Origin of the sequence: Halococcus sp. IIIV-5B (genome assembly GCF_003602035.1) — an archaeon.
In the GTDB taxonomy this organism is placed as follows: domain Archaea; phylum Halobacteriota; class Halobacteria; order Halobacteriales; family Halococcaceae; genus Halococcus; species Halococcus salsus.
Window position 1 is genome coordinate 1 of record NZ_QZWE01000002.1, and the last position, 56,786, is coordinate 56,786.

The following is a 56,786-nucleotide window of genomic DNA, read 5'->3' on the forward strand; positions in this document are numbered from 1 at the left end:
ACCGCCTTCCTGAGCGAGCGAAACGCCGGTCGTCAAATAGACGAATACACTGAAGCAGAGGGCTTCAATCCCGGTTTTCGCTGCTCCGTATAGTTGCTGCTTGATACCCCGAGCGTTCGTCGTATCGCTCTCATTCGATGCCATGGTTACTTTGTGGCACTACCCTGAGTGCCGTATCTAAGTCCATAAAGACAGAGTATATATAGCTTTTGTATGCTTCAAAACTTTTATTTGGTGTAAATGAGACTAATACGCCAGGCATCTATGGTAACTAAACCCAGCGAAACCGATACCGTACCAATGCTTCCCCTACCCGAATGGATGACACGATCCGACCTCATTATTCTCAATTTCCTTGATGGACACCGAGAGGTCGAAGATTTGGCCGTTCCCCCGATGGTTCTCTCCCGAAACACGTCGATCGCGAAATCCACCGCTCGGGGTCGATTGGGCGAGCTTACCGACGGCGGATTGACCGAGAAAATGAACGACACTGGCGGGTACTACCACCTGAGTGATTTGGGCCGCCGGTTCTTGCATGAAGAATTGACTGACGAAGAACGTGATATGATTTACGGCCGAGACAAAAACAAATAGAAATTAGGGTGAGACTGCATAATTCTAGTAACACCCAACTACTATAATACACGCGTGGTAACTTATCGCTATGGCTGATCAGGAACCGCATACCGGCCCGCCAACGCGCGAAGCGAGCGAAATGCGCGGAGTAAGCGAGCCGCGTGATCGCGAACCTCGTAACCGTGAGCCGCGTAAATCAGGGAACAGCGGAGGGAGAAGCGCCCCGTTTGGCCTCAAGCCAGGGCTTCTCGCTGGTGTCTCCGAAACGCTCAAATTCTATCTGTCCGCCGCTATCGGGATTCTCGTCGTGTCTTTCGTGTTCGCGATGATCTACGGGTCAGCGATTAGTGCTGGCTGGCTGAGTACCGAAGGCGGTGATGCGTGGTTCACCGTTCTTAGTTGGCTCCTCCTGATGTGGCTGTTCGGACAGTGGTTGAAAGCCCGATTCGGGCGGTCGAACAAGCTTTTTCGCGAACGATAGAGTCCCCGTTCCCTACTCGTCAAGTAGCTTCTTGAAAACAGCGAGAAACAGCACTGCGAGCGCCGAAAGGAACAGTAGCACTATCACAATCATCTGCATTACACCGGCTGCTATCGTCCCGATCCAGTTGTTCTCGTTCCGCTGCGGGGTCTGTGTGCCGACAGCATCCGCAGACCCGTTCGCCGACGCGTTGACCGAGACGTTCCCGAGAGCGCTGATATTCCCCGACCCGACTTTCCCCGGATTGCTGAGTCCGGCCTGACACTGCTCGCCGAAGCCCACACCCTCGCCGACCGTGATGCCCGACAGAGAGCTTTCTGACGCCCCTGAGACTTGGAAACAGGTGTTCGTGACCGTGGATTGAGGCCGACCGCTCACACGCACGATCTCGCCGCCGCCCGACCCCTTGAACAGCGAGTTCGTGATCGTGATGTTGTGCGGGGGTGGCGACTCGGGATCGTAGCTCGACCCCGGTTCGGCGGCGTCGACAAACGGCACATCGAGCCCGCTTTCTATCTCACAGTTATCCAGTTTGAGCGCCCCGCCGTGGCCTCTCACGTTGATCACGGCTCCGATCTTGTTTGCGGATACCGCCGTGATCTTCGCGTTCCGAAGGACTGCACCACCGGGCTTGCTGATATGCGATGGTTGCTCGACTTTGAGCGCCATCGTCGCGATCTCCTCGTTGAAGCCTGATTTGTCATAGCTGTCAATATCGACTCCCATAGTCACGCCGTCGGCGAAGCTCCCTTCGCCGCAATATCGGAGCTGATCGACGGCGTTGTTCACGAAGGTCCCACCGACCACCTGGACGTCGCCCGGTGTGCGCGACCCATAGAGGCCGTTATCGGCGGCTCCCTGAGCCTGACAATCGACGAGTTGGGCGGTGCCGTCGTTCCGATCCCCGACCCAGAAGACGGGGACACCGCCCTTGTTCTTCGAACCCCCCACGCCGCTCCCGCTGCTCGCGACCCGCTCGGCGCGGGCCGTGGCACCACTCTCGGCCATCAACGCACAGAGCGGATGGTTCGTCTCCTCGTTCGCTTGCGAACCAGTGTTGTCCTGAACACCGACCACCCGAATATCACGGGCCGTTGCGAACCCCGACGACCCGACGACGATCGAGATTCCAGTTCCCGAACTCGTCATATCGAGCACGAAGTTCGCGATCAACCCGGATTCGGCGTCGAGGTTGATCCGGCTGGCTTCACTGTTCGCGGTGATGGTCGCGACTCCGCTCCCTGGTTCGGGCGGCCCGCTCGCGTTCTCGTACCCTACACCAGCTATTCCGACCGTGCTCCCGGTGATTTGGGGCTGGCCGTCGAGTGCGTAGTTCCCGGCGGGAAACTCAACCAGCGTCCCGTCGCTGACGCTCGAAAGCGCGTCGTCTATCGGTGATCCACCGTTCGGGTCACATCCCAGGTCTTCGACGGCGTTCACCGTCCGCGAGAAGTTCGGCGACGCACCGCCTGAGAGTCCTGAGCCGGAGCTACTGTTTCCGGTCGCGTTGCCCTGTTGTTGCTGGCGTTCGCGCATACGGAGTTGGTGAGCGCGTTCTGCCTCCGCGAGCGCACGATAGGCTTCCCTCGACGGCGAACCCGGTTGGCCGAACGTTTCGAACTCCTCGCCGTCGTCGCTCGAAATACTCGAGCTTGCTGCGGTGACCGGCGAAGCCGTCTCGGGTCCGACCGCTGCGGCCCCGATCGTCGCGCCGATCGCGCCGCCTTTGGCGAGAAATTCGCGACGATTTACCTCCCTCATGGCATTTGCGAGCGAATGTAGAGATACAACAGCAGCACGAGCACCACGACCACGATCGGGATGAGCCACAAGAGGCCGAGACCACCCGACCCGCCGGAGCTATCCGAGGACTGATTAGACGCGTTCTCGCCTGTGTCGGTCGTTACGGGCGTGTTCGTGGATTGGTTGATGACCGAGAAGGAATCGTTAGAGCCGTTTTGTTGCTCCTCACTCATGGTCGGAAGGCCAGCAGCGGCGTTCTGTAGGGCGATTTCCGCCGAATCGTTCACCGACGAGGCGTTAGCTGTGTAGCCCGTATCTTGGAAGCCGTCACTCTGCACATAGTCGTACTCCTGATTATCGTTGGTGTCGCGGCTCGGGCGGGCGGTGAGCGTCTGATTTTCGGGGACTCCGCCCGAAAGCAGCGATACTCTCACATCTTCGTGGTTGCCCGGCTCCAGATAGCGAGAGATACCGACCGCGCTCCCGGTCGGGTCGTCAGAATACGACTCATTGGTGACCACGACCCACCCGCCATCCGGCAGGGTGACGTTCTCGACGGTGAGCGTCGATCCGTTGGTCTGCTGGTCGTTGAACGTGACCGAAGCCGTTTCCGTAGTCCTGTTCGGGTCGCCGCGCGTCCCGTTCACCGTGATGCGCGACGTGTCGGTAACGTACTGCTGGCTGCCGTTTTCTCCGACTGTGTACGGGGTGTCTGCCATCCCGCCGGAGGTGATCCCCTGGAACCGACTGTTATTGTTCGTCTCGTGCCAGAGTACCGCTGTCAGGTCGTCCGTGCCATTCAATTCCGACTGATTTAGCTCTCCTCCGGGTGGTGACTGGTTGATCGGGATGGTGACGTTCTCGTGACTCCCGTTATCGAGGTAGCTAGACATCGCGATCGCGCTGCCCTGTAGAATTCCGGCGTCCTGATACGCTCCGCCGTGGATCACAATATAGCCGCCACGCGAAAGGGTCGCGTTCGTGATGGTAACGGTGGTTCCGTTCGTCGTCTGCTTCGGCATTGTGACCGAATTGCTACTATTCTCGCTGCTGTTGTTCTCCTGAGCGCTCGCGATCCCCACCGGACTCACTGAGAGGTCGTCGGTGGCGTTTTCGACCGCGTTCGTGGGGTTCTCGGTGACCGAAACCCCTGGTGCAGCGGTATAGATCACGGCTCCGATCGCGACCACACCGACGATCAGGAATGCGGTGTTTGCGACGCGGTTCGCTGCTCGAAGGCTACTGAGCGAGAGCCGCCAGCGAGAGAGCGGAAGGAGCGGACGGATGCCGTAGATGGTGATCACGTCTCCGAGAAGATGCACGAATATCCCGAACGCACCCACACAGAAGCCCAAGACAGCGAGCGTTTCAGGCCCGTAGGTGCCGAGTTCTTCCAAATAGATAGCGGTGTGCGTGCTGGTGATGATCGGGGTTCCTCGGAGGGTCTGAACCAGCGGCTCGACGCCGTAGCGACCGACAGCCCACCCGATACCCGCCATGACCGCGCCGACGGCGAACACCGCGAGCACGGAGTGACTCACGCCCCGATGCGAAAGCCACGGGATTCGGTGGTCGCGGTCGGGGAGTGGCTCGACAGCGAGCACGCCGATACCACAAAGCAGCGCGAGCGCCGGATGATTGAGTCTTAGTAGCCCGTAGGCGATCGGTGCGTAGGTCAGCAGCGCGATCCCGATGTGACCGTGGCGATACATCTGACTCATTCTCTCCAATACCAACTTATTAGATTCATTGCCTTAGGTCAACTGTCGAAAGCTCAGCTGGCTATTATAGTTAGAAGACGTTAATTGTATTGGTTAGTGTGATTAGTTGGCTTGAGAGATACGAAACTCGGAATTCTCGCTGCTCGCGAGTTTCTTACCTAACATCGAATCGAATTGTCTAATAGATGTTTGGTAAGACTAGTTCGCCACGCTTAAATATATCACAGGGTTGATAGATCCTACGGTAATATGACACTTCACAAAGATAGGGTATTTTAGAGAGTGGCTCATATGTTATACTATGTTGCGTGAGCAGTTTGTAACCAGTCGGCTCAGAGAACTCCCCCCCCCCCGATCTTCGGAGTTGAAAGAAGTCGTATTCAGTTTCGATAGACTGGTCATAGGAGGTTTCTCAAGCACCCGAAATCACACTACTTCTTCTAATAACCCCACTATTGTTCAAAGCACATAATTTTTGCATAGTTTCATCGTAGAAATTGGAATATATAGTTCTGCAAGGGTTGGTTTTATGTATGAAGCATTGGGATCATGTCCTGTCGACCGATGACAAACGATACTAACCCACGCTCGCGAACTGATGGAACTGGCTCTGAAGGTTCCAGTAGTACAGAAATCTTTGAACGCTTCAGTCGTCGGGATTACCTTAAGTTCACAGGGGCAGCAGCAGTCGCGGGACTAGGTGCGACAGGTACAGCAGCTGCCGCTGACTATGACGAGGTACCAATTGGAGCAGGTGATGATAAATTAGTTCAGGTTGGTGGTGACAATCCAAACGTCCTTGAAAACAAGCTCTACGATGTTACCGCTGATAACGCAACTCTCAGGATCCGCACCTATGGAGATAACTGGACGATTCGGAATATCGGAGTGAAGGGACAGAATACGGTCGAGCTCCCGTATACGATCAATGTGGATGTTCGTGAGGGTGGTACTGGCGTTATCGAAAACGTGTATCTCGGGGACGGAGCACCCTCTGAACCAGGAGGAATTGCTATCAAAGTTCACTTGGATCACGCTGGGACAGCAGTAATTCGAAACTGCTACATTGAGGGGTGGCCGGAGAACGGTATTTATGGCGCCTCTCCTGGTCGAGACCCGCCTGACGCGGAAGGTGGTGACGGCGCTGTTCAGATCGAACAGTGCTACGCACGAAACAACAATCTTTCAAACTTCAGAATAGCTGATAATTCGTATGTTCATGATTCTGTAGTTCACGTTGATGGAGATGTAGGATATGCGTACGGGAATCCGGGCGATGTGAATTCACGAGGCGTCTGGGTGAAGGAGGGAGGAAAGTGCGAGGTTAGAAATTGTGATATCAAACTCGAACACCCTGACGCCTCCTATTGTGTAGTCGTATCGGATGCAGAGGAGGAGGATGGGCACGCTGAAGTTATCGATAGTCAACTGTTCGTCAGTGATGATGTAGACAGTGACTCGTTCAGTAGCGGCGGAAATGGTGGTGGGTTGACTTCCGGCAACGTTGATACAACTAACGTAGGAAACAATCCGGATGTCTCGGTACCGTCTAGTGTTCCGCAAAGTCCTGAAGCAGCGGCCAGCGGGAGCAGCGGCGGTGGCAACGATGGTGGGAACGACGGCGGTGGCGACGATGGTGGGAACGACGGCGGTGGAAGCTCGCTCCCACGAGGAATTACTCTCGTCGGACACCAGAGCGACCAGATCAATTACTCGTTCGGCGTGAGCGGCGATGTGGAAGGCAACAACGGGATCGAGAGCAACGATAGCGTTGGCTCCGACGGCCAAGTTGCCGCTGCTGTGGATAGCTACGACCAGGACAACTACCGCTTCTCCGGGGACTTCGAGTACTTCAACTACAGCGGTGGTGATCTCCGAGTTACCGTTGATGGACAGTCGAAGGACCCAGACAATCTCGGCGGTAGCAGTAGTGGCGGCGGTGGTGGGGGGAGCTCCCTTCCTAATGGGGTCACAATTGTCGGGCATCAGAGCGACCAGATCAACTACTCATTCGGTGTGAGTGGTGACCTCGAAGGAAATAGCGATATCGAGAGCAACGATAGCGTTGGCTCCGACGGCCAAGTTGCCGCTGCTGTGGATAGCTACGACCAGGATAACTACCGCTTCTCCGGGGACTTCGAGTACTTCAATTACAGCGGTGGCGATCTCCGCGTCACCGTCAACGGGCAGTCAAAGAACCCCGATAATCTCGGCGGCAGCAGCAGTGGTGGCGGCGGTGGAAGCTCGCTTCCAAAAGGAATGACTGTCGTCGGACACCAGAGTGGCCAGATCAACTACTCGTTCGGTGTGAGTGGTGACCTCGAAGGGAACAACGATATCGAGAGCAACGATAGTGTTGGCTCTGACGGTCAAGCTGCTGCTGCCGTAGATAGCTACGACCAGGATAACTACCGCTTCTCCGGGGAGGTTGAGTACTTCAACTACAGCGGTGGTGATCTCCGACTTACCATCGACGGACAGTCGAGGGATCCTGACTCGTTCTAGTATCGACACTCACAAATAAAAGAGCTGCACCGACAATTTTTATGTCGTTCAAGTAAGCGAACTCATCTAACTTCACAGACTAGACTAAGGTCTAGTCTGTGAAGTTAGAATCCACGATAAGCTTCTGTCGAACACGGTCAGAGCCTCCACAAATCTTTCGCATATTATAATATTTCGAGAGAATTGAACAAGGGTGTGCTCATAACATGCTGGCGTGAGCAAATTCGGCGACGATCGTTTCGGTGCTCGGTTTGTTTAGATAGGGCTCTAGGGCCTGATAGTTGTCCCACCCGCCGATCTCCATCACGACACGGGGATTCATTCGCTCGCGAACAAGGCACGAATGAGCGAAATACCGCCGGGGTCGTGAGACGACACCTTCCGAAAATCGTCGTTGCCTATGCGACCAGCCGCTCTCGTCGCGGCGGTCTTCACGACCCGCTGGACGGTCCTGGGGGTTACATCGATCACGGGGTCTGACTGAGCGATGTTCTCGGCCCGCTGATAGCGGTGTAGATCGCGCTCAACCTCGCGCGGGAGGTAGGCGTCTCTCGGCTTTCCTCCCGACCCTGTGGTGTCCTTCCCCTGCGGAACGCGGAGAAAATAGTAGTCCTCGCCCTCAACCACTTCGTGCCGAACGTGCTCGGGTGTGATCTGGGGGACCTCGAACGATCGAAGTCCAACCTCGCCACCGAACCGGATCACTAGCTCGTCGCGATAGGATTCAGTGGAGCGGCGTAACTGCTCGTACTCCTCAACCGAAAGCCAGCAGTTGAATGATTGCTGGTTGGTGTTTCGTTCTACCATCATGTCGTACTTGCTACTACAACTACGACACAGAGGGAGCTACCTCACGACGAGAAGTTTGGTGCTGTCTCCTGGGTCAAAGACTGAATGAATTCAAACGTCGATTCTGTCCGGGGCTTATACTCGGGATTGAGATGCTTTGCCGCCGAGGAAACCGTTGAGTTCGGGTGATTCTTCATCTCCTCATATAGCTCCTCTTGGCTCATTGTTCCGAGATATTCCCCGTATACTTGCATGCGAGCCATATTGTAGGCGTCTCCCGTCTCCTCGAATATCTCCATTTCACACATAAGCGCCTCTAATCCTTCAATCACGAAATCTGATGGGACAGAGAGCCGACCATCCTCGATCTGGTGTGCGTCTAAGAGTTCATCCGGGTATTCCTGCTTCGAATCAGGAGATTCTGCCATGACAACGTTCTACGTTGGAAGCCGTTATTTCCTGTCTTTGACTACTACATTTCGTTATCTGCTCCTGCTAAGAAGATCGTCGATGAATCTGAAGCCGTTGACGAACGTCACTGCGTCGCCATAGCCCTCACTCGCGAGCACGGTTTCTGCTCCCTCACCAGCAGCGATATCGGTCGTGTAGATGTAGGCGTGGCTCACATCGCCTGAGCTGAGTGCCTGTATCGCGAGCGCACCGAGAGCCGGGTCAGCACGCTCGATCTCATCGGCTGGCCGACCGTCAGCATTCGCGATATAGCGTTGAATGCCGTCCATCGTCTTCGAAACGGCTGGGTTCGTGTAATCCAGTGGCTCAGCGACGCGAACCCACCCATCATCGATGGCAGCATCAACTGGAATTGCTTCGATTTCGGTACTCTCGCTGATGTCGGTCGTGGTCAATTCTTCGTAGACACGCTGCGGAACAGCGAACACGATTCCATTTCGTTGAGCGAACGTCCGAACCCGCCGGTAGCGCTGATTATCGGGGGCTCCGAGCGCGACGAGAAACCCGGTGTCCGCAATGTGGAGGACGCTCACTCGTCGAGGTTTTCGGCGTCGACCACATCTGCGAGCGACCCACCGGAGTCCTCGAACGCGAAGTGTTCGTGGACGACAGGCCGAAGGGCTTGGAGGATCATTTCGGTTTCGAGTGGCGACATATCGAGGTCCTCAGCCACGAGGCGGTGGGTGGTTTCGCCCTGCTCACGAGCGAGAGTGTGGGTGAGCGCGGTCGCGAGACCGTGAATCCCGCGACGGTCGATATACGAGTCGATGGTCTCGTTACTTGCCCGGCATGCGACCGCGGCGATGAGAGCGGGTGAGATCGTGTACTCACGCTTGTCGTCGGCGGTCAATGTGAGCTCAATGTCGACGGCTGTGTACCGCTGTGGTGGTGTGTCGCTCGTCGAAGTGAGAACGCCAGCGTCGACGAGCTGGTTCACGTACGTGTAGGCAGTCCCCTGTGAAATCTCAAGAGTGTCGATGAGTTCGCCGACGGTCACCTCGTCTTCACTGTAAACATGCGTGTAGATGCGGGCGAGCTGGGTCTCTTCGAGAAGATCGGCGATCGAGAGAAAGTCACGAACGATGTTGTCTTCCTCCCGTGGAGCGGTCTTTGGCATGGGTGAAAGCGCTGTTTATAGATTATACGTAATCTGCAATAAATCTGCCGGGGCGCTCAACAGAAGTTGAGACTGGCCGTCTCAATACATAGAGTCTCCCCGGTAGTCTTCAAGACGTTCGCGCAAGCGGGTGATATTCTTGCTACCGATCTGCTTCGACCACGGTTAGTTTGACCTGATGGACGCCTTTCAGCGGCCGTATCCGAGAGAGTAACTCCTCGATCCGCTCGCCTGCACCGTCAACGGCGATCGACTCCAGGCAGAGGTGGTCGTTGAGATGGACGTGATGTACTGCAATGATAGTCTCGGCGAAGTCATGTTGCAACGCGGTCATCTCGTCCGTCACACTGTTGTGGTCATGTTCGTAAAGTACAACTACCGTTCCACTGAGGCTTCTGGAGAGACCCATCTGCTGGTTGAATTCCGTGACGAACGCCCGTAGGGCATCTCTGGTCGCTCCAGAGCGACTATTGTACTCGCCAGCTTCCACCACCTCGTCCAGTTCGGAGAGGAGACTCGGTGGAAGTGTGACGCTCATCCGGTCGACATCTTGGCTCATAACCTTGGTTAGTTTCAGTGATTGTTTAACCGTTGGCAGTGCAAAAGTAGCAGCACCACAGTAACTAATATTCTGACTAAGAGAGCAGTCCTCAATCAGATTAGCACCTCTGCTAAGTGGCGTGACTATCCGCGTTCGGTTGACACTGCCAGTAATATTCTGTAGTAAGTCGTAACCACAAACCTGCTGTTGTTGAGCCCAAATTCGCCTTTTGAACTATCAGGGATGCTTTTGGAATCTGGAGGTTCGGTGCTTGCGGCCTTAACCGAAGGCGGATGGTGGCGTGACCTCAGTCGTCCTCGTTACTCGAATCTTAGTCATGTGTGCTCATCTGGAGACTATTCCTCGAACGACGTATGTTTTATAGTCTATCTCTTCTCCCCATAGAACCGGGTCAGACAACAACTCGTACCTCACTTGCCCAAGTCCTTGTTCCTCGAGAAAGCCGGCTAGTTCATCGAGTTCGGCCCCTGATATAGCGGGAGGTCTTCGTGAATCTCTCGGTACTCGTCCCACGGTTCGTCGAAGTCCCAATGGCCCTCCAAGAGAACGAGGTGCCCGTCCGGTCGTACGACTCTAGACCACTCTCGGAGGGCCTTCTCGGGGTTCGGGAGGGTCCAGATGAGATGTCGAGCTGTAACCCCATCATACGTATCGTCGGCGAATGAGAGGTCCTCAACGTTTCCTTTGTAGAAATCGATGGGTTCACTCTGTCGCTTCGCTTTCTCTCGAGCACGGTCGAGCATTTCAGATGATAGGTCGATTCCGGTTACCTCGTGGCCCAACTGCGCGAGCAGGAGCGAAATAACGCCAGTTCCACATCCAGCGTCCAATATCTTATGTGGCTGCTCTCCGGCCCACTTCTCAAGTACGGCTAACCACGCGTCGCGTTGTCCGTCACTGTGGATTCCATGCTGGCTATCCGAGTCGAAGGAATCGGCACGATCGTTCCAATATTGTTCTACGAGCTTTTCGACATCCGTTTTGATTTGATTTCGTCATTGGCTGTGATCCGGTTTTCTGTTGTAGGTCAGTCATACGAGTTCGAACGACTCCAGTGTTCGATAGTTAGTTATCCCCGACAGTGATGGATTCGATGCCGTAGTCCACTTCGGTGGGATGCGGTCGATATCCGTCGGTGTTCGATTGCAGCGCGACGACGTTCGTATAGTATGTGAGGAAACTGACAGGCACGTCTCTGTGGGTGACTGATTGTACCCGGTCGTACTTTCGTTTCCGCGTGGCTCGGTCGAACGTCGTTCGTGCCTCCTCAAGCAATGTGTCCACCTCGGGGTTATCGTAGCCGTGTTTGAGTATCGATTCTTCGGAGTGGTAGAGGTTACTGAGCCGGTCAGGATCCGGATACAGCAGCGTCGACATGGCCATCAGGTAGCAGTCGAACCCGTTCTGTTCGGCCCGCTCTGTCATCGTGGGGTACTCGAACACGGAGATGTCGACGTCGATACCGACATTACCGAGCTGACTCTGTAACACTTCGGCTATCACCGCGAGACGGGGGCGCGCTCGATACGTCATAATCTCGATGGACAGTTCATCGCCTTCACGGGAGCGCACGCCATCGTTCCCCTCGCTCACCCAGCCAGCCTCGGCCAACAGGGACCGGGCTCGGTCGGGGTTATGTACGTATTCCTCCAGTGCTGAGTTGTGCCACTCTGTAACCGACTCGGGAAACGGGCCGACTGCGGGCGTACCGACACCGCCGAGAACAGAGTCGATGAGCACTTGCTTGTCCACGGCGTAATTGAGCGCTCGGCGGACGCGAGCATCGTCGAACGGAGGTGATTGAGTGTCGAACACTAGAAACCGACAGCGCGACAGTTGATAGGTGTGTACGTCGATGTCGTCGGTCGAGCGTAGTGCGTCGACTTTGTCGACCGGAAGGATGCGTGCCATTTCGATCTCTCCACTTTCCAGACTGAGTCGGCGCGTCTGGTCGTCGGTGATCGTCTCGTATCGGACCGATTCAACAGCCGGGACCGTCCCGTAATACTCGTCGTTTCTGACGGTTCGTATCTGGGTGTTGCTTTCCCAAGAGTCTACTTTCAAAGGCCCGGTCCCGATAGGTGCCGTAACCGTCCCGTCGTCGTATGCGCCGGGGCTGAGAATCGCGGCCTGGGATCGGGCCAGGTGCGCCGGGAGTGGGGCGAAGGGTGCGGTCGTCGTAACTTCAATTGAATGGCTTCCTGACGCTTCGACGGTGTCGACAGGGATGCCGGTGAACACGGGTGAGTCGACCGTACGACGCAGTGACTTCACCGCTGCCGCGGCGTCGAACGGTTCTCCGTCGTGGAACGTCACGTCTTCTCGCAGGGAGAAGCGCCACCTCTGACCGCTATCGTGGCTGGTCCACTCAGTCGCGAGTTCTGGCGCGGGGTTGGCCTCGTAATCGACGCCGACGAGCGCCTCGGTGATCCCGAGTCGACGGGTCTGTAGCCCACCGTCGAGCGGGTCTATCGTCGCCTCCCACGGTGCTGCGACTCGGAACTCGGTCCCACCTCCGTCGCTACCTGAGAGACAGCCAGTGATGGCGACACTGCCTGCCGCGAGTGCCGTCTTGAGCGCAGTCCGTCGATTGATCGAATGGTTGTTTATCTTACTGTTTGGTGGAGTATCGGTATTCATGAATTCCGTACAAGTGACGCCGTCGCCTCCGTTTTCTCTCCGGGGATGGCATTGAGGAGCGTTCGTGTGTGTGAGTGGGTCGGATTCGAGAGCACTTCCTCAACGGGTCCCGTCTCAGCGAACTGGCCCTCCTGCATGACGGCGATATGGTCGGAGACGTGTCGAACGACCGCGAGGTCGTGTGTGACGATTATGTACGCCAATCCGTGCTCCGATAGAAGTGACCCGAGTAGGTTGAGCACGGCCGCTTGCGTGGACGCATCCAGCGAGGCCGTGGGTTCGTCCAGCAGTACGACCGACGGTCGCAGTGCGAGTGCGCGTGCGATCGCGATACGTTGGAGTTGTCCGCCCGAAAGCTGTCGCGGAGAGCGATCCGCGTACGATATTGGCAGGCCGACCTCCGAAAGCAGCGTTTCCACCCGCGACTGGCACCGCTCGCGATTCCACCCGTGTTCGACGAGCGGTTCGGCGATGGCTTCCGAGATGGACTGGCGTGGGTTGATACTCTGTCGATGGTTCTGGAAGACGACGCCGATTTCTCCTCGCTGGACTGTTGTTCGCGAATCGATATCTCCGACGAGTTCGCCGTTCAACTGGACCGTGCCGGTTGTCGGTGTTTCGAGACCCGCTATCAGTTCGATGAGTGTGGACTTTCCAGACCCACTCTCGCCGACGAGACCCATAGTCTGTCCGGAACGCAGCGACAAGGAGACGTTCTCGACGGCCGTCGTCGACTTTGCGGTCCCTACGAACCGCTCCACGAACGACTCCGTGTGACGAAATGACTTCGTCACACGGCTGACCTCGACTACGGGGTCGTCACGTGTGTCCCCTCCCTCCGTATCGCTCCGATGTCCCCCTCCATTCCACCTCCGGGTATGTCCGTTCGCGTCCCCGGTTCGGACGTCGGTCCTCGTCGGTTGCGCGCTCACGCCGGCTAACTGCCGAGCACTCGCTGCACGGGCGTCAGGAACACTACATCGAACGGTGTGACTTTCGGACACCGAGACGCTCGGTTGTGCAGTTTCGCGGCAGTGGTCAGTAGATTTCGGACAACGGTTAGCGAACGCACATCCTGGCGGACGTTCGAGGTGTTCCTGTCGGTCTTCAGCGATGCTCGGCAGCGTTGTTCCCGGTTTGGAACGCTGCGGGATGGAGTGCAGGAGTGACTTGGTGTAGGGATGTTTCGGGTTCGAGAGGAGGTCGTCGACCGCTCCCCGCTCGACTATCTTCCCATCGTACATTACTGCGATACGGTCGCAGACTTCCGCGACGACACCGAAATCATGGGTGATGAACAACATACTCATCTCGCGGCTCTCGGTGAGGCGATCCAGCCGATCGAGTAGCGCTGCTTCCGTCGTCGTGTCCAGCGCCGTCGTGGGTTCGTCGGCGATTAACAGCGATGGGCGACGCGCGATGGCGGCCGCGACCAACACACGCTGACACTGTCCCCCGCTGAGTTCGTGTGGATACGAGTTGACCCACTTCTCGGGCTGTTCGATGCCGGCTTCGGCCATGAATTCGAGCACAGCTGTTTCGGATTTGCTCGCCCCCGAAAGCAATCTCATATCGGCCACAAGTTCCCTGAGAACTGACTGGGGACTCGATGTTCGACGTGTGCGTAACGCTTCGGCGACCTGCTCTCCAACCGTGTACGCGGGGTCAAGTGCTGCGGAAGGGTCTTGGAACACGGATGCTAGTTCCGTGCTTCTGATTCGTTCGAGGACGTGGTCTTCGGCCTGTGTGAGGTCGGTGCCGTCGAAGTATATCTTTCCGTGAGTGATTGTGCCTTGATCTTCGAGACGGACGAGTGACCGAGCCGTGACGGTCTTGCCGCAACCGCTCTCGCCGACGAGTCCCACGACCTCACCAGGAGTGACCTCGAACGATACGCCGTCTACCGCCGAGATGGTTCCATTGTGGGTGTTGAACTCGACGTGCAGGTCTTCGACGGTCAGCGTTTTGTTCACGTTTCCCTCCGTTCTCCGACGGCCTGGTGGCCCGAGTCGAGCACATCTTGTAGCCCGTCACCAAGTAGATTGAACCCGATAACAGTCGCCGCGATGACGATGGCGGGAGTGGCGACGAGCCACCAGGCAGCGCGTAAGTGGTCTCGGCCCGCCTCGACCATCGTCCCCCACTCCGCCGTCGGTGGCTGTGCACCCAGCCCAAGAAACGAGAGGGTGGCCGTCGTGATAACGACCATGCCGAGATCGAGCGCGGCGAGCACGATGATGGGGTTCACAACGGTTGGAAAGAGATGTCGGCGAACGATACGCCGACGGGGAGTGCCGTAGAGCTTTGCGGCCTGCACGAAGGGCTGCTGTTTCACCGAAAGTGTCGAACTGCGTGCGACGCGAGCGTAGGAGGCCCAGCCGACAACCGACACTGCGAGCAGGAGGCTCCACAGGCCCGGAGAGAGGATACCAGCAACTGCGAGTGCCAGTACGAGTCCGGGGAACGCGAGTTGGATGTCGACGACCCGTGAGAGAACCGTGTCGACGGAACCGCCAACGTACCCCGCGAGCACCCCGACGGTCGTTCCGATGCCGACTCGCACTGCCGTGACCGCGACCGCGAGGGAAAGCGAGATACGAGCGCCGTAGACGAGTCGCGTCGCGATGTCGCGTCCAAGCGTGTCTGTCCCCAGCGGATGCATTAGCGACGGTGGTGAGAGGCGCTCGTTCAACACCTGTGCTGTCGGATCGTACGGCGACACGACTGGGCCGAGAATCGCCGCGACTACGAGCACGCCGATGATTCCGCCGCCGAATCGAACCTTTCGATGCGAAAGGAGTACCTTCGTCCGCTGAACACCGAGCAGTCGTTCAACGGCAGCCACAGGCTTTCGAAGGGCCAATTCCAAGATATGGGAGCAGAGGCTGTTCATAGCCCCGTCCCCCTCATACGCGGATCCAGCAACTCGTACGCCAGGTCGACCAACTGATTGACTAACACGAAAACGAGCGCTGTTAGGAGAACTACTCCCTGAATCACGGGGTAGTTTCGCGCGAAGACCGCGTCGACGAGGAGCGCCCCGAGACCGGGACGTTGGAAGACTACCTCTACCACGACGGCTCCGTTCAGCACAAACCCGAGCTGGAGGCCGATAATCGTGATGACCGGAATAAGCGCGTTCCGAAGAACGTGTTTGTAAATCACGATCCGCTCACGAACCCCTTTGGAGCGTATGGCGTCCACGTACTCTTCGTCGAGCGTCTCGACTACGGACGTTCGAACGACTTGTGCCACGACCGCGACGATACCGGTACTGAGGGTGAGCGCAGGTAGCACGAGATGGTTGAGGCTCCCCGAGCCGGAAACGGGTGTCATACGCAACCAGATCGAGAAAACAAGAATGAGAGCGTACCCGACGCAGAAGTTCGGTATCGCAACGCCGATGGTTGAGACGGCCTGTGAGGCGTAGTCGATCCAGGTATCGCGGTGAACCGCTCCAAGAACACCCAGGGGTAGCGCTACGACGAGTGCGACCGTCATCGCGGAGACAGCCAGCACGAGTGTATCAGGGACGTATTCAATGAGCACGGCCAAAACGGGCTCCGAGTTGCTATATGAGACTCCTAAGTCCCCTTGAACCGCGCTCGTGATCCACGAGATGTACTGTTCCAAGAATGACCCGTCCAGTCCCTTCTCAGCGCGGAACGCCGCTATCTCCTCAGATGTTGGTTCCCGCTGGAGTTGTCGTTTAAGAACCATGTATGCGGGGCTTCCAGGTGACAGATAGATCAGCCCGTACGTGACCAACGACACGCCCCACATCACGACTGCGACCGAGAATACGCGCGAGAGAATCTCTCGTCCGATTCGAGTCCATTGAATCATACTGAGATGAAGTGCTCGTTGTCCACTGGTAACTGTAGCCTGAGTTAGATGCTCTTTCGATAGTAGATAACTTGCCCATCAATTGTCGGATGGGGTTCGCGTTTGGTCTCCTCGTACCCTCGGCTTTCGTATATCTGCTGTGCGACGGTCAGTACGTCATCAGTATGTAACTGGATGCGCTCGAAACCCTGCGCACTCGCGGACTGCTCTAAGCGATGGAGTAACGATGTCCCATACCCGTTCTGTTGATGCTCCGGAAGGACGCGCAGTCGCTGGAGTTCGACAGCCCTGCTGTCGATCGGTTCTATCCCACCGGTTGCTATAACTCGCCCGTCGAGGCAACCGACGAGAAACTCACCACCCGTGTCAAGGTAGAACTCCGTTACGTTTCGAAGGTCCTCGTCGAACTGAGGGTTTGATACGAACTCCAGAGGCGATGCCTGAATCGCACGTTTGTGGATATCCCACACACGGTTGGCGTCCGAGGGATCATATCGGCGAATAGTGAACGCCTCGGTTTGATTTTCGCGACCCGTAGTTGAGGACATGTCCAAACGGAGATAGGCATGGGTAGTGAATATTACGATAAAGTTATTTTGTATTACTGGTGTCCTCTTGGATACTCGAAAACGTGAGCAGTATGCCGGTAGTTTTTAACGCTTCTATAGAGATAGATATGGTATCACGATCACATCTTGTCCTCCGGCATCATTCCCCATTTCAGGGTGTCCTTAAGAATGGGCGAGACAGATGGTACGGGCAGAGCATCGGGTGAATCCCGCCGACCAGCGGCGGGACTCGCCCGCTTCATGCGGCGATTAGACGACGCACGACGGATTCGACCTCGAGATAGCGGTCACCCACTCTACCACACTCATGACATCTTCAACAGAAAACGCGCCTTGCAAACAGCAGAGAACCAAAGTCCACTGCCGCACCAATGCTTCCCTCTCGAGCGTGCGTCTCGATCGACGTCCGTGGTTCTCGCAGCTCCCTCGGATGGTGGTTCCCCCGTCGAGAAGATATTCGTAGTCGTCCGCTACTAAGTGACCATCCAGCACATTACCGAGACGACGAATAATTCCTCGGTGCGTCGATCTTCGACTAATCCGACGACGTCTGCGTCTCTTCGGTCGTGATACTCTCGAGTTCGGGGGTCGTAGTGTCTCCCGCTGCGGATTGTAGCTTGCCGATTGCGACGTTGACGACGTAGATGGCGACTGCAACGAGCACGATTACCCCACCGGCCGTCGCCTCACCGTAGTATGAGACGGCGATACCGATGAGGACGGCCAGCTCCGCGAGAACGACCGATGCGAGGAGCGACTGGGTGAAACTCCGGGAGAACTGGGCCGCACCGGCGACGGGCACGACGAGCATCGCCGCGACGAGGATCACGCCCATGATCTGCATCGCACCGACGACGACGAGCGCCGTCAGCATCACCATCACCCGATTGTACCAGCTCACCGAGAGCCCGGAGACCGCCGCCGCCGTCTCGTCGAACGTCACGTAGAGCAACTGATTCCGGGTCAGTGCAACCGTCGCCACGATGACGCCGAAGAGCACGAGCAACAGCGCGGCATTCTCCGCCGACACCGTCGAGAGGTTCCCGAAGAGATACTGATTGACCCCGACGGCGAGACCACCGGCATTGATGCTGATCAACACCGTCCCGAGCGCAAAGCCCGTTGAGAGAACGATCGCCATCGAAACGTCGTTGTAGGCGTCCGTCGCTTCCGATATCAACTCGATGAGGAGCGCCGCGACCATCGCGACCACGATTGCGGTGAGATACGGCGAGACACCGAGGTTGAGGACCGCGTTGAGGAACAGGCCAACAGCGACGCCGGCGAAGGCCGTGTGGGCGAGCGCGTCACCGATGAGTGCGAGCTGTCGATGGACGAGAAAGGTCCCGATCAGCGGGGCCATTACGCCAACGCAAAGCCCGACCAGTATCGCTCGGTGCATGAACGCGTACTGGAGGAACTCGATCCCGGTGAGTTCGTAGAGCCAGTACATGGCGCCCGACCAGATCTCAAGGAGCCAGTACAGCGGGGCGAGCACCGTATCGAGCGGGCTGGACTGTAGCAGAACGTCGAACGATCCGGTCATTGGCTTCCCCCGGCATCGACGGTGCTCGCCGTCACGCCGAAGGCCTGTGCGAGCGCATCACTGTCGGTGAACTCGGCTGTCGGACCGTCGAAGTAGACTTCTTTGTTGAGACAGACGACACGTTCTGCATGTTCGGTGACTGCGCCGAGGTCGTGTTCAATGATGAGTATCGTGATACCGTCGTCGTTGAGCGCATCGAGGAGTTCGTAGAACGCCTCGACCGACTCGATGTCGACGCCGACGGTCGGTTCATCGAGTACCAGCACGTTCGCTTCGCTGGCGAGCGCGCGAGCAATGAAGGCCCGCTGGCGTTGACCGCCGGAGAGCTGTGTCACCCGTCGGTCGGCGAACGCGCTCATCCCGACGGTATCGAGCGCCCGGTCAACGATCGCCCAGTCCTCACTCGACAGCCGCCCGAACCCGACGTGGGGAAAGCGCCCCATTTTGACCACTTCGCGGACCGTGATCGGCATCTCCTTCGAGGCGCTCGCGTGCTGGGCGACGTAGCCGAGTCGTTCGCCATCGTCGAAGCGATGGGAGGGTTCACCGAACAGTTGCGCAGTCCCCGAATCCGGTTGCAGGAGACCGAGCATGAGCTTCATCAGCGTCGACTTGCCCGAGCCGTTCGGCCCGACGATCGCGACGTACTCCCCGGGGTCGATCCGAAGCGAGATATCCCCGACGACGGGCGTCGTCGTGTAGCCGAATCGCACGTCCGAGAGGTCGATCACCGGCTCTCGGGTGTCGTTCGCGCTCGACGTCGCTGACTCGCTCACTCGAAGTTCCTCCACCGTTGGGCCCACCCGTCGGGCCCGGCCTGTGCGGGTTCGACGTTGCCGATGACAGTGTTGAACGTCGGGATGTTGATGTTGTAGGCGACCTCCTCGTAGCCCCAGTTCTGTTCGACCCACGCCTCGCGAACGCCGGCGTAGGGAGTCACTGGGAAATACGCCTCGGCCTCGGTTTCGGCGATCAGTTGTTGGGCGGGCCGGAGCGTCTCGAAGACCGCCGCACCGATATACCGGATATCGTTCTCACTGATCACCTGTTTGGCCTCGGTGATGTCTGTGGGTTTGACGTCGCCGCTCGCCGCGAGGTTCGTGACCAGCGGCGTCATCTCGACGTTGTAGGCCTCAGCGATATATTGGAAGGCGTTGTGCGCGGCAAGTTGGACGACCCGCCGTGGGGGGTCCTCGAACACCTGGGTGAGTTCCTGATCGATCGGATCCAACACATCCGATTTGTAGGTAGAGGCGTTCTCCATAAGGGTCGCCTCCTGGTTGGGCGCGAGTTCGACGAGTCCCTCAGCGATGTTGTCGACGGACCGTTTCGCCCGCTGTGGGTCAAGCCAGAAGTGAGGATCCTGCCCCCGTCCTTGACCCACGCCCTCCTCTTCTGGATCGAGGCTCTCCGCGAGCGGGACTAGATCGACCCCCTGGCGGGCGTTGATCAACTGTGTGTCCTCGTTGTCGTCTCGTAGCGTCTGGATAGCGCGGTCCGCCCACGGCTGGAAGTTCTCTCCGACGTGGATGAACCCGTCCGACTCGATGATGTCCTGGGTGATCGACGCGTTCGGCTCCCAGCCGTGGCCGTGTAGTCCGGTCGGAACGAGGTTCGCCACTTCGATGGGCGTCCCGTCCGCGATATTCCGAGCGAAATCGTAGAAGCTGAAAAACGATGCGACAACCCGCGGTCCATCGCCGCTTCCACTGGACTGGGCACTCGACGAACTGCTTCCGTTCTCACTCCCCCCGCCAGAAGAGCCTCCGCCGTCGGTTCCACGACTTCCGTTTCCTCCTCCACTTCCATCACCACCGCTGCTCGTACAACCAGCGAGGCCAGTGGCGAGGACGCCTGCACTTGCGGTAATAGCTTGGCGGCGTGAGAGGTTGATACGACCGTTCGAACGATATTTGTCGTTCATACTCAGCTGAGAATTGTTGACGAGCATTATAGTTGCTACGATCTAATTATCTTTTTAGCCCATGCTAATTCGCGGGTGGTGTCTTTGATGTCGCAAAGCTGCTGTCGATCGATAGGCGTTGCAAAACATTGTCGGGGAGCACGGCGTTGAACTCCGACTTGGGCTTGTAGACGATGAGGATGCGATACACGAGACTAAAGCTGCAGCAGAAGTCTGAGTTGATGGAAGATGAAGGGTCGCATATGAAATGACCCGTAGCGATATTCCAGCTCATCCAAACGTCCTCAATACGACTGTTCTCTCGAGGTTTGCCTACATCGACCAACTGTGTGTGGTTGCAGAATTTTTTGGGTATCTGTACGGTTCCAGTCGTGAGCAAGGAACTTCGTGCCGGCGCCGATAGGCATCCGTCTCCCCGATCAGTACTTGAACCGCTCCGAGAAGAGATACCGGTGGCGACGATCTCCGAGACGGTCGCAAACCGGAAGTGATAGACGATGACCCTCTCGATCCCGGCGAAGCATAGGCGTTCGCTGAGGCGGACGCACACGACAGACAGCTGCTAACCGAAGATGGAGACGCCCGGTCGTTCGCCAAAGAACAGGGCGTAACGGTCGCTGGGTCGGTCGGCTTCTATTGGCCGCAATTGATGCTGGGAGGATCGACTAACCAACCGTTGATGAATGGTTATCAGCCTGATCGACGACATCGAATTCTACGTTCCATGTTGGATGACTTCGGAATATCGGTAACCACGTTGACTGTAGTCTAAGTCGCCCAAATGCACTTGTCAGAAATCAGTCGGTTTTCAGGGATCCAAACGCGGAATCTTTGCTTTGGGGACACTTGTCCGGAAGTTGAGACTGGAGTTCTCGATGCATAGAATAACTCGTGGGATGTCTCTGATCACTGATTCTGTTGGTTCTCAAATTCCTGCTCTCTGTGGGTAGACTCTTGACTATTGACAGGGGTAGTGCTCCAATAGGGTCGGTAGGGCCGATACTATATCATGTGAAGTAGAGTGATAGTCATTCGCTTGGGTTCGATCGACTATACATTACCAACCAGGATAACACCGAACCGAGCAGGTTTAATAACATATACTAACCTGTGCACCTGATTATTAGTAACACTTTTTATGCCGTAGGCTTTGAGTTAATATCGTAATGGCACACACCTGCTCGCGATGCGATGAAGAGTTCGGAGCCGCAGCGGCACTTGACCAGCACGTCGCACTTCACCACAACGTCTGTGGTCTGTGTGACGACGAATTCGACGACGTTGGCGGTCTTCAGGAACACACTCACGCAGCACACTGAATCGGACTTGTCAGAACTGATCTTTCTGAGAAAGCTACTCGGTAGCGCCGCCTTCGGATCCAATTGTTTTACGCAAGTGATTGCGCGAAATCCTCAATAGGTCGGCGCGTCAGTCGCCGCCGTCGCGGATCCGTTCGAGACCGATATCGAAGGTGATCGGGTTCGGGTCGTAGCTCTCGAACGACGACCGGACGGCGTTGACGTTCGTCTGGCGTGTGAGGAAGCCGAGGGGAACGTCCTTCATCACGATTCGCTGTATCCTGTCGTAGATCGTCGCCCGCTTCGAGCGGTCGAACGTTTTCCGGCCCTCGCTCAACAGCTCGTCGACCCGTTGGTTCTTGTAGGGACTATCCAGCACGTTCTCCGTCGAGTGATAGTAGTTCGAGAGCACGTCGGGGTCGGGTGGACTGCCGTAGAACGTCCAGTAGCCGACGAACATATCGAAGTTTCCCTGCTGTTTCGCCGCGTCGAGCGCGCCCCACTCCGTCACGCGCACGTCGATGTCGAACCCGACGTTCCCGAGCTGGGACTGGAGCGCCGTCGCGATATCGGGCAGGCTCGGACGGTCGGTATACGCCCAGATCGTGAGTGCGAGGGGCTTTCCGTCCCGCCGGCGAACGCCGTCGTTCAGTGTCCATCCCGCGTCCTCGAGCAGCGATGCCGCACGTTCGGGGTCGTGTCGGTATGTCTTCACGTCGTCGTTCGTCCAGTCGACGACATCGGGGTCCCATGGTGTGTACGCGGGGCTACCGATCCCGTCGAGAACCGAATTCACGATCCCCTCCTGATTGGCTGCGTACAGTGCCGCCTGTCTCACTCGGCGGTCGGACAGCGGTCCCCGAGAGGTGTTGAACACGACGATACGGTTGGCAGTGGTTCTGTTCAGGCGTAGCCGTCGGTCCGTGGCGCTTCGGACGTTCGATGCCGTCGAGTTCGGCAGATTGGCCGCGAGGTCGAGTTCGCCGTTCTGGAGTTTCAGCCCTCTCGTCTGTGGGTCTTGGACCTGCTCGTAGACCGCCCGTTCGATCGTGGGAGCGGTCCCGTAGTACGACTCGTTCCGAGTCACTCTGAGCTCCGAATCCGGGTCCCACGAGTCGAACGCGAACGGACCCGTGGCGATCGGTGTGTCGATCGTCCCGTCGTCGGCCGCCGAATCCCGACCGAGGATCCCGGCGTACGGACGTGAGAGCTGACCCGGCAACGACGCCAGCGGCTCGGTCGTCGCTATCGAGACGGTTTCGTCGTCGACCGCCTCGACCCGCTCGACCGGAAGTCCCGACAGACGCGACCGATCCGTCTCGAACGCTCGCTGCAACGAGAAGACGACGTCGTCCGCCGTGAGGTTGTCGCCACCGTGGAGCGTCACGCCCTCTCGCAACGTGAGGGTCCACGTCCGGTCGTCGTCGGACCGCGAATATTCCTCGATCAGCCGTGGTTCGATCGCCGCGTCCCGGTTCACCTCGAACAGGGTTTCGAGGATCCCGATCTGTCGCAGTCGCCAGCCGGTGTCCACGGGGTCGAGCGTCGCCGGGAAGAACGGGACGCTGAACCGAAACGGGTCCGATCCGCCGCCTGACGTTTCTCCCCCACCCCCGAGACAGCCCGCGAGGCAAGTCAGTCCGCCGGCTGCGACCCCTTTCAACAGCGTCCGCCGTTCGGTCGTGTGCGCCACGAATAACAAAAATATGAATAGAGATAATAAGTGTTGCTAAATCAAAGCGTGGATTTGATAAAGATGGCCACCGGATCCCGTTTCGATGCCCACCCCTACTCACGTCCGTCGGCGTCCCAGCCCGTTCGCCGTCGCTGTCTCGACAGGGTCGCTCCGGCCGTGTGACCCGCCGCCCGAGAGGTTCGACGAGGTGGCAACTTCGTGGTAGCCAGGAACTATCTCTTCTACAGAGCGACGACGACGCTCGCGGTCGTCTTCGGTGTCTCGGTCCTCACGTTCGCGCTGGTGGCTCTCACACCGGGCGACCCGGCGACGACGATCCTCCGCCAGCGTCTCGGGCAGGTCCCGCCACACCACGTCGTCGCCGCGTTCCGAAGCCAGCACGGGCTGGACGACCCGTTCGTGCTCCAGTACGGCCGGTGGCTCCTCGGGGTGATTCACGGTGATCTCGGCACGTCGTACTACAGCGACCGGGCGGTGTCGAGCCTCCTCGTCGGTCACGCCCTCCCGACGGTCGTGCTCGCGGTCGCGGCGATGGCCGTCGCGCTGGTGGTGTCGATCCCGGCGGGCGTCCTGAGTGCGGTCCATCGCGGCGAGTGGATCGATTTCGCGAGCCGGTTCGGGGCGCTGGTCGGCGTCGCGATGCCGAACTTCTGGTTCGGCTACGTCCTCATCATCGTCTTTTCGTTGCAGCTGGGGCTGTTCCCGGTCGCCGGAACGGGTGGGGTCTCATATCTCGTGTTGCCCGCGCTCACTCTCGGGACCGGCCTCACCGCGATCATCACGCGTTTCGTTCGGACGGCGACGCTCGAAGAACTCGGTCGCCCCTCGATCGACATGGCTCGCTCGAAGGGCCTCGACGAGCGCATCGTCGTCTACAAACACGCGCTGCGGAACGCGCTCGTCCCCGTGGTCACCGTGGTCGGGCTGCAGTTCGGTTATCTCCTGAGTGGGGCGGTCGTCGTCGAGATCGTCTTTCAACGTCCGGGACTCGGTACGCTGCTCGTTGACGCCGTCTCCGCACGCGATTATCCCGTGGTCCAGGGTGTCATCCTCCTCATCAGTGTCTGCTTCGTCGTCCTCAACTTCCTCGTCGACCTCACGTATCGCCATCTCGACCCGCGTATCGGATCCCGGAGCGTGAACCCGTGACGGCGCTCGCGCGCTCCCGTGCGGTCGGGCGACGAACGAGACGGGCCGCCGGTCGCCTCTCGAAGCGCGTCCGGCGGAACCCGCTTTTGTACGCTGGCGGAACGGTCGTCCTCCTGCTCGGAGCCAGTGCCGTTTTTGGCCCGCTCCTCACCCCGTACGGGCCCGCCGAGCAGCACGTCTCGGCCCACCTCCAGCCGCCATCGGTGGCTCATCCACTTGGAACCGACCAGTTCGGTCGTGACGTACTGACCAGACTCGTCTACGGCGCGCGCGTGTCGCTCGGCATTGCCGTTGCGGTAACCACGATCCGACTCGGTGTCGGAACGGCCGTCGGATCGGTCGCCGGATATGCCGGGGGCCGGGTCGACGAAGGATTGATGCGGCTCGTCGACCTCCAACTTGCGTTTCCGGGGTTCGTGCTCGCGCTCGTCGTCGCCGGGGTTCTGGGACCGAGCCTCCGGAACGTCACGATCGCCCTCGCCGCCGTCGGCTGGGGGACCTACGCGCGTGTGGTTCGCGGAACCGTGCTCTCGGTCAAACATCGGCGGTACGTCGACGCCGCACGGCTCGTCGCCACTCCACGTCGTCGAGTGTTCCGGCGGCATCTTCTCCCGAGCGTCCTCGATCCGGTACTTGTTCTCGCGACGCTCAACCTCGGGACCGTCATCGTCGCCAGCGCTGGACTCTCGTTCGTCGGGCTTGGGGCACAGCCGCCGACGGCCGAGTGGGGGACGATGCTCAGTGAGGGCCGGGAGTACCTCCGAAGTGCGTGGTGGCTCGTCAACGCACCCGGTGGGGCGATCGTTCTCACCGTTCTTGGGTTCAATCTGCTCGGTGACGGCTTGCGCGACCGGCTCGACCCACACCAACAAACGCGGATCCAGCGGGCGGAGAACCGATGAGTCACCTCTCCGTCTCGGGGTTGCAGGTCCGGTTCGACGGTTCGGACGGGCCAGTCGACGCGGTCGACGATGCCTCGTTCGACGTCGAAGCCGGCCAGATCGTCGGTCTCGTCGGGGAGAGTGGGTCCGGAAAGTCCGTCACCGCTCGGTCGATCCTCGGCCTGCAATCGCCCGGTCGGATCACTGCCGGCCGTATCGACTACGACGGACGGGATCTGACGACGGTATCCGAGGCGACCCATCGGCACTATCGGGGGACGGAGATCGCGATGGTCCCCCAGGATCCGATGGGCGCTCTCGATCCCGCCTTTGACGTCGGGGACCAGATAGCCGAGTCGCTCCGCGTCCGCGACGACCCCGATAGCCAGTCGCTTCCCGAGTTCCTCGGGATACCGCCGTTCACGAACCGCTCGAACCAGCACCGTTACCGGGAGCAGGCCGTCGAACTGCTCCGACGAGTCGGCGTTTCCGACCCGAACGACCGGGTCGAGGCGTACCCTCACGAACTCTCCGGCGGGATGCGCCAGCGCGTGCTGCTCGCGATCGCGCTCGCGGGCGAGCCAACGCTGCTGATCGTCGACGAGCCGACGACCGGCTTGGACACGACGACGCAGGCGCGCATCCTTGACCTGCTTCGGACGGTGGTGGCCGAGACGAACACCGGACTCCTGCTCGTCACCCACGACGTCGGCGTCGTCGAGGAACTCTGCGACCGGACGGTCGTCATGTACGATGGAACGACGCTCGAAGCGGGACCGACGGCCGACGTCCTCGGTGGCCCGAAACACCCCTACACAGACGAACTCCTCTCACATCGCCTCGGAGAGACGAGTGGATCACCGAGGTCGGCTCGAACCCCGAGTACCACCGAACACTGGGTTCGATACACGGATATCGACGCGACCTGGAATTACACTCGACCGCCCTCGGTCCGCGCCGACGGTGCGGGCCTCGCGGAGCAGACTGTCCCCTCTTGGGAGACTGGCGGGGATCGGAGCGGTGCTCGCACGGCGACCACAACTGGCAACGACCCGGTCGTCGAGGCACGGAACCTCCAGAAGGTGTTCGACCTCGACGATTCGATACTCGGTCGGCTTCATGGCGACACTCGACGGATTAAAGCCGTCGACGGGGTCGATCTCTCCGTCCACGCCGGGGAGACGCTCGGCATCGTCGGGGAGAGCGGCAGCGGCAAGTCGACGGTCGTGGATATCCTCGCGGGCTTGTCGACGCCCACGACGGGCGACGTCCGGTTCGACGGGGAGTCCGTCGGGACCGTCGACGAGCGATCCGGTGAACAGCTCGCCGACGTCGGGGTCGTCTTTCAACATCCCGAGGGGAGCATCAATCCCCACCGAACCGTCCGCGAGGTGGTCACCGAACCGCTCGCCGAGAACGGATGGACGCCGGACGAACGCGACGAGCGGCTCGAAGAGCTATTACAACAGGTTGGTCTTCCCGCTGCGTACGCCGCCCGGTATCCCCAAGAGCTCTCCGGCGGCCAGCTCCAGCGTGTCGCCATCGCCCGTGCGATCGTGTTAGCGCCGCGAGTGGTGATACTGGACGAGCCGACGGTCGGTTTGGACCTATCCAGTCGGGCGCGATTGTTGGATCTACTATGTAGTATCCAGCGACAACACGGCCTTACGTACGTGGTCGTTTCGCACGACTTGAACGTGATCCGAACGCTCGCAGACCGGGTTCTCGTCATGTATCTCGGCCGCGTCGTGGAGCGTGGGCCCACGGCGACGCTGTTCGACCGACCGAGTCACCCCTACACGGCGGCGCTGGTCGCGGCAGCCCCGCCGATAGCCGACGACTTCTCGCTCGACGGCGACGTTCCCAGTGCCGTCGATCCGCCCCGTGGTTGTGCGTTTCACACCCGGTGTCCGATGGCCGAACCGGAGTGTGCGGCGAACGCCCCGGAGCCGACCGTCGTCGGGCGGGCGGAATCACGATGTCACTTCGCCGAGACCGTCGCCGACCGGAACGAGTAGTTCGATACTGACGACGTTCTCGGTGTCGACGCGGTGGCCGGTAGACACACGCCCTCCGGCTACGTTCCTGGTCATCGGCGTACGAGACCATCGTACCGGAATTTTCTGTTGAAAGAACGCCACGGCTGGGAGCACGAAAGCGCGCTCGTCGAATACCTCGACCAACGTTCGTCGGTTCGAAAGCACCCTGGCTTCGAGATCACACCTTATCGGTCGACCCTGTGGCGAACGTGGCATCGACGTTTTGCACCCGAGCTCAGAGAAACGCTCAAAACAGTGAGGAGTACTATTTTGAGACAAGTGGACAAGGCTAACGTTCCTTTACCCCGCCAGCCACCGGAACGGTCGTCTCCAAGAGAGCATCCAACGGTGAAGCACCTACTCAGCAGGAGATACTCGATCGTGCTGAAGACATTGCAGAGCAGGTGAGCGAAATTGTTCACCCAGCGTTCTCGTTGAATCGTGGTGAGGGCTCTAAGATACATCAGAATGCGTTCTGGGAGCTCCAGACTTACCTCGGTCTGCACGAGAGCCTCGCGGCTAACGAGGGCGCACGGAGCTTTCTCTACGAATCCAATCGAGAGCGGACACCACTGGGACACAATCATCGAGCACACCTACGCGACCTCTCTATCGGTGAAATTCGCGAGATGTACCGAGAGGCTATCGGGCGAATCCTTGATCGACTCGGTGAGACGGATGTGTTTCATCGCGCCGGGCTGGTCGCTATCGACATCACCGAAGGAGACCCGTTCACTGGCGATCGCGAGGGGTACGAAGACGAGATTATCGGGACGAAAGAGAAGAGCACCGAGTATGCCTATCAGTGGGCGACCGTGCAGTTGGTCGGGAACGCAGTTCCGTTGGTATTGGACGCCCGGCCGATCAAGAAGGGCGAGACTCGGAAGGAGATCGTTGAAGACCTACTCGATAGCGCTCAGAGCCTGCTCCACGTCGATGGAGTGCTGATGGATCGAGAGTTTGACAGTCAGCACTTACTCGAATCGATCTCCCAGCGGGGGTTGACGTACGTCGCTCCAAAGCGGATGTATACTAGCGAAAAAGCGCAGGCAAAGCGATTGCTCAGGCGTGGTCAAGACTACTACACTGCTGACCGGAGGCTTCACCTCGGCAAGAACGAGTGGCACGAAACCAAGTTCGTCTACAAGCGCAACCCAAACTCAAACCGAACGGATTACAGACAGTATGCAGTGTTCTTGACCAATGCTCCAGCCGGGGCAGTTCGCGAGTATTCGTATCGCTGGGAGATCGAGAGCGGGTACAAATCGATTAAGCGCTTCATGGCTGCGACCACCTCGAAGAATTTCGTGCTACGATTCTTCTACTTCGCGTTTGCCTGCCTGCTATACTCGATCTGGCGAGCGGTCGACCTCCTTGTCCAGGTAGCTCTGACCGACGAGTATGAGAACTCACCAATAGTGACGGCGCAGAACACGCTCACGCTGTTGCAGAAGCGGACAGGCGTTGGGTAGTCACCCAGTAGTCGGGTCGAAAGCCGCAGCCCCGAGCGACGGCTTTATTCAGCATGTCTCTCAGCCGTTTCTTTCTTCATATTCTCAGCACGAATCCGATCACAGACCTTGATTTGGTGGTAATCTCAGTCCACTATTCCTCTGATATCGTGCATCACAGCTGGCCTATACCTGCTGTAGTCTCATCTTCCAACCCATAGTGGAAGTTGAGACTAACGCTCTCAATGCATAGGACAACTCGTGGGGTCTCATCAAGCACTGGTTATGTAGATTTTCACATTCTACGTCCCTTGTAGGTAGCCTAGTGTCTTCCTACGGGGCAGTGTAAATGCACAATTCACAGGACTATTACTAAGCCTATTATGCTGTATACGGCGACCCCGATCAGGTAAAACCCAAGTTGAATTTTCCCAGGGAGAGCAAATCCATCCGGTTGGTACTGGGAGGGATTGGTGATGTTCTGAAACCCACTAACACCGCCTGCTTCAACCGTATCGAGAGCAGCGTCCGATGTACCAAACAATAGTGGTGTAATAACAAGCGCGCCAAGCAACATGAGAAGTGCAGCGAGTCCGAATGCGTAGCCGATCAACTGCCCACCAAAATACACCAACAGGACGGTGAGCCCGGCATACAAGACGGTATACTTTGCTCCAAGACTGAGGAGGATATTTCGATTCATCTCTCGTATCACTCACTACAACGGGCTATTAATCTTTGTCCTCAACTACTGCTTGAAAGACACACCGCACGATACCTGAAAGTCCACCGAGCGTAGTAAGCTACGAACACCTGAAAGTCAGGCAAGCGAAACGCGTACACCCAATTAAATCGCGGGGCAACTAGCGACCAGTGTAATGCTCAGCCAGAATTAATACGGAGCCACAGGAAAGTGTCAAGCATGGCTAACACCCAGCTGATCAGTCAATATGCGAAATTAGAGCGCTGGGTAGACCAGTTGTCCCACGCTCAGTACAGCATTGTGATGGGTGCGCTCTTTGCAACAGTCTGGACAATTATGGAAGCTACCCTTGGAAACCAACCCATCTGGATGGCACTCTTTTTCGGACTCTTCGGAGGCACCATTAACGGCGCACTAGCCTACTTTTGGAGGAAGTAGCAGGGTACCAGAGCTGAGACCTGAGTAAGCATAAGCCAAGAGCCCTCTCTCTGGCGAGATGAATCAGTCAATAAGCCGCAAGCGACGACCCACTTCGTAGAGATTTAGCGCATATCCCCAACCGAATGATTTTGGAGTCCGAATACGCTCATCATCCGGATTTCACCATCGACGCTTGAAACGCTCTACTGTTGGCCGACGCCAGTCATAGGGCAATCCTAGGAACTGGCCCTGAACGTCGTCTTGGTCACTCACAATACATCTCATCTACGAGTCAACTGTGCATAAGTTCACCACCAGAATATCAGCATGACTAAACGAAGATACAAGTGCGATAAACGGACAGGCTTTGTCATGGAATGGGCTAATTGGTTTAGTCAACGGAAAATGAGCATCTCACTTCTTTTGAGTTCTCTCTGCTTAGCTCTGGTCAGTCTAGATTCTCTTCATGTCCTCCTCACAGGGAATGCCTCCACATATATGACGTGGTAGTCAGTATTGGCCTCCTTACTGTGTTACTAATGGTGTTTGCGACAATAGCCTTAGAAACACGGCAGACAGCCACCAGCTAGCCCGTTTATACCATACATCACGTGAGCGACAGAGAATCGTCTGGGAACAGCCGCCCGCTCCCGGCGACTGCAGACAGGGCTGTTTGCTCCCGGTGGTCGAGGTGATTGTTGAGGCGGGGTGCTCGTACTGGTTTGCCGTTCCGACGTCGTCGATGTTGGTGGTTTCGAGGCTGTTTTGACTCCCGGTCGTGAGGTAGTCGTGTTTCTGACTGGTGGGTTGGTTGGGCTGTTTACCGTTGCTCGTGTGATTCGCCGATTGCTCGATAGCTATCGGGAAGCCACGCTAGCGTTTCTCGTTGCACTGGTAATCGGGGCACTCCGCGCACCGATTGCAGAACTCTCTGGCAACGAGACAGTAGCGTGGACACCCGAAACGATCGGTGTGTTCGCCGGACTGGCGCTCGCTAGTGGTCTATTGGTGCTCGTCCTCAACTGGTACGCAATCGACATCGACTTCGATCGACTGTAGCCACTCCTTGATTATCGAAGCCACCCGCTCGGGGCTTCACCGAGAAAGCCGGCGACGAGTACGACCAGGCCGACGATGAGTAGCGGGAAAGCAAGTGTTCGGAACAACTCCGGAACGGGTGATGAGGCGACGTAGAACGTACTGCCGGTGGTCATGAACGCCGCACCGAGAACCATCCACTTGAGGTCGCGAACTGCCTCGCTCTGCATGGATTTTGCCTCTCCCGCCCACCGGATATAGCTCTCGAAGCCTGTCGAGGCGTTCGTTCTGAGGGATAGATTCCATGCGTCGGTACGACAGTGGCCGATGATTTCAATAGCACCCCTAGCAGGAGAATAGTGTATGGCTACCCACTCTCGGAGGAGATCAGTCATCCAACCCGTTTTGACGTTTCTGAGCGTCGTCGTCCTGCTGTACTCGGTCCTAATCGCTGGCCAGTTGCTCGCGGGTGTGTTGATCGTCGTGTTCGTCTGGATGGTGTACTTCTTTTTCCGGCTCGTTCTCGCTGTCGAGCGGATCGCGTCGGCGCTCGAAGACATCTCGACAGCAGAATGAAGGAGACGAGCTCTCCAGCAGTGGCCAGCGTGGTCGTGCGGCGCTCATCATATCACCACCGGGATATATACTCCAGCGCAGAAAGTAGAATAGTATGGACGTCTGTGGACGCCCGTTCCGAAATCATGTGTTCAACGCCGCGTTCGCCACTGTACTCATGTTTATTGGGGCGAGTCTCGCCCAGCGGTCGCCCGTCTGGACCGTCCTGTTGGTCGGCGTACCACTGCTGTTCGTCTTTGAACTGCTTGGTGATGTTCTCGGCCGACGCATCAGGGTGTGGCGAGCGTCGTGAGTAACCGGATTGCTGGTATCCCGACGCTGTATCTGTATACCGGCTCGATCATCGTCTACGGAGCCGTGATTCTGCTCACCAATTTGCCTGCGATCAGGGCTGGGACCAGCGCCCTCGCACAACAGATCGCGATGGTCGCTGCGGCTGGAATGGTTGTTATCGGAATCTACGAAGTCATCACGAAAAGTCCCGAAGAGTACGATGTCGCTGGTCCTGTCGTTGGTTTGCTCGTCCTCGGGGCGAGCGGGCTACTCATTGCGACTCTCCTTGGGTTCCTCGGCGTGTGGTGAACGTCTGGAAAACCCAGAACAGTGGGCGCTCATAACACTCTTTTCGGGAGCATTCGGCATACTCCTGTATATTGAAAAGAGAAACGAGAGGTTGTAGCATTCTCCTGCAAGACATCCGCTTGTGTAAACGCCTTGTTGCACAAACTGAGTAACGCTACGTCTCTTTCTTGCGTTCTTCCGGCGGTTCGAGGCATTCGCCCTCCTCGATGATCCGCTCTGCCTTCTCAGACAGTTCTTCCACCGTTTTCTCGTCCATACACCTACCTACATCTTCCACTCATCTGAATCGTCCGCTGCTCCCCTCTCATATGACCCTCTCTGACGACGAATTTCGGGCGTGGGCCTACCGCAACGGTGGCGAAACCTGCAGGCGGCCGAACGACCCCGGAATCACCTACCACTTCCCTGATACCGATTCCGACGACCACGTTATCCGAATCACCGAAGATGCGTTCGAGGTTGTCACCGAGGGTCGATTCTTCTCCTCTCGATCACTCCACCAGCACGCCGACTCGTGGACTGACGAGAGCGACCGACTACACATCGACACCGGGGAGGCCTGTGAGGTTATCCACCCTCGGTAAATCGTTCTCGGTTGCACCCATTATATTGTAGTCATTTATTCAGTATCTTCTCAGGTTCGTTCCACTCGTCGATCAGGAGGCCATACCGCTCGACATTGACGTACTTTCCATCGGCGAACTGCGTTTCACGGGCAGTCCCCTCGTGGACGAAACCGAGACGTTCGCAGAGCGTCTTGGATGCCTCATTGGACGCCATTGTGGTCGCAGAGATGCGGTGCAATCGGAGGTCTCGGAATCCGTACTCAATGAGATATGCGCTGGCTTCGAGAGCGTATCCATTCCCCCACGCATTTGGATGGAACCAGACGCCGAAATTCGCGTACCCATCATCTTTGATAACGGGAGATAGTGATACTGTTCCGACTGGTTCACCTTCAAATTCGCCTTCGTTTGGGATGGCGAGTAGCGATGGGTCATCGTTCCCCCTCGACCATAACTCGTCCCGGTAGCGCTCTTCGTTGTATGGTGTTCTGAATACGCTGATATACCGACGTACTTGCGGATGGTTCACTCCTTCTTGGAGGAATCCGATATCTTCCTCTTCGGCGGGCTTGAGGTCGAGGCGGTCGCAATTGATAAACGTTGGTCGTGACATGTTTTCGGGTGATTGCTTGATTAACGAATGATACAGCAGAAGCCGTAGCTGGTACACCTCAGTTGAACGAAGTGATAGTCAGCCTAGAAGCAGGATAAAACGGTCATCGGTCAGTCCTATGTTCCGATGTAATCATAAATACAAAAAGTTTTTGTTCAATATTTGATGGCTCCCTCCTCATAGGTGCCTTCGGCGCGGGCAGCATACGAATGAACCGCATGCAAACAGAGGACTAACTGTCGGTCAAGAATGGTTTTTCTCAATGGGGGAGCGAAGAGAGAATACCACAGTCTCACTATCCCAGCGTGAAGTGTTTCGGGAGATCGCTACGACGTCATATCGAGATTGGCCTGCGTATAATGCAACGCCACTATACGACAGGAGTTCGCTCGGCGGGCTCGAAGAAGATGTCCGAACCGTCGCAAGCATTTGGTTCGAGCAGGATGCTCACGAGTCGGTCGAGGATTTCGTGTGCTACCTCCCGCTGGCGTACGTCCAGTTCGACGCTCACGACCGCTATACGGGGACGAGTCACTACGGAATGGAGCAACTGGTCCGGGCCTTTCTGCTGAAAGAACTCCACGGCTGGGAGCACGAAAGCGCGCTCGTCGAGTATCTCCACCAACAGCCGCAGTTTTGCAAGCATCTCGACTTCGAGAGTGTGCCTGACCAGTCGACGCTGTGGCGAACGTGGCACCGACGATTCGCGCCACCACTTAGAGAGACGATAGCAACGGCGGCGCGGACTATCCTCATACAGGCGGACAGGGAGGGCGTTCCTGTTCCCCGTGAACCGCCGGAGCGGTCGTCTCCACAGAACCAATGCAACAACGAAGCACCTACTCAGCAGGAAATACTCGGTCGTGCTGAAGAGATTGCAGAACAGGTGAGCGAGATCGTTCACCCTGCATTCTCTTTGAATCGCGGCGAGGGGTGTGAGATCCACCAGAATGCGTTCTGGGAGCTCCAGACCTACCTTGGGCTTCATGAGAACCTCGCAGCGAACGAAGGCGCACGCAGCTTTCCCTACGAGTCTAATCGAGAGCGAACACCGCTTGGGCATAACCATCGAGCGCGCCTACGTGACCTCTCCATCAGCAAGATTCGCGAGATGTACCGGGAGGCAGTAGGGCGAATCATCGACCGCCTGGGTGAGACAGATGTATTTCATCGGGCTGGGTTGGTCGCTATCGACATCACCGAGGAGGGCTCGTTCACTGGTGATCGAGAGGGCCACGAAGACGAGATCATCGGGACAAAAGAGAAGAATACCGAGTACGCTTACCAGTGGGCGACCGTCCAGTTGGTCGGGAACGCGGTTCCATTGGTCTTAGATGCTCGGCCAATCCGGAAAGGAGACACTCGGCAAGAGATCGTCGAGGATCTACTTGACAGTGCGACGGAGCTCGTTCACGTCGATGGAGTGCTGATGGATCGCGAGTTCGATAGTCAACACCTCTTAGAATCCATCTCCCACTGGGAGTTGACATACGTGGTTCCCAAGCGGATGTACACAAGCGAGAAAACTCAAGCGAAGCGCCTCCTCCAGCGCGGTCAAGACTACTATGCCGCCGATCGGAAGCTCCACCTCGGCAAGAACGAGTGGCACGAGACCACGTTCGTCTACAAACGTAATCCAAACTCGGATCGAGATGACTACGGCCAGTACGCGGTGTTCCTGACGAACGCCCCAGCCGGTGCCGTCCGTGAATACAGCTATCGCTGGGAAATCGAGAGTGGCTACAAGAGCATCAAGCGGTTCATGGCTGCGACTACCTCAAAGGACTTCATACTCCGGTTCTTCTACTTCGCATTCGCGTGCTTGCTGTATTCGATTTGGCGAGCAGTCGATCTGCTCGTTCAGGTTGATCTCACGAAGGAATACGAGCACTCACCGATAGTGACGGCCCAGAACACGCTCACGCTGTTGCAGAAGCGAACCGGAGTCGGATAGAGCCTGATGTTGGGCCGGAAGCAGCGAGCCTGAGCGACAGCTCTATCCAGTGCACCGCTCAGACGACATTCGAACCAGATTTCTAACACGAATTGGTGGCTAAGGCTGATTTGGCAGTGATCGGAATCGGCTATTCTTCCCAAATAACGCATCGTAGCCCCTCTATAGCCGCTGTAGTCTCAACTTCCAATGGCGCGCAGAAGTTGAGACTGGTGCTCTCAATGCATAGACCAACTCGTGGGATCTCTATGAACACTGGCTGATTTCGTCGCTTCTCAGACGCCGTTCCCTAGATCGCTGCAGAAGTGTGTGACTAATTCTATGACATTCTCGGCCCACAGAATAAAGTGAGAGGTTATCCTGCTAACGTGGTATGAGCGTTATACAGAGCGTGAGGGACGACATATTTGCTGAACCAAGTGGCCGGTCACTGAATTGGCTAACTGTAGGATGGGGACTGTTTGTCCTCGGAATTGTTCTGAGTGGAATTTCGGACTTCTCTATAGGATTTGCCTTGGTTGGTGCTGGATTTGTGTTTATGGGTGTAGCTGAATTGGTCCCGTCGGGTCGTAGATTTGCGGGATTGTTACGGATTTGCTCGATGACTGCATTTGGTATCTATGGAGTTCAGGTCTTGATTCGCATTCTGGGCTAACCCGATGATAAGGTAGCTCGTTTTAAAGCTGTACTTCGGTCTACTGTTGACTTCCTGTGAGGGTGTTATAGGACTCTTCACACGCCTCAGTGACATTCCGAGAAATGACACCTAAGAAGAACCCAAGTTCTCCGCTTCTGAATAGTGGCGATAGCAGGTCTCTCACCTAACAGCTGAGATCATGCTAACCCCTCTATGGCATCCTCTAAGAACAGCAGAGAGTGAGAGAGAGAATGCTACCAACCCACCTCTCTCGACGCAAGGTTTTCCGAGAGATCGCCACGACTTCATGCTACCAGTGGCCTGCCTATGATTCGACACCACTGTACGACAGAAGCTCGCTTGGTGGACTCGAAGAGGATGTCCGAACCGTTGCGAGGGTCTGGTTCGAACACGATGCTCACGAGTCGGTCGAAAATTTCGTGTGCTGTCTCCCATTGGAATATGCCGAGTTCGAAGCTCACGACCACTATACAGGGAAGACCCGCTACGGAATGGAGCAGTTAGTTCGGGCATTTCTGCTGAAAGAACTCCACGGCTGGGAGCACGAGAGCGCACTCGTCGAGTACCTTGACAAATGCTCGTCGGTTCGAAAACACCTCGGCTTCGAGAGCGTGCCCGACCAGTCGACGCTCTGGCGAACATGGCACCAGCGTTTCGAACCCGCGCTCAGAGAGACTATCCAAACAGCGGCAAGGAGCATTCTCATTCAGGCAGACAGGGCCGACGTCCCTGTTCCCCGCCAGCCGCCCGAGCGGTCGTCTCGACGAGAGCAATCCAATGAGGTAGCCCCTACTCAACAGGAGATACTCGCTCGGGTTGAGGAGATCACAGGGCAGGTGAGCGAGATCGTTCATCCAGCCTTCGGGTTGGATCGCGGCGAGGGCTGTGAGATTCACCAGAACGCATTCTGGGAGCTACAGACCTACCTCGGGATGCACGAGAACCTCGCAGCGAATGAAGGCGCACGCAGTTTTCTCTACGAATCCAATCGACAGCGGACACCCCTCGGGCACAATCATCGAGCGCACCTACGCGAGCTTTCCATCGGTGAGATTCGTGAAATGTATCGAGAGGCGGTGAAGCGGGTAGTCGATCGACTGGATGAGACCGATGTGTTTCATCGGGCTGGTCTAGTCGCTATCGACATCACCGAGGAGGACCCGTTTACTGGTGATAGAGAGGACTACGAGGACGAAATCATCGGGACAAAGGAGAACACCGACGAGTACGCCTACCAGTGGGCGACAGTTCAGCTGGTCGGAAACGCTGTTCCATTAGTGCTGGACGCTCGGCCGGTTAGGAGGGGTGAGACTCGTCAAGAGATCGTTGAAGATCTCCTCGATAGTGCTCAGAGTCTGCTCCACATCGACGGCGTGCTGATGGATCGAGAGTTCGATAGCCAGCATCTACTCGAATCCGTCTCCCAGCGAGGACTGACCTACGTGGTTCCCAAGCGAATGTACACGAGTGAGAAGGCTCAAGCGAAACGGCTCCTCAGGCGCGGTCAGGACTACTACACTGCCGACCGGAAGCTCCACCTCGGGAAGAACGAGTGGCACGAGACCACGTTCGTCTACAAACGTAATCCAAACTCGGATCGAGATGACTACGGCCAGTACGCGGTGTTCCTGACGAACGCCCCAGCCGGGGCAGTTCGCGAGTATTCGTATCGCTGGGAGATTGAGAGCGGCTACAAGAGTATCAAGCGGTTCATGGCGGCAACGACGTCGAAGAGCTTCGGGCTCCGATTCTTCTATTTCGCCTTCGCCTGTCTGCTGTACTCGATCTGGCGGGCCGTCGATCTCCTCGTACAGGTTGCTCTCACCGACGGATATGGACGCTCTCCGATTGTGACAGCGCAGAATACGCTCACGCTGTTGCAGAAGCGAACTGGAATTGGATAGCGCTCTGTAGCTCGGTCGAAAGCCGGGCTCTGAGCCACCGCTCTCGCCAGTGTGCCTCTCAAATAGGATTATGACCGATTATCAACACGAATCGAACGCTCAGTCCCGCTTCAGAGTCAATCCGGTCGCACTATCTCCTTGATTTCGTGCATTGTAGGCCCTCTGTACCTGCTGTAGTCTCATCTTCCAGAACTTCGGAGGATGACTGATTCTACAAATAAAACCGACGGATGGGGACCGTCCTCTTCGGCAAGAGACTCGATTAAGCCGAATGTGACTCCCTGGTCAATGCAGGCCTAGTTGTCAACCGGCGTGAGCCGCCGAGAATGGGGCTGATAGGCGCGTCCCGCAGCTATTGAAACGCAATGAGCACAAAAACAGAGTAGCTCGCATTAATCACCGGGGACAATGCAGAATGCGAGGATCTCAATGAACTCTCCGGCCGGGATCGGCGGTCGCTCTCCGAGATGCACGTCTACAGCCTTACGAAATAGGAGATTCGTCAGCCGCCACACGTTGTACATCACAACGCCGATCACGAAGTACAGGAATCGAATTCGATAGTCCATCGATCCCACTGTTGGCAGAAAATATTTCTTGATCGTTTTGTATTCGTTTTCGATTTGCCAGCGCTGATCGTACTGGTCAACAAATCCCTTCACTTGCTCCACCGGAACATCGCGGTTAGTCGTGAACACCGCATACGCTTCCTCTTCCACCGTTGATGGTACATACATGATGCTCCCCAAATGCACACAGCCATCGTGCCCATGTGGTATGTTCCGCACGACGCCAGCTCCAGTAATCGACTCGTGTTCTAATTTATCAATGTCTTCTATCTCAGATTTGTACCTTCGCTTCGGGATAAGATAGGTCGTATCGTGGCGGTTGATAATGTCCCGAACGCCGTTCGTGTCGAATCCACGATCACAGAATAGTTTGTGGATGTCAACGTGTTGCTCAGCCTGTTCCAACAGTCGGTCAACGAGACGTGCCTGCGACGTATCTCCGACTTCCCCCGTTTCCCAGCTGGATTCCCGACGCACTGGTTCGACCCCGAGAACAATCGGCGTATCTTCTCCAATGATAGTGATTGTCGCCATCTCGTACCCGTGTTTGTGCTTCTCAGTTAGCCCGTGTATCATCTCTGGGTACTCCTCTCGCGGGAATCGCTCTTCTCCGTTCACCACCACTGGCTCGTCGTCTCGCGCTATGTCTTCGTCATTCTTGTAGGGCGAAGTGAAGACCGTCCACGGCGTTATATCGATGGCAGCGATGACCGGTTCACGGATGCCATTGTTCTTTCTAACCTCTTCGAGGATCGTTTCGACACCTCGGTGGAATGGGTTGAGTACCTCGTCGCGGATACGTCCCCAATCCGTTGGCCGCTGACTGTCCTCATAATCGTTCAGCGTGGTCTGTTCGGAAGGAGCAGCGACCTTCTTCATCGTCCGAAGGTGGGTATCACCATGGGGTGTTTTCTCTCGATTGCTAATGCGTTCGAACCGCTTGGTTGATCCCTTCGAGCACGTTGTCGTGCCTCGGTCAGCGAGGTTCAGATAGCCCTGCCGCTCGAAAAAGACTAGATCCTCGAACGTAGCGTTGCTTGCCCGTTTGCTGTCAAATTCGTTGAGACCGCGGTCGCGTGCCGCCTCGACGGCGTCCATGATGTGGTCGTCGGTGATCTCAGCCGCATCTACCTCATCAGGGTGGAGACGTGGTTCGCTACTGGAGACGATGCCGTGCTCGGTGGCGATTTCTCGTATCGCCCGTGCGGTAGCCTTGATCGTGCGACGATCCGCGAGTGAGAGTCGATTGCGCCAGATGTAACTGATGGCTTGCTGCGTTGGTGGTCGAGGCAGGTCGAAACGGATGTGGACGTAAGCAGTGCCCGCTAATCGGCGGTACAACTCACTTTGGTCGAATCCATGGACATACTGGTAGAGAAACATCAGAACGACTGATTCGAATTCGAAGTCTGCCTTGCTGGGATGGGGGTACTTGTCGGAAAACGTCTCTGCTGGAATCTCAAGGTCAGCAATTACATGGGTGACATGATCGTGGAGACTGCACAATTCCTTGATTTGTTCAGCGAAGAAGTCCGGAACCAGCAGTGGAGCATCTCTATTGGTCATGAACGGTGGTATGCGAATATGGAAGGACAGTTTTCCATAGGGCGTGGGCCGCTACGGTGGTAATATTGCAGAGTTTCGCATTACAGATCAGCCGAGTTGAATCGGAGATAGCCGAGGGTGAGCGGGATCAGAAGCCAGAACGCGAGTACGACAAAGCTGAACCAGTTCTGGGAGTAGATTGCATTGCTCTGGGCAAACAGGGGGCTTGCCGGTAACGGGCCAATAACAGCCCTCGCTGCGTTGTCATAGGCTGTAATTGGATTAATCGCGGATAAAAACCTGAACCACGCAGGGACATCGGTCATGGTAGCCCCGAAATCGATATCGAAGCCATGAGATGCAGCCCACAGGATCTGCAAAGCGATTCCCCAGACAAACCGAAACAGAACGAATAGACCGATTGCCCCAGCCAACGCAAGTGTGGTCGAACGCACCGCTGACGAGAACGCGAGCGCTATTGCCATGAATACGAATCCAACCAAGATTGTGACAAGTGTGAAAAGCACGAACGCATCAACGGCGAACCCATCATAGAACACGAGTCCGATGCCTCCAGCAGCTGCGAATCCCACAAGAACAGCGACGACAACCACGGCGGTTCGCCCTATCAACTTACCGAGCACGATGTCTCGCCGCGTATGTGGTAAGTTGAGCAAGAGATCGAGACTCCCGCTTGCGCGTTCACCAACGATCGATTTGTACCCGACGATCAAGCCTATCAATGGGACGAGAAGGCCCGCTGCGGTTCCCATGGCAGTTATCAGAGCGGGTGTTGAGGCTGTCGTACTCTCACTCCCGAGTATTCCCGGAACCTGAGCGAAAAGGTACGTAAATCCTCCTGCGAATAGCACAAACAACACTACCAGCCCAATCAAGACGTTCGATCGTACCGAATCGCTGAATTCCTTCTTTGCGACAACTATGAGGCTCATCGTTCGACCTCCGTATCTGATCCCGTGGTCATCGGTGTCTCCGACTCGGTTTGCCTCCTACCGGTGGTATACTCGATAAATAGGTCTTCAAGTGAGGTGCCTTCTGTCGTGAAATTCACCACCTTGGTATCGCTCTCTTCAAGCGCTCGTAGTATGGTAGTCTCCGAGCCAGAAGTACACGAGACTCGAACAGTGGTCTCGTCGACCGAAACCGATGAAACGCCAGAGATATCGTTCAGGTACTCTGATGTGTCATTCGGAAGCTTATCGACTGTTATTACGAGCGTTTCCTCCGCTCCTGTTGCTCTCTGAAGCTCTTCGATAGAATCCTCTGCGACCAGCTTTCTCTCTTGGAGGATACCAACTCGATCACAGATCGGCTCGATTTGGCCGAGAATGTGGCTTGAGAAAAATACTGTTGCGCCACGGTCGTTCTCCTCCTGGATGATATTCCGTATTTCACGTGCTCCCGCCGGGTCGAGGCCTGTCGATGGTTCGTCCAGAATCAGGAGATCTGGGTCGCCGACGAGTGCCATTCCTAACACTAGCCGCTGGGCCATTCCCTTTGAGTAGCCGCCAGCCTTGCGGTCGATCGCGTCAGGAATTCCAACGCGCTCAGCGAGTTGATCCGGATTGTCATTCGCCTTTTTGGACTCAATGGCGAATTTCAGATGTTGGCGGCCGGTAAGTCGGTTGTATACGCTGAAACCCTCTGGAAGTACGCCGATCCGTTGGCGTATCTGGAGAATTTCGTGTTGGGAGTCAAGACCCAGCACCTGCACCTCTCCATCCGTTGGTCGGACGAAATCCAGCAGCATCTTGATCGTGGTCGATTTGCCCGCGCCGTTCGGACCGAGGAAGCCGTAGATTTCGCCTTCTTCTACCACGAGATTCAGCTTCTCAACAGCTGTAACCTCCCCATACGCTTTGGTTACGTTCGTCAGATCGATTGCTGACATGGTTACGTCACTACCCCAGATACGTATTCCTCGATGCGAACACACTGATCGGCAAAGGTCATGACAGGACCTCTGGCGACGTATACAAGGACGAACCCGAGTAGTGAGGCTCCAACAGCGCCGACAATATCGATGGGATAGTGAACACCGACGTACACTCGACTGACTCCTACTAACGAGGCGAGTACCACCGCAATGAGCCCATCACGCCATCGTCCCTGCAAATAGAACAATGGCCACGCGAACGCGAACATGACTGTTGTATGCTGGCTCGGGAACGAGTTCTCCGGTACACCCCCAAGGAGCGTCTGTTGACTTATCACGTACGGCGCAGGATGGGCATAGAGTTGGCCCATACCATATGAAATGATAAGGCTCACGACGATCGTGAAGAAGATGAAGACAGATTTTGACTTTCCATCCTCAGCAGTGAACCATGCCGGAACGAGCGCCATTCTGAAACTGGAGTCCGGTTGCTCCTCTCCAGAGGTGAACCAGAGATAGAGAAGCGCAATCGGGATCAGATACACCAGATTCTCTGCTACGAACACCATCACTTCGTTCAGCAACGGTGTCCCTCCATGGTTCGCATAGAACTGAAGGAGATGACGTCCGAGCACTGTCATCGCTGCTCTCTCCCACCGCAAAAGTGCTCTTTCGGGTCAATCGTTGAGGCTGCTTGCATTCGGCACTGGCTATTCTCCACCCCACATTAAACCGAGGTGATTGTTTGTATCGAATATCGTCAATGTACGGCCCTACACCGTTGTTTTCGGCATGATCCGTCCGCTGGATATTCAGCAGGATATTCATTGGAGAGGACTCACAGCGGCGTGATATTCCGATACAGAGGTATCTCTAAATCCCTAGCAACCAGCAGATATAACCCCTGAGTCACTGATAGACGGGACATGGCTGGCAAGTCCGCATCGCTGCTCACGAAAACACAGCGAAACCGGATTCAAAACGACTTCGCGGAACTCGACGAAGCCAAGAAACATCGAGACAAGCAACGGATTCGCGAGCGGATCAAATCAGGTTTTCTTGATTTTCAACTCCTTGCTGACTACCCGGATCACCAGCTCGCCTTGATGTTCGAAGATGTTCCCGACGATGAGCTGCGAGCGGCTCTTGCGGACACTACTATCCTTGTCGAACGCCTCCGGGAGCAATCCAATATTGAGCGAGAAGAGCTAATCAAGGAAGTGCGTGCGAACGTCGAGAGTTATAGCAATTCGACAAGCGACACAAGAACACTCGGACGAATCGATCTGCGAACAAGAGGTGAGATACGTCGCCAAGCAGAAAATGAGCTCACAGAGCGTTTTGAACCAGGTCGTTGGGACAAGCGCTCAAACAGTCTGATGAGACTCGGCATTGGTGCGTCCATCTTGGTAATTGTAGGAAATCTGCTCTATCCCACGGAAAGTACTGGGCTGGTCCAGCCTATACTACGCCCGTTGCTCTCAGCAGCTGTTCTTATCCTACTCATCAGTGCGATAGGCTGGATACTTATCAAGGGAGCACAAGCGCTGAAATACAGTGTTCTCCCATTTCTCGCCGCTCTGAGTAACGACCCGAAAAGAGCGATGCGAGGGACACTCACAAAATTGGTTGAGAACCCTTGGGCGACCATCCAGGAATCATGGAATGATTTGTAGTCCCGACTTATCCGCAATCTGTAAGCACATGAGTGGTTTGTAGCAAGCCATCTTCCGAACCTCTGCTTCCCAGCGGCCGACGGAAGTTGAGACTAGCGATTCAATGCATAGAGTAACTCGTGCAGAAGTTCGGAGGATGACTTCGCGGGCGCCGTCTGATTACTTATAATGCTAGAAGCTACCGAGTGTTCGATGCCATTATCCAATTCCTCAGTAGAAAGCCGATCCTCAAATGATATTACCCACCATCAACGAACTGAGAGAAACAGCCATTCCGCTAATTAATGAAGATTCGCACTCAGCTCCGACACAGCGTACAGGTCGCGCGAGCCGAGCGGATGCGTCGCCAACGGAACCTCGACCATTCCATCGTGTTCCGTGCCGTTGTTGCCGTCGTCATCGTCGGTATCGCAATCGGCGGTGCTGTCAGTGCATACACGGTTGGCGTCGCAGTCCGCCACGGACAGGTCGTGATTCAGGTCGTCACGGTCACGTTCTCCGCGCTGACCGTTCTCGGACTGTTCTAAATCGGGCGTGAGTCGCGCTCGAGAGACAGTGTGTCCCGTGCCGATCACGCTGGAGCACTCCCTTTTGAGATGTGGTTCAGAGCACCGATGCTACAGAGTCCAATACATCAGAGTGTGCGTCGAGGAACGTCCCGAAGTGATCTTCGGGAAGCAACTGAAAATCGGCACTCTCTCGGTCAGCCAAAGCACGGACTGGTGCAATCGGCGCGTTTCCATCCTGAGCGCCGTGGCGGATAATTGCAGGTATCTCTGGTAACAGTACTGAGGATGATTCCGCGAATAATCGACTTTCGTGGACGGTTGCATGAGCACCTTGTCGAAATGCTTCTTGGAAGTCCTGTGCGGCGACTTCAGCTACCTCTGAAGACACCTCACGGCTGGTATACTGCTGAACGACTATCCCCGGTCTTAGTTGTGCGAAACGAGCTGATATCCGAAGCCCGGCTCGAAGCACAACTGGGGTCCGACGCGCGAGCGTTCCTAACATACCCCCATCAGCACCCGGAACGAGCGCACTTATCAGACCTATACTCGCAGCGCGTGAGCAGTTAGCGGCGCAAGCAAGCGCGAATGGCCCACCGCCGGAGAAGCCAACAGTCCCAAACCGATTAATCGAGAGTGAATCCATCAATGCCGAAACATCTGTAGGCCAATCCTCAATGGTCCGTCCCGGATCAGAGTCTGACAATCCGAATCCGGGTCGATCTGGTGCAATTACACGGACGTCTGCTTTGCGGGCGGCTGCATCAAGTAGAATGGCGAGTAATCGTGACCCCGGAGTTCCGTGATGGAAAACAATAGGAACGCCATCAGAAACACCGTACTCAGCATAAGCGAGTGTTCGTCCATCAGAGAGGGTGATTCTCGAATCCGTCATATTTCCATTTCACGAAAACCACCCATGAGGGTTACGGCAGATGAGCGAAGCAAACTGATCTTGATACGTTCCGGTACTCGCTCCCGCACTGCGACCAAATCGGGCCGAAGTCACCTCTATGGTCTCTTCGGGGCCAGCGGTCCATCAGGATAGGCGATGGACTACTAACTACCCCTATAGATAAAATCTAGTCTGCTGACAGATATGAAATCTGAATAGTAATCATTCATTGTACACTAGCCTTCGCTATTTGCTAATGAAGAATCCCAGGCAGAAAGAAAACTTGTGGATATATGTTGCTTGGAGATCAAAAAATCGTCAATCAAGCCTACACTATCATGACCAAGGCCAATCCTCCGGTAAGTGTGATTATGCCCACTGTTGAGTGGCAGTCTGCATGTAGAGAAATACTAAATCAGCTAAGAGAAATAGATGAATTGCTTATTGTTTGTGACACAGCCGATGATCCAATAGCGAATCAAAATATTCCTTCTTCAGCAGATCTCGTTATGGCCGGTGCCCCAGTTGGGTGTTCTGGCAAAGCGAACGCTATTGCAGCGGGAATGGAAGCGGCTTCCAACGACCGAATTGTCTGGACAGACGACGATTTCGTTCATCCACCGAGATGGTTAGATGAGCTACATGCGGATTACAACACTCATGGACCTGTTTCGGAGGTAGCTTTCTTCGTTGGCCAAGATGCTCTTTCGATTCTCCTCGAACCAGTTTATGCAGCGGGCGGTTCTCTTATTCCACTTTTAGAAGGGCAATCGTGGGCAGGTGCACTGATGTTTGATCGCTCGGATGTCGATATAGAACACTTCATCGAAGAATTGCGGCAGACTGTCAGTGATGATGGACTGCTTTCGGAACACGTCGACTTCACTGTGGTTCGGAGAGTACGGCAGGTAGAGATCGGAGGAACGATCCGAGCGTCGCTTGAGCGTCACACGAGATTCACACAATTAGTCTGGCACCATGACCGACAAAACATGCTCAGTCTTCTCGTCGTCTCAACACTGGTGGCGGTTTTCTGCGTAGCAAGTCCACTGTTGGCTGCGGTTTGCTTGACCGGGATTTATGCGGGCATCTATGCCTATCTCGGTGTAAGGCGGTGGACGTTCTTACTTGCGTATCCTGCGGCCCTCCTCCAAGTCCCGCTGTTTCTATATGGCCTCTGGCGAGATACCTTCGTTTGGGGAGGCCGACGATATCGATGGCAAAGCAAGTTCAATGTGAGTGTAGAGAGCTAAGACTCTCCCCGACCATCTAAGAGTGGGTTTTTAATGGACCATGATAGATGTTTCCTAATGAGATCTGTTTTGACAAGAATACGATAGTTGGTTGCACTGTCTATGAAAGGTGATGAAGCAACGCCTCAGTTACTTCCTCACGTTCATCATGGTGTACCCAATGCGAAGCATCAGGGAACATCCGTAACTGACCGTTCTCACAGTAATCAATGCTACTCTCTGCCATTGAGGAGACGAGTGCTACGTCATCTTGTCCCCAGCAGACGATGGTCGGTTGAGTAACAATATCATGTGGCGGCCTGTCTGAGCGACGAAACCCACGATACCAGTTAATTCTTGGACTAATGCCGGTGTGCCGCCAGGCTTCCCGATAGAGATTGACCGTTTCTTCATCAAAAGTTTCGGGATTTGAAGTCAACTCAAGAGAGGCAACCATGTTCTCCATATCGTTCCGACCCAGTGTCCATTCGGGAAGCTTCGGCACCTGATAGAACCAAACGTACCAACTCCGGACGATTTGTCGGAGATCGGATCGTAAGGTATCCCGATATACTGTTGGATGTGGAACATTTAAGATCCCAAGTCGATCAACGATGGATGGCTGACGGAGTGCAACGTTCCAGGCGACGAATGCGCCGAAGTCATGTCCAACAATGTGTGCTGATTCCTGTCCCTCACTGTGGACCAATTCGCATACGTCAGCAGATAGCTTCGACATCCGATAAGAGTCGATACCGTCGGGAGCTTCGCTCAGATTACAGCCCCGCTGGTCCGGCACAACGACACGAAATCCGGCTTCAACGAGCGGAATAATCTGAGCGCGCCATCCGTACCAGAAATCAGGATGTCCATGCAACAAGACAACTAGTGGTGCATCAGGTTTGCCCGCAGTTACAACATGTAACTGAACACCATTGATGGTGCGATAAGTGGATTCAACGTTCCGCTCAGCAATTAGCGATGCGTCGGTGTCTGGGTGGGTTTGCATGTCAGTCATCAGTCTTTAGTTACCGACTTTAGCATTCCATTGGACGCTATTCATGAACATCTGTCACTTGGGTTCGGAGGCGAATAGCCGAGTTGTCGTACTCACTAGCGTCTTTATACAAAGGGTTTGTACGATCCAACTGTGAAGTATCTCCGACTCGTAATTCGGTACGCACCGCAGTTTCAGCGTCCGATGCACCGGTTTATGACCGAAAGCAATGCAGTTGAGCGCGAATGGCTCATTACGTGGAACGTCAACGCCGAGGATGGAATTGCCTATACGCTGTTCTATGTTGTTGGTAAACTCGAACCATACGAACGAGCGCTTGCTGGGGTCAAAACAATGAAAGGTTACGACCTCACTCCTGTTCACGACGGGGGATTCTATGCGTTCGTCCGTGGGCGGGAAACCGAGCAATCTCGACAATTCCACATGACGTTCCAACAGCCAACGCTGATGGTCGTTCCGCCGCTTGCTTACCGACCACACGGAATCGTGACCTTCGATGTGGTCGGCGAACCTGCTGTTCTCGAAGGTGTTCTCGATAAGCTGCCGGAGGGGATTACTGCAGAGGTCCGCAAAATCGGTGAGTACGACGCCCACCCCGAAACGTTCACCATCGACCTTACCGCACGTCAGCGCGAGGCGCTCGCTGTGGCGCGCCGGGTTGGATACTACGAGGTTCCGCGAACAGGGAGTGTCGCAGACGTGGCCGCAGAGCTCGACTGTGCATCGAGTACCGCTTCAAATCATCTCAGAAAAGCGGAGGCACGGCTTGTTCAAGAAGTCATAGCCACCTGACCACGTGCACTTTGCCGCTCGTGATACGTTGGAACGAAACTCATGTATTAGCCACTCACCAATCGGGCTCAGAACAGAAGTCACTAAACTCAGATCCCAGCATTAACTACCAAGCTGGTCCGACAGCTTGAGCTAGAACACATGGGTTTTGACGTCAAGCCGGAAGCCACGGGCTTGAGCGCCAGCTCTATCCTGCGCATCGCTCAGGCGAGCCTCTAATTAGTTTGGTGACACGAATCGGGTGGTCAGGGCTGATGTGGCAGTGAGTGGAATCGACTATTCTTTCAAAATCGTACACTGTAGGCTCTCTATACCTTCTGTAGTCTCATCTTCCAAAAATGACGGAAGTCGAGACTGGCACCCTCAATACATAGAGCAACCTGTGGTATCTCGCTGAATACTGATTTTGTTGATTCTCAAATTCGCAGACCCCTGTAGATAGACACTTGACTGCCGACAGGGGCAGAGAATACGACGAAACCAATCCCTCCAATAATACTTAATAGGTGTCCGTTTGGCCACAGTGTATGGCAGAAGAGGTCGCCCTAGACGGGGAAGATGAGGTCATCACCTTCCGAGAGGTTCAACGCGTTCGTACATGGTCAGTGTGGGCAGCAGCCCTGCTTGTTACAGGTCTTACAGCAGTGTTGGCAGCACCAACTGTAGTGATCCCGCTGACCGTCATGATGGTGTTGTTCCTTCAACAGAACACTACAGAAGTGCGTGATGATGGCGTTTATGTCCGTAGCCGGTCCCTCAGGAACTCATTCCAACAGATACCGTTCTCCGATATCGAACGGTGCGAGATCAGAGATGTCGGACTATTTGGTGACAAAAAAGATAGCGTATGGGAAAGCCTGCGATCAAAGGCCTATACACTCAATACTGGAAAAGGAGTGAAACTCTATCGAAAGTCTGGCAAACCAGTACTGATCGGGACAGATCGACCTGATGAGTTGATGGAAGCGATTACCCAATAGGTGTAACCTGATTCACGGGGGTGCGCGAACCGAGAACCCCGATCCTCATTTTGCACACAGAAGCGACGAAATCGTGTGCAAGATTTCTCGCTTGAATCCAGCAGCTCACGCTGAATCGGGCCACGAACGACCCGGCACCGACGTTGTTTATATGTTGTTCCGAGCGAGTCACCAACTCAGAGACGCTTTTCGGCCCCCCGTGTGCAAATGAGATATGCGGAATCGCATCGACGGCGAGTACGACTGGCGCACCGATCTCTATGATGAAACTGCCGAGTACTTCGGTGTTGGCACCAAGAACGGCGGTATCGACGGTGCCTGTGAATTATTCACCCAGATGCTTCGTAACCTCGAACGCGCTGCCGATTACCCAGACATGACCGAAGACCTCGCGGCGGTACTTTCGACGGCGAACGTAACCGTCGAACATCGGACGATCATAGGCGTCGAGACCGACTGAAGCCAGTACAGATCGATACCGGCGTGTTATCGCGCCGGTCATGTCGGAGCGTTCTCCCTGCAAATAGGGGAGTGACCATTGACAAGGTTACGGTGTCGGCTTTCTCGAATACGACACAGACAGGTTAGTCGGTCAGAATAGTCTCGATAGCCTAGTTCCGGTCGGTCACAAGTTCGGATTCATATTTCTCACTAGCTATTTCATCAACATCCAATAACATCGTCACTTTGTGTTCAAACTCTTCTTCCGAGAGTTCGCCGCGAGCGTATCGCTCCTTCAGCACGGCAAGCGGTTCACGCTCGTGTGAGGCTTCTTCCTCACTGTCGGTCGTATCGGAGTAGAAGTCTGCCGCCGCCATCGCAGCGACGAAAACGATGCCGAACATGACCATCCCTGCCACTATCGGAGCCGTTGCTGTGAGAGTAACAAAGAAATTACCGAGGACGTAGAGCGCTACTATTCCGGCTCCGAACGCGAGCAGGAGCGCCACTACAGTGATCTCTCCGTACCAGTCGTCGAGATGGCTCATAAACGGTGACTTGTGTTAGCTTCTGAAAAATACTTTCGCTGAACAGAGGTGCTCGCTGTCGGCGCTGCGACTGCGCTTGTGGACCACAGGGAGAGGGGTACGACGCTGGCAGGATACAAATAAACCGCATGCGAACAGAGGACTAACTGTCGGTCAAGAGCGACTTTTCTCAATGGGGGAGCAAGAAGAGAATGGCACAGCCCAACCATCCCAATATGAAGTGTTTCGGGAGATCGCTACGACGTCATATCGAGATTGGCCTGCGTATAATGCAACTCCACTATACGATCGGAGTTCGCTCGGTGGGCTCGAAGAAGATGTCCGAACCGTCGCAAGAGTCTGGTTCGAGCACGATGCTCACGAGTCGGTCGAGGATTTCGTGTGCTGTCTCCCGCTGGCGTACGTCGAGTTCGACGCTCACGACCGCTACGCGGGACCGACTCGATACGGAATGGAACAGTTAGTCCGGGCTTTTCTGCTGAAAGCACTCCACGGCTGTGAGCATGAGAGCGCACTCGCTGAGTATCTTGACCGATATTCGTCGGTTCGAAAGCACCTCGGCTTCGAGAGTGTGCCCGATCAATCGACCCTGTGGCGAACGTGGCACCGTCGTTTCGTACCCGAGCTCAGAGAGACAATCGAAACAGCCGCGAGGAGCATCCTCATTCAGGCGGATAGGGCCGACGTTCCTGTTCCCCGCCAGCCACCCGAGCGCTCGTCTCCAAGAGAGCAATCCAAGAGTGAAGCACCTACCCAGCAGGAGAGACTCGACCACGCCGAAGAGATCACTGAGCAAGTGAGCGAGTTTGTCCATCCATCGTTCCCGAGGAATTGTAGCCCACGCCATAGATAACCGGCTGGTCAGCGGGAGAGTTCGTAGCCACTCATTGCCGCGACGAGGAGAAACGCGAGAAACGCACCGACTGACCAGATGCTATCGTAGCCCTGTAGCAGACCGATGCCGGTCGCCAGCGCGGCGAGCACCATTGCGCCCGTGATCAGCCACAGTCGCCGACGGGTAACATCACCAAGACGGCTCATGGTTCAATCGTTGCTTTTGCTGTGAACCGTGAATCCGCCCTCTTGTGGATATATTATCGCCCCGATGACGGCGACAAGTGCTGAGAGCGGGAACAGGCCGTCGGCACCCGCTATCCATGCGAGGGTGGCCACAATGCCGGTGATAAACAGGAATCCTCCGACGATCTTACCGAGGGTTCGCAGTTGATCCCGTGATAAGCCACTTTCGGAGAGAACCATTGTCGTTCGCACAGAGATGGAGCTCTCGGCCATTTAAGCGTACTGGCCGTTCGTATCTGAATCCACCACTCAACCCTGCGTCGGCATCGAGAGTTCGCGGATTCGGGCCATCCGCATGAACTGCTCTCGTGCGTAGTTAAATCGGGGTTCGCCGCCCGGTCGGGGCACCTCGGCGGCCCGAAAGAGCGTTCCCGCATCGACAGTCCCTTCGGCGGACGTGATCTCCCACGGGTCGTGTTCGGCCGCGCCGGCGAACATTCCCGACCCACCGCCGTTCGGTGCGCTATCGCCGGTATTGAGCATTCCAATGGTCTGGCGAAGCTGTGGGCCGGCCTCGAAGAAGTAGTTGATACGCTCGGTGAGAAACTCGTCAAGTGACCCGCCCTCGATCTGGGCGTGGAAATAGGGCATCCCGAAGCCGAGGCGTCCGAACCACGAGGCGATCGCGTCGTCGATCCCGAGATCGAGGAAATACACACCCGATTCGTCGCCATACGAAACGTAAGTTCGGAGGGTGACCGACGTCGCCGAGGGCCGGCGTGGGACGTGACGAACCTTCGCCTCGGCGAGCTTGACCGAGACGGCACTGATCCACGCACTCCCGCTGTGGGTATCGATCGAGAGCGCCTCGGGCACCAGTGGCGGAGCTTGCTGGTGTCGATCGGCCAGTGGACGTAGAGCACGTCCCGAACGCAAGAACGGTCGTCTGTGGTTCACGCTGCTGGTGCTGGCGATATTCTTCCTCTCGGCAGTTTTCACGCTCGTCGACGTCTTCTTCTGAAAACTGGCTCACTTATTGAGGTCGCGGGACAGTACGGTCCTCGTCGTCTTGACGTATGTTGCTATCTGTACGTCTCCACGGTAACGTTCCGTGGCATTTCGTCTTCCATTGTGATCGCGGCCCGGTAGGGGCTCTTGGGAGCGGTGTTGTTCGCCCCGCACCGATTCGGGGCATTGGTCGGGATTGACTGACCGATCTCGATGTAGAGGGCTCGCTGGTCCTGGTCGTTGATCCCGTATTCAACGGTGCCGAGCGAGGGTCGGTGGCACTCGGTTGCGCTGGCGACAGGAACATAGGCGACGACAGTCTTGTTTGCGGGGTACATCTCAACCACCGGGTAGTCGCTGCTGTTGTTCGGAGGCGTGTAGTCCGGGGCGGGCGAGAGCGACTGCTCCGCGATGTTGCCGGCAGCACCCCCTGTTGCCACCGAGAAAGCAAGGACCGAACCGAAGATCAGGACGAACGCCGCAAAGAGGACGATGAGCCAGCGAGGTTCGTCGTCGTCGTTCTGGAGTCGGTCCCACGTTGCTCCTGTTGGATTCCACCTCATGCATGAGCGAAGGTTGACAGTCAGCAAATCCTTTCCGGCAAACGGAACCCCTCGTGCTACGGGCCTTCCGTGTCGTCCTCGGTCGGTATTCGGTACAGCACTGTGCCGTCGAGCAGGTACGACCCGATTCCACAGGTATCGTCCATGCAGGCGACCGAGGTGGCGCTCTCGGCGTCCGGCAGCGGCTCGCCGGCGACCTCGCACTTCGGGCACTCCGGTACGTCCTCGACAGGCTCGCCCGTGAGATGCACCTCGAAATCACCCTCCGAGGCCGGGAATACGGTGACGTTCTCGCCCTTCGCTGGATCGGGTTCCGAGTCGGATTCGTCGCTCATAGCTCTCGACGGCCCATTCGACCGAGTGTGATGACCGCGATTCCAGCGCAGATGAGGCCGACGAGGAGCGCGGCCAACTGCCCGAGGGTGACGCCCACGCCGATCAGCGCCACGAGAAAGATGAACAGGTCCAACTACGAACGAATGCTCTCCGAGACCTGCAATCCGTCTGTGCTCACGACTGGCCCCCATCCGAGAGCGCGAGTTCACCGCCGCTGCCGTCGCCGCCCTCGTAATCCTGCCCGGCGAGTCTTATTTCAACTGTGTTCGCCGCACCCTCGTCGTTCGTGACGAGGCACTCGTGATCCGCGCCGTGAATGAGGCTCTCGTCGTGGCTCACGACGAACACCTGTGCCACGTCCCACTCCTTGATCGTGTCGAGCATCTGCTCTAGCTGACCGACGTGGCCTTCGTCGAGGAACGTTGTCGGCTCGTCAAGGATGAACGGCGGAAGCGTCCCACCGGCCCCGCGAATCTGCGCGATCAGGCGATAGATGCCGGCTCGGAGCGCGAGGTTCACGACCGCGCGTTCGCCCCGGCTGGCGTTGGCGGGGTCCTCCGAAACCCGATGAGGACCGCCGAAACGATGAGCACGGCCACTACGGCACAAACTGCAACTCTCTTACGCATTACCAGATAGCCCTCTTACATTCGGCTTAAGCTTAATCAACACACGTCAACGTATTATTAGCTCTCTGCGAAGATACTTGAGAATCACGTCGCCATGACAGGGCTTCGGTTTACACCAACAGGCAAGCGTCCGCCCGCGTAGGTTCTCGACGGCCTTGCGGAACGCTTCGTTCTGATGAACGCGAGCGAAAAAGTCTCGCGGTAGTTGACGCTCAACTCCTCCTGGGTATCGTCAGATACCAGGTAGGGAGTCCTGAAACACCTCGGATCACCGGTTTGGGTGTTCTTAGTGTGACTCGTTCCGCCGTCAACCCGTCCAGTAGCTGCTTCCGTGACCATTCCTGCGTAGAAACGCCCAGCGCGAAGAATGCTTGCTCGTTGGATGAGAGTGGAGACCCCATCTATTATCCCGATCCACCTTAGGTGAATCCTCTCAGCAGGGTGCTCTTTCAGACATAATACGAACCATCACAAATTATATCTACTATCGGCCTGTAGATGGTGTCATGAGCGAGAAATCAGCGCGAGGGTGGACTGATGGACTATCGGGGGCCGAGCGTGTCGAAGCCGTTGCACTCACTGTCAGTGAACCCCGAACGGCAAACTGGATCGCTACAGAGGCCGAGGTTGCCCACGAGACGGCGACAAAGTACCTCAAACGGCTCGCTGACGATGGTAAACTGACTGCGGATACACGTGGCCAGCAAACCACCTACGAGCCGGATCCTGTTGGTCAGTATCTCCTCGAGATGCGCGAGCTCTACGAAGAGCACTCACCCGATGAACTTGCTGCGAGTCTCGAAGCGATGAACGAGCAAATTCGAACGTGGAAGCGTGACTACGACACAGAGACCCCCAACGAACTCCGTGCGAGCCTTGGGAGGACCGGCGATGCTGCGGACGAAGGCGACCGTCGCCAGGCTGCTCGTGAGTGGGACCACCTCCGGACTCGCCGCCGTCTCGTCGAAGATGCATTGCAACTCTACGACCGGTTTCCTGGGGAACGGCGCTCTGCCTCCGCATGAATCCGGGAGTGGAAAACCCAGCTCTCTACCGGACCTTGTGGGATATACTGGAGCGGCAAGCTGAGGTCATCTCCGTTCGATTTGAACCGGACGCGATTCAGAAACGCTACCTCGCTGCTACGGTCGACCCACAGCGCGTTGTTCCACCGACTGGACCTGACTCGCCCCAGCTCGAAGTCCACTGGAAACTAACGCCGCCCCACGACGAATTCAGAATCGACTACGCTGACCCCAATCTGGACTTTCATTGTGGCTGGCATCAGGACGATGATCACGATGAGCTGGGTACGGCGCATTTCCAGTACCAGACGGCTTCAATGGAAACTCCACACCGCGAAGGTACCGAATTCGAAGCGGCGTCTCCGCCGAAAATCCTCTGGGAGTGCTGTGACGATCTCTTCGAAACAGTGATTCCGGAATATACTGCTCTATAGGATCGCTAGATGGTGATACAACCAGAGAAAAATTGGATATCTGTTTCCAACTTTTCCGTTAGGAGATTTGGGATATGAACAATCTGTAATCGGCCGGGGCGATCGCGCATGACTCTGTGCGGTTTTTCGAAGCCCAGAGTTCGAGGGGGTTGACTAAACAGGCGAGAACTTTCGTCTCTCCGGTGGAGAGAGTGAGTATGCCTATTCCGTTCGGCGCGACGTGGGGAACGCTCCTCGAACGGTGTGAGGGCCTCCCCGAAGATGCAACGCTCATCACACCGCTCACGAACTCACGATTCAGGATCACCGACGTCCGAGAGCAGCGGATAATCATCGAGAACACCGATACCGATGCTTCACAGGCACTCCAGCGCAATCAGTTCGAAGCGCTCGCTCAGCATACCGCCGACGCCACTGAGGGATACGAGATCGAGCAACTCCCGCCGAAGGCCGAACCCTACGCGGCGGTGCTGGCGCTCCATCCCCAGTACGTGTTGGACCAACAGGCTGGTACCATCATCGAACTCGATGAACCCGACGAGAGCGCGGTCCTCGACGAGACGCCTCATCTCTCGACCACAACCACGGACGACGACGATCAGGAGGTCGAGCGCGCAGCGCCGGACGTCTCGGTGTATTCGGATATGCTGCTATTGATAGACACGCTCGAACGCGAGGACCTCACGGTTCTCGATGGGCTCGACACGCCGGTGCTCATCAACCTCTACACCCTGCTCTCGGACGTCCAACGCAATGCGAACGACCTCCGGAAAGAGATCGCCGACGTGTTGCTCGACCGAGTCCAGCACGACCGGCCGACCCATGGCCAGTACGGCTCGGTTCAACGCACCACGCGTCAGAACCGCTCGCTCAAGGATGACGAGACTGTCCTCAATGCGTTCGAGGACACAGGTATCGATCGAGAGCAGCTGCTCGGTGTCGAGCGCGAGAAGGTCGATGAAGCCCTCGATGTGGTTTCAGTACCTGAATCGGCGGTCTATGATGTCTCCGAGAGCGAATACGTCCGAAAAGCCGAGGTCGACGAGGAACGCAAGGAGACCCGCCTCCAGGGACTCAAGGACCGACTGGCGGTGAGCGACGATCCCGAGGCAGAGGTCCTCCGCCAAGAGGTAAATCGTCTCGAAGCCGAAATCGAAGAACTCACCGAATTTTCGCCCGGCAGCGCATTCGCTGACGGAGCGGAGTAAACACGATTTCTGTGGATTCTGAGTTCTCCCACCCTCTCAGTAATTACATCACCACCAACAGTTAGAAATAAAGGTCATCCTCGAAGGCTCATCTCGTAGGACCCCGACGTACGGTCTGGGGCATGAAGACCACCTCAGCAACCGCTAGTTCCTAGTTGGCCCCCTAGTTGCGGCTACTTCGCCAAGTCTTACCTAACACCAAAGCGCAAGCCCGATCCACTGTTAGGTAAGATACTTCAAATCCCGGAGAACAGCCCGTTCTCTGATAGCAATTCCAAGCGTTAAAACAGCCGAACAACACCGGAGAGTAACACTCACATCATCGACCACACGAATTGCCAACAAGCATACAAGAACTCAAGTAGTAGCACGCGCTGTGGACCAGACCAACCCGCATCCCGATAGCGGTTCTGGCTGCGCTGAGGTCAAAGACCGCCTCT

57 protein-coding genes and 4 pseudogenes are annotated in these 56,786 nt (G+C 56.4%); 26 read left to right on the plus strand and 35 right to left on the minus strand.

From position 1 onward, the window contains the following. The first annotated feature begins 321 nt into the window (after positions 1-321). Positions 322-597 carry a hypothetical protein gene (locus D3261_RS01955; RefSeq protein WP_199693878.1) on the plus strand — a complete coding sequence of 92 codons (276 nt, stop codon included), beginning with the start codon at positions 322-324 and terminating at the stop codon, positions 595-597. Between the two features lie 70 nt (positions 598-667). After that, entirely contained in the window at positions 668-1,060 is a 393-nt protein-coding gene (locus tag D3261_RS19510) for a hypothetical protein (RefSeq protein WP_147464869.1), read from the plus strand. A 12-nt stretch (positions 1,061-1,072) separates the two neighbouring features. Here D3261_RS19510 and D3261_RS01960 read toward each other — a convergent pair whose 3' ends face one another. Then, a complete protein-coding gene (locus D3261_RS01960) occupies positions 1,073-2,821 on the minus strand; it encodes a hypothetical protein (RefSeq protein ID WP_120068266.1) in 1,749 nt (582 codons plus the stop codon). Further along, complete coding sequence (locus D3261_RS01965; RefSeq protein WP_147464870.1) at positions 2,818-4,524, minus strand: metal-dependent hydrolase; 1,707 nt, start codon at positions 4,522-4,524, stop codon at positions 2,818-2,820. Before D3261_RS01965 ends, D3261_RS01960 begins: the two co-directional genes overlap by 4 nt. A 564-nt stretch (positions 4,525-5,088) precedes the next feature. On the opposite strand from D3261_RS01965, the gene D3261_RS19515 reads away from it, so the two are divergent. Beyond that, positions 5,089-7,029: a hypothetical protein gene (locus tag D3261_RS19515; protein ID WP_147464871.1), complete on the plus strand. Its 1,941-nt coding sequence runs from the start codon at positions 5,089-5,091 to the stop codon at positions 7,027-7,029. A 199-nt stretch (positions 7,030-7,228) separates the two neighbouring features. Here the strand turns inward: D3261_RS19515 and D3261_RS01985 are convergent. The 14 genes and pseudogenes from D3261_RS01985 to D3261_RS02050 form a co-directional block, all read right to left on the minus strand. Continuing rightward, positions 7,229-7,839, minus strand: a pseudogene (locus D3261_RS01985) (tyrosine-type recombinase/integrase). Positions 7,840-7,880: 41 nt separating this feature from the next. After that, on the minus strand, positions 7,881-8,246 hold the full coding sequence (locus tag D3261_RS01990) for a hypothetical protein (RefSeq protein ID WP_120068279.1): 366 nt from the start codon (positions 8,244-8,246) through the stop codon (positions 7,881-7,883). 54 nt (positions 8,247-8,300) lie between these two features. Then, the gene (locus D3261_RS01995) at positions 8,301-8,822 is read right to left on the minus strand and encodes a hypothetical protein (protein ID WP_120068282.1); all 522 of its coding nucleotides are present in this window, start codon (positions 8,820-8,822) and stop codon (positions 8,301-8,303) included. Next, positions 8,819-9,406, minus strand: a complete 588-nt coding sequence (locus D3261_RS02000; protein WP_120068285.1) for a helix-turn-helix domain-containing protein — start codon at positions 9,404-9,406, stop codon at positions 8,819-8,821. The genes D3261_RS01995 and D3261_RS02000 overlap by 4 nt, the downstream gene beginning before the upstream one ends. Positions 9,407-9,548: 142 nt before the next feature. After that, positions 9,549-9,965: a CopG family ribbon-helix-helix protein gene (locus D3261_RS02005; protein WP_120068288.1), complete on the minus strand. Its 417-nt coding sequence runs from the start codon at positions 9,963-9,965 to the stop codon at positions 9,549-9,551. A gap of 449 nt (positions 9,966-10,414) precedes the next feature. Continuing rightward, complete coding sequence (locus tag D3261_RS02010; protein WP_342764737.1) at positions 10,415-10,954, minus strand: methyltransferase domain-containing protein; 540 nt, start codon at positions 10,952-10,954, stop codon at positions 10,415-10,417. 79 nt (positions 10,955-11,033) lie between these two features. Continuing rightward, complete coding sequence (locus tag D3261_RS02015; protein WP_120068291.1) at positions 11,034-12,608, minus strand: ABC transporter substrate-binding protein; 1,575 nt, start codon at positions 12,606-12,608, stop codon at positions 11,034-11,036. Beyond that, positions 12,605-14,581, minus strand: a complete 1,977-nt coding sequence (locus D3261_RS02020; protein ID WP_120068292.1) for an ABC transporter ATP-binding protein — start codon at positions 14,579-14,581, stop codon at positions 12,605-12,607. The genes D3261_RS02015 and D3261_RS02020 overlap by 4 nt, the downstream gene beginning before the upstream one ends. Then, positions 14,578-15,501 (minus strand): nickel transporter permease, encoded by a 924-nt coding sequence (nikC, locus tag D3261_RS02025; protein ID WP_120068295.1) that lies wholly within the window; start codon positions 15,499-15,501, stop codon positions 14,578-14,580. Before nikC (D3261_RS02025) ends, D3261_RS02020 begins: the two co-directional genes overlap by 4 nt. Next, positions 15,498-16,454, minus strand: a complete 957-nt coding sequence (gene nikB / locus D3261_RS02030) for a nickel ABC transporter permease (protein WP_199693879.1) — start codon at positions 16,452-16,454, stop codon at positions 15,498-15,500. Before nikB (D3261_RS02030) ends, nikC (D3261_RS02025) begins: the two co-directional genes overlap by 4 nt. Positions 16,455-16,498: 44 nt before the next feature. Next, complete coding sequence (locus D3261_RS20985) at positions 16,499-17,002, minus strand: GNAT family N-acetyltransferase (RefSeq protein WP_120068298.1); 504 nt, start codon at positions 17,000-17,002, stop codon at positions 16,499-16,501. 556 nt (positions 17,003-17,558) lie between these two features. Then, positions 17,559-18,569, minus strand: a complete 1,011-nt coding sequence (locus D3261_RS02040; protein WP_120068301.1) for a metal ABC transporter permease — start codon at positions 18,567-18,569, stop codon at positions 17,559-17,561. Next, positions 18,566-19,345: a metal ABC transporter ATP-binding protein gene (locus tag D3261_RS02045; protein WP_233553820.1), complete on the minus strand. Its 780-nt coding sequence runs from the start codon at positions 19,343-19,345 to the stop codon at positions 18,566-18,568. The genes D3261_RS02040 and D3261_RS02045 overlap by 4 nt, the downstream gene beginning before the upstream one ends. Further along, the gene (locus tag D3261_RS02050; protein ID WP_120068755.1) at positions 19,342-20,493 is read right to left on the minus strand and encodes a metal ABC transporter substrate-binding protein; all 1,152 of its coding nucleotides are present in this window, start codon (positions 20,491-20,493) and stop codon (positions 19,342-19,344) included. Before D3261_RS02050 ends, D3261_RS02045 begins: the two co-directional genes overlap by 4 nt. A gap of 247 nt (positions 20,494-20,740) precedes the next feature. Between D3261_RS02050 and D3261_RS20990 the strand changes: the two are divergent. Next, a pseudogene (locus tag D3261_RS20990) lies at positions 20,741-21,245 on the plus strand (twitching motility protein PilT). A gap of 676 nt (positions 21,246-21,921) precedes the next feature. Here the strand turns inward: D3261_RS20990 and D3261_RS02060 are convergent. Continuing rightward, positions 21,922-23,484, minus strand: a complete 1,563-nt coding sequence (locus D3261_RS02060) for an ABC transporter substrate-binding protein (protein ID WP_158589323.1) — start codon at positions 23,482-23,484, stop codon at positions 21,922-21,924. A 201-nt stretch (positions 23,485-23,685) separates the two neighbouring features. Here D3261_RS02060 and nikB (D3261_RS02065) point away from each other — a divergent pair, with 201 nt between their 5' ends. From nikB (D3261_RS02065) to D3261_RS02080, 4 genes and pseudogenes are all read left to right on the plus strand, one after another. Further along, positions 23,686-24,636, plus strand: a complete 951-nt coding sequence (gene nikB, locus D3261_RS02065; RefSeq protein WP_120068308.1) for a nickel ABC transporter permease — start codon at positions 23,686-23,688, stop codon at positions 24,634-24,636. Further along, positions 24,633-25,538 carry a nickel transporter permease gene (gene nikC, locus D3261_RS02070; RefSeq protein WP_120068311.1) on the plus strand — a complete coding sequence of 302 codons (906 nt, stop codon included), beginning with the start codon at positions 24,633-24,635 and terminating at the stop codon, positions 25,536-25,538. The genes nikB (D3261_RS02065) and nikC (D3261_RS02070) overlap by 4 nt, the downstream gene beginning before the upstream one ends. Next, positions 25,535-27,535, plus strand: a complete 2,001-nt coding sequence (locus D3261_RS20565; RefSeq protein WP_120068313.1) for an ABC transporter ATP-binding protein — start codon at positions 25,535-25,537, stop codon at positions 27,533-27,535. Before nikC (D3261_RS02070) ends, D3261_RS20565 begins: the two co-directional genes overlap by 4 nt. Before the next feature lie 33 nt (positions 27,536-27,568). After that, positions 27,569-29,028 (plus strand): annotated as a pseudogene (locus D3261_RS02080) (transposase). Between the two features lie 337 nt (positions 29,029-29,365). Here D3261_RS02080 and D3261_RS02085 read toward each other — a convergent pair. Continuing rightward, complete coding sequence (locus tag D3261_RS02085) at positions 29,366-29,710, minus strand: hypothetical protein (RefSeq protein ID WP_120068315.1); 345 nt, start codon at positions 29,708-29,710, stop codon at positions 29,366-29,368. A gap of 219 nt (positions 29,711-29,929) precedes the next feature. On the opposite strand from D3261_RS02085, the gene D3261_RS02090 reads away from it, so the two are divergent. After that, positions 29,930-30,148 carry a hypothetical protein gene (locus D3261_RS02090; protein WP_120068318.1) on the plus strand — a complete coding sequence of 73 codons (219 nt, stop codon included), beginning with the start codon at positions 29,930-29,932 and terminating at the stop codon, positions 30,146-30,148. 690 nt (positions 30,149-30,838) lie between these two features. Continuing rightward, positions 30,839-31,189, plus strand: coding sequence for an undecaprenyl phosphate translocase family protein (locus D3261_RS02100; protein WP_233553821.1), 351 nt, complete (start codon positions 30,839-30,841; stop codon positions 31,187-31,189). A gap of 11 nt (positions 31,190-31,200) precedes the next feature. Here the strand turns inward: D3261_RS02100 and D3261_RS02105 are convergent, their stop codons facing one another. Then, positions 31,201-31,398: a hypothetical protein gene (locus D3261_RS02105; RefSeq protein ID WP_120068320.1), complete on the minus strand. Its 198-nt coding sequence runs from the start codon at positions 31,396-31,398 to the stop codon at positions 31,201-31,203. Positions 31,399-31,531: 133 nt separating this feature from the next. Between D3261_RS02105 and D3261_RS02110 the strand changes: the two genes are divergently transcribed. The 4 genes from D3261_RS02110 (at position 31,532) to D3261_RS02120 (ending at position 32,910) form a co-directional block, all read left to right on the plus strand. Further along, on the plus strand, positions 31,532-31,744 hold the full coding sequence (locus D3261_RS02110) for a hypothetical protein (protein ID WP_233553822.1): 213 nt from the start codon (positions 31,532-31,534) through the stop codon (positions 31,742-31,744). A 94-nt stretch (positions 31,745-31,838) separates the two neighbouring features. Further along, positions 31,839-32,036, plus strand: a complete 198-nt coding sequence (locus D3261_RS19520; protein WP_147464872.1) for a hypothetical protein — start codon at positions 31,839-31,841, stop codon at positions 32,034-32,036. Further along, complete coding sequence (locus D3261_RS02115; RefSeq protein WP_120068323.1) at positions 32,021-32,326, plus strand: hypothetical protein; 306 nt, start codon at positions 32,021-32,023, stop codon at positions 32,324-32,326. The genes D3261_RS19520 and D3261_RS02115 overlap by 16 nt, the downstream gene beginning before the upstream one ends. Positions 32,327-32,634: 308 nt before the next feature. Next, positions 32,635-32,910, plus strand: coding sequence for a hypothetical protein (locus tag D3261_RS02120; protein WP_120068326.1), 276 nt, complete (start codon positions 32,635-32,637; stop codon positions 32,908-32,910). A gap of 31 nt (positions 32,911-32,941) precedes the next feature. Here D3261_RS02120 and D3261_RS02125 read toward each other — a convergent pair whose 3' ends face one another. Beyond that, positions 32,942-33,505: a GNAT family N-acetyltransferase gene (locus D3261_RS02125; protein ID WP_120068328.1), complete on the minus strand. Its 564-nt coding sequence runs from the start codon at positions 33,503-33,505 to the stop codon at positions 32,942-32,944. A 262-nt stretch (positions 33,506-33,767) separates the two neighbouring features. On the opposite strand from D3261_RS02125, the gene D3261_RS02130 reads away from it, so the two are divergent. Further along, complete coding sequence (locus D3261_RS02130) at positions 33,768-35,459, plus strand: transposase (protein WP_199693881.1); 1,692 nt, start codon at positions 33,768-33,770, stop codon at positions 35,457-35,459. An 888-nt stretch (positions 35,460-36,347) separates the two neighbouring features. Continuing rightward, positions 36,348-38,021 carry a transposase gene (locus D3261_RS02135; RefSeq protein WP_120068331.1) on the plus strand — a complete coding sequence of 558 codons (1,674 nt, stop codon included), beginning with the start codon at positions 36,348-36,350 and terminating at the stop codon, positions 38,019-38,021. Between the two features lie 392 nt (positions 38,022-38,413). On the opposite strand, the gene D3261_RS02140 is transcribed toward D3261_RS02135, so the two are convergent. From D3261_RS02140 to D3261_RS02155, 4 genes are all read right to left on the minus strand, one after another. Beyond that, positions 38,414-40,156 carry a transposase gene (locus D3261_RS02140; RefSeq protein ID WP_120068334.1) on the minus strand — a complete coding sequence of 581 codons (1,743 nt, stop codon included), beginning with the start codon at positions 40,154-40,156 and terminating at the stop codon, positions 38,414-38,416. An 80-nt stretch (positions 40,157-40,236) separates the two neighbouring features. Further along, the gene (locus D3261_RS02145) at positions 40,237-41,088 is read right to left on the minus strand and encodes an ABC transporter permease subunit (protein ID WP_120068337.1); all 852 of its coding nucleotides are present in this window, start codon (positions 41,086-41,088) and stop codon (positions 40,237-40,239) included. Further along, positions 41,085-42,047 (minus strand): ABC transporter ATP-binding protein, encoded by a 963-nt coding sequence (locus tag D3261_RS02150; RefSeq protein WP_120068340.1) that lies wholly within the window; start codon positions 42,045-42,047, stop codon positions 41,085-41,087. The genes D3261_RS02145 and D3261_RS02150 overlap by 4 nt, the downstream gene beginning before the upstream one ends. A 2-nt stretch (positions 42,048-42,049) precedes the next feature. Next, a complete protein-coding gene (locus D3261_RS02155) occupies positions 42,050-42,667 on the minus strand; it encodes an undecaprenyl-diphosphatase (protein ID WP_233553823.1) in 618 nt (205 codons plus the stop codon). 291 nt (positions 42,668-42,958) lie between these two features. Between D3261_RS02155 and D3261_RS02160 the strand changes: the two genes are divergently transcribed. After that, positions 42,959-43,708: a hypothetical protein gene (locus D3261_RS02160; protein ID WP_120068345.1), complete on the plus strand. Its 750-nt coding sequence runs from the start codon at positions 42,959-42,961 to the stop codon at positions 43,706-43,708. 284 nt (positions 43,709-43,992) lie between these two features. After that, positions 43,993-44,235, plus strand: a complete 243-nt coding sequence (locus tag D3261_RS02165) for a hypothetical protein (protein WP_120068348.1) — start codon at positions 43,993-43,995, stop codon at positions 44,233-44,235. Positions 44,236-44,311: 76 nt separating this feature from the next. Here D3261_RS02165 and D3261_RS20995 read toward each other — a convergent pair whose 3' ends face one another. Next, positions 44,312-45,112, minus strand: coding sequence for an alpha/beta hydrolase (locus D3261_RS20995; RefSeq protein ID WP_120068351.1), 801 nt, complete (start codon positions 45,110-45,112; stop codon positions 44,312-44,314). Positions 45,113-45,450: 338 nt separating this feature from the next. On the opposite strand from D3261_RS20995, the gene D3261_RS02175 reads away from it, so the two are divergent. After that, entirely contained in the window at positions 45,451-46,365 is a 915-nt protein-coding gene (locus D3261_RS02175) for a glycosyltransferase family 2 protein (protein ID WP_120068759.1), read from the plus strand. 100 nt (positions 46,366-46,465) lie between these two features. On the opposite strand, the gene D3261_RS02180 is transcribed toward D3261_RS02175, so the two are convergent. Beyond that, the gene (locus D3261_RS02180; protein ID WP_120068353.1) at positions 46,466-47,362 is read right to left on the minus strand and encodes an alpha/beta fold hydrolase; all 897 of its coding nucleotides are present in this window, start codon (positions 47,360-47,362) and stop codon (positions 46,466-46,468) included. 195 nt (positions 47,363-47,557) lie between these two features. Here D3261_RS02180 and D3261_RS02185 point away from each other — a divergent pair, with 195 nt between their 5' ends. The 3 genes from D3261_RS02185 to D3261_RS02190 all read left to right on the plus strand — a co-directional run bounded on the left by D3261_RS02185 (position 47,558) and on the right by D3261_RS02190 (position 49,594). After that, on the plus strand, positions 47,558-48,154 hold the full coding sequence (locus D3261_RS02185; protein ID WP_120068761.1) for a helix-turn-helix domain-containing protein: 597 nt from the start codon (positions 47,558-47,560) through the stop codon (positions 48,152-48,154). A gap of 527 nt (positions 48,155-48,681) precedes the next feature. Further along, positions 48,682-49,134 (plus strand): DUF6141 family protein, encoded by a 453-nt coding sequence (locus D3261_RS19525; RefSeq protein ID WP_147464873.1) that lies wholly within the window; start codon positions 48,682-48,684, stop codon positions 49,132-49,134. Positions 49,135-49,348: 214 nt separating this feature from the next. Further along, positions 49,349-49,594 (plus strand): hypothetical protein, encoded by a 246-nt coding sequence (locus D3261_RS02190; protein ID WP_120068356.1) that lies wholly within the window; start codon positions 49,349-49,351, stop codon positions 49,592-49,594. Between the two features lie 151 nt (positions 49,595-49,745). On the opposite strand, the gene D3261_RS02195 is transcribed toward D3261_RS02190, so the two are convergent. Beyond that, complete coding sequence (locus tag D3261_RS02195; protein ID WP_120068359.1) at positions 49,746-50,123, minus strand: SHOCT domain-containing protein; 378 nt, start codon at positions 50,121-50,123, stop codon at positions 49,746-49,748. A 451-nt stretch (positions 50,124-50,574) separates the two neighbouring features. On the opposite strand from D3261_RS02195, the gene D3261_RS20245 reads away from it, so the two are divergent. Beyond that, positions 50,575-50,976 carry a transposase gene (locus D3261_RS20245; RefSeq protein WP_233553852.1) on the plus strand — a complete coding sequence of 134 codons (402 nt, stop codon included), beginning with the start codon at positions 50,575-50,577 and terminating at the stop codon, positions 50,974-50,976. 8 nt (positions 50,977-50,984) lie between these two features. Here D3261_RS20245 and D3261_RS02205 read toward each other — a convergent pair whose 3' ends face one another. From D3261_RS02205 to D3261_RS20570, 8 genes and pseudogenes are all read right to left on the minus strand, one after another. Next, on the minus strand, positions 50,985-51,164 hold the full coding sequence (locus D3261_RS02205; RefSeq protein WP_120068364.1) for a hypothetical protein: 180 nt from the start codon (positions 51,162-51,164) through the stop codon (positions 50,985-50,987). 3 nt (positions 51,165-51,167) lie between these two features. Further along, positions 51,168-51,383, minus strand: a complete 216-nt coding sequence (locus tag D3261_RS02210; protein ID WP_147464874.1) for a hypothetical protein — start codon at positions 51,381-51,383, stop codon at positions 51,168-51,170. Between the two features lie 69 nt (positions 51,384-51,452). Then, positions 51,453-52,019, minus strand: coding sequence for a DUF2071 domain-containing protein (locus D3261_RS02215; RefSeq protein WP_233553825.1), 567 nt, complete (start codon positions 52,017-52,019; stop codon positions 51,453-51,455). A 206-nt stretch (positions 52,020-52,225) separates the two neighbouring features. Further along, complete coding sequence (locus tag D3261_RS02220) at positions 52,226-52,714, minus strand: hypothetical protein (RefSeq protein WP_120068370.1); 489 nt, start codon at positions 52,712-52,714, stop codon at positions 52,226-52,228. Between the two features lie 56 nt (positions 52,715-52,770). After that, a complete protein-coding gene (locus tag D3261_RS02225; RefSeq protein ID WP_120068372.1) occupies positions 52,771-53,049 on the minus strand; it encodes a hypothetical protein in 279 nt (92 codons plus the stop codon). Beyond that, complete coding sequence (locus D3261_RS02230) at positions 53,046-53,183, minus strand: hypothetical protein (protein ID WP_233553826.1); 138 nt, start codon at positions 53,181-53,183, stop codon at positions 53,046-53,048. The genes D3261_RS02225 and D3261_RS02230 overlap by 4 nt, the downstream gene beginning before the upstream one ends. A 41-nt stretch (positions 53,184-53,224) precedes the next feature. After that, positions 53,225-53,659, minus strand: coding sequence for a hypothetical protein (locus D3261_RS02235; RefSeq protein WP_233553827.1), 435 nt, complete (start codon positions 53,657-53,659; stop codon positions 53,225-53,227). 66 nt (positions 53,660-53,725) lie between these two features. Then, positions 53,726-53,815, minus strand: a pseudogene (locus tag D3261_RS20570) (DUF4326 domain-containing protein); the annotation flags it as partial. Between the two features lie 370 nt (positions 53,816-54,185). On the opposite strand from D3261_RS20570, the gene D3261_RS02245 reads away from it, so the two are divergent. The 3 genes from D3261_RS02245 (at position 54,186) to D3261_RS02255 (ending at position 56,346) form a co-directional block, all read left to right on the plus strand. Beyond that, entirely contained in the window at positions 54,186-54,704 is a 519-nt protein-coding gene (locus D3261_RS02245) for a hypothetical protein (protein ID WP_120068375.1), read from the plus strand. Continuing rightward, entirely contained in the window at positions 54,701-55,138 is a 438-nt protein-coding gene (locus tag D3261_RS02250; protein ID WP_120068378.1) for a hypothetical protein, read from the plus strand. Before D3261_RS02245 ends, D3261_RS02250 begins: the two co-directional genes overlap by 4 nt. A gap of 197 nt (positions 55,139-55,335) precedes the next feature. Then, the gene (locus D3261_RS02255; protein WP_120068381.1) at positions 55,336-56,346 is read left to right on the plus strand and encodes a hypothetical protein; all 1,011 of its coding nucleotides are present in this window, start codon (positions 55,336-55,338) and stop codon (positions 56,344-56,346) included. Positions 56,347-56,786 lie beyond the last annotated feature (440 nt).

Excerpts from the sequence above, each read along its gene's own strand:
- D3261_RS02205 (WP_120068364.1), bottom strand. The coding sequence starts at position 51,164 with ATGAGCCGTCTTGGTGATGTTACCCGTCGGCGACTGTGGCTGATCACG.
- D3261_RS02220 (WP_120068370.1), bottom strand. The coding sequence starts at position 52,714 with ATGAGGTGGAATCCAACAGGAGCAACGTGGGACCGACTCCAGAACGAC.
- D3261_RS02125 (WP_120068328.1), bottom strand. The coding sequence starts at position 33,505 with ATGTCACGACCAACGTTTATCAATTGCGACCGCCTCGACCTCAAGCCC.
- D3261_RS02110 (WP_233553822.1), top strand. The coding sequence starts at position 31,532 with ATGGCTACCCACTCTCGGAGGAGATCAGTCATCCAACCCGTTTTGACG.
- D3261_RS02135 (WP_120068331.1), top strand. The coding sequence starts at position 36,348 with ATGCTACCAACCCACCTCTCTCGACGCAAGGTTTTCCGAGAGATCGCC.
- D3261_RS01965 (WP_147464870.1), bottom strand. The coding sequence starts at position 4,524 with ATGAGTCAGATGTATCGCCACGGTCACATCGGGATCGCGCTGCTGACC.
- D3261_RS02225 (WP_120068372.1), bottom strand. The coding sequence starts at position 53,049 with ATGAGCGACGAATCCGACTCGGAACCCGATCCAGCGAAGGGCGAGAAC.
- D3261_RS20995 (WP_120068351.1), bottom strand. The coding sequence starts at position 45,112 with ATGACGGATTCGAGAATCACCCTCTCTGATGGACGAACACTCGCTTAT.
- D3261_RS01960 (WP_120068266.1), bottom strand. The coding sequence starts at position 2,821 with ATGAGGGAGGTAAATCGTCGCGAATTTCTCGCCAAAGGCGGCGCGATC.
- D3261_RS02140 (WP_120068334.1), bottom strand. The coding sequence starts at position 40,156 with ATGACCAATAGAGATGCTCCACTGCTGGTTCCGGACTTCTTCGCTGAA.
- D3261_RS19525 (WP_147464873.1), top strand. The coding sequence starts at position 48,682 with ATGGCAGAAGAGGTCGCCCTAGACGGGGAAGATGAGGTCATCACCTTC.
- nikC (WP_120068295.1), bottom strand. The coding sequence starts at position 15,501 with ATGAACAGCCTCTGCTCCCATATCTTGGAATTGGCCCTTCGAAAGCCT.
- D3261_RS02175 (WP_120068759.1), top strand. The coding sequence starts at position 45,451 with ATGACCAAGGCCAATCCTCCGGTAAGTGTGATTATGCCCACTGTTGAG.
- D3261_RS02160 (WP_120068345.1), top strand. The coding sequence starts at position 42,959 with ATGGCTGGCAAGTCCGCATCGCTGCTCACGAAAACACAGCGAAACCGG.
- D3261_RS02190 (WP_120068356.1), top strand. The coding sequence starts at position 49,349 with ATGCGGAATCGCATCGACGGCGAGTACGACTGGCGCACCGATCTCTAT.
- D3261_RS02210 (WP_147464874.1), bottom strand. The coding sequence starts at position 51,383 with ATGGTTCTCTCCGAAAGTGGCTTATCACGGGATCAACTGCGAACCCTC.
- D3261_RS02120 (WP_120068326.1), top strand. The coding sequence starts at position 32,635 with ATGACCCTCTCTGACGACGAATTTCGGGCGTGGGCCTACCGCAACGGT.
- D3261_RS02040 (WP_120068301.1), bottom strand. The coding sequence starts at position 18,569 with ATGACCGGATCGTTCGACGTTCTGCTACAGTCCAGCCCGCTCGATACG.
- D3261_RS02090 (WP_120068318.1), top strand. The coding sequence starts at position 29,930 with ATGGCTAACACCCAGCTGATCAGTCAATATGCGAAATTAGAGCGCTGG.
- D3261_RS02250 (WP_120068378.1), top strand. The coding sequence starts at position 54,701 with ATGAATCCGGGAGTGGAAAACCCAGCTCTCTACCGGACCTTGTGGGAT.
- D3261_RS02185 (WP_120068761.1), top strand. The coding sequence starts at position 47,558 with ATGACCGAAAGCAATGCAGTTGAGCGCGAATGGCTCATTACGTGGAAC.
- D3261_RS02130 (WP_199693881.1), top strand. The coding sequence starts at position 33,768 with ATGGGGGAGCGAAGAGAGAATACCACAGTCTCACTATCCCAGCGTGAA.
- D3261_RS02165 (WP_120068348.1), top strand. The coding sequence starts at position 43,993 with ATGAAGATTCGCACTCAGCTCCGACACAGCGTACAGGTCGCGCGAGCC.
- D3261_RS02085 (WP_120068315.1), bottom strand. The coding sequence starts at position 29,710 with ATGAATCGAAATATCCTCCTCAGTCTTGGAGCAAAGTATACCGTCTTG.
- D3261_RS19510 (WP_147464869.1), top strand. The coding sequence starts at position 668 with ATGGCTGATCAGGAACCGCATACCGGCCCGCCAACGCGCGAAGCGAGC.
- D3261_RS02195 (WP_120068359.1), bottom strand. The coding sequence starts at position 50,123 with ATGAGCCATCTCGACGACTGGTACGGAGAGATCACTGTAGTGGCGCTC.
- D3261_RS02255 (WP_120068381.1), top strand. The coding sequence starts at position 55,336 with ATGCCTATTCCGTTCGGCGCGACGTGGGGAACGCTCCTCGAACGGTGT.
- D3261_RS02000 (WP_120068285.1), bottom strand. The coding sequence starts at position 9,406 with ATGCCAAAGACCGCTCCACGGGAGGAAGACAACATCGTTCGTGACTTT.
- D3261_RS20245 (WP_233553852.1), top strand. The coding sequence starts at position 50,575 with ATGGAACAGTTAGTCCGGGCTTTTCTGCTGAAAGCACTCCACGGCTGT.
- D3261_RS02180 (WP_120068353.1), bottom strand. The coding sequence starts at position 47,362 with ATGACTGACATGCAAACCCACCCAGACACCGACGCATCGCTAATTGCT.
- D3261_RS20565 (WP_120068313.1), top strand. The coding sequence starts at position 25,535 with ATGAGTCACCTCTCCGTCTCGGGGTTGCAGGTCCGGTTCGACGGTTCG.
- D3261_RS02105 (WP_120068320.1), bottom strand. The coding sequence starts at position 31,398 with ATGCAGAGCGAGGCAGTTCGCGACCTCAAGTGGATGGTTCTCGGTGCG.
- D3261_RS19515 (WP_147464871.1), top strand. The coding sequence starts at position 5,089 with ATGACAAACGATACTAACCCACGCTCGCGAACTGATGGAACTGGCTCT.
- D3261_RS02145 (WP_120068337.1), bottom strand. The coding sequence starts at position 41,088 with ATGAGCCTCATAGTTGTCGCAAAGAAGGAATTCAGCGATTCGGTACGA.
- D3261_RS02245 (WP_120068375.1), top strand. The coding sequence starts at position 54,186 with ATGAGCGAGAAATCAGCGCGAGGGTGGACTGATGGACTATCGGGGGCC.
- D3261_RS19520 (WP_147464872.1), top strand. The coding sequence starts at position 31,839 with ATGGACGTCTGTGGACGCCCGTTCCGAAATCATGTGTTCAACGCCGCG.
- D3261_RS02150 (WP_120068340.1), bottom strand. The coding sequence starts at position 42,047 with ATGTCAGCAATCGATCTGACGAACGTAACCAAAGCGTATGGGGAGGTT.
- nikB (WP_199693879.1), bottom strand. The coding sequence starts at position 16,454 with ATGATTCAATGGACTCGAATCGGACGAGAGATTCTCTCGCGCGTATTC.
- D3261_RS01990 (WP_120068279.1), bottom strand. The coding sequence starts at position 8,246 with ATGGCAGAATCTCCTGATTCGAAGCAGGAATACCCGGATGAACTCTTA.
- D3261_RS02050 (WP_120068755.1), bottom strand. The coding sequence starts at position 20,493 with ATGAACGACAAATATCGTTCGAACGGTCGTATCAACCTCTCACGCCGC.
- D3261_RS01955 (WP_199693878.1), top strand. The coding sequence starts at position 322 with ATGACACGATCCGACCTCATTATTCTCAATTTCCTTGATGGACACCGA.
- D3261_RS02015 (WP_120068291.1), bottom strand. The coding sequence starts at position 12,608 with ATGAATACCGATACTCCACCAAACAGTAAGATAAACAACCATTCGATC.
- D3261_RS20985 (WP_120068298.1), bottom strand. The coding sequence starts at position 17,002 with ATGTCCTCAACTACGGGTCGCGAAAATCAAACCGAGGCGTTCACTATT.
- D3261_RS02005 (WP_120068288.1), bottom strand. The coding sequence starts at position 9,965 with ATGAGCCAAGATGTCGACCGGATGAGCGTCACACTTCCACCGAGTCTC.